Annotated in this window: 41 protein-coding genes, 1 tRNA gene and 1 pseudogene (1 of these 43 only partly in view); 16 read left to right on the top strand and 27 right to left on the bottom strand. The window is 67.0% G+C overall.

The window, feature by feature from the left end:
* Window positions 1-207: 207 nt before the first annotated feature.
* The 13 genes from QK287_RS03140 to QK287_RS03080 form a co-directional block, all read right to left on the bottom strand.
* Entirely contained in the window at window positions 208-1,797 is a 1,590-nt protein-coding gene (locus tag QK287_RS03140) for a sugar transferase (RefSeq protein ID WP_226773584.1), read from the bottom strand.
* A 619-nt stretch (window positions 1,798-2,416) separates the two neighbouring features.
* Window positions 2,417-5,128, bottom strand: coding sequence for a LuxR C-terminal-related transcriptional regulator (locus QK287_RS03135; protein ID WP_348774690.1), 2,712 nt, complete (start codon window positions 5,126-5,128; stop codon window positions 2,417-2,419).
* Window positions 5,106-7,844, bottom strand: a complete 2,739-nt coding sequence (locus tag QK287_RS03130) for a LuxR C-terminal-related transcriptional regulator (RefSeq protein ID WP_226773585.1) — start codon at window positions 7,842-7,844, stop codon at window positions 5,106-5,108. Before QK287_RS03130 ends, QK287_RS03135 begins: the two co-directional genes overlap by 23 nt.
* Window positions 7,845-8,024: 180 nt before the next feature.
* Window positions 8,025-8,612: an aminoacyl-tRNA hydrolase gene (pth, locus tag QK287_RS03125; protein WP_282359189.1), complete on the bottom strand. Its 588-nt coding sequence runs from the start codon at window positions 8,610-8,612 to the stop codon at window positions 8,025-8,027.
* A 115-nt stretch (window positions 8,613-8,727) separates the two neighbouring features.
* A complete protein-coding gene (locus QK287_RS03120) occupies window positions 8,728-9,324 on the bottom strand; it encodes a 50S ribosomal protein L25/general stress protein Ctc (protein WP_226773587.1) in 597 nt (198 codons plus the stop codon).
* A 258-nt stretch (window positions 9,325-9,582) separates the two neighbouring features.
* On the bottom strand, window positions 9,583-10,563 hold the full coding sequence (locus tag QK287_RS03115; RefSeq protein ID WP_226773588.1) for a ribose-phosphate diphosphokinase: 981 nt from the start codon (window positions 10,561-10,563) through the stop codon (window positions 9,583-9,585).
* A gap of 5 nt (window positions 10,564-10,568) precedes the next feature.
* A complete protein-coding gene (glmU, locus tag QK287_RS03110; RefSeq protein ID WP_282359187.1) occupies window positions 10,569-12,059 on the bottom strand; it encodes a bifunctional UDP-N-acetylglucosamine diphosphorylase/glucosamine-1-phosphate N-acetyltransferase GlmU in 1,491 nt (496 codons plus the stop codon).
* Window positions 12,060-12,271: 212 nt separating this feature from the next.
* Window positions 12,272-12,343 (bottom strand) — tRNA-Gln (locus QK287_RS03105).
* A gap of 320 nt (window positions 12,344-12,663) precedes the next feature.
* Window positions 12,664-14,493, bottom strand: a complete 1,830-nt coding sequence (locus tag QK287_RS03100) for an ABC-F family ATP-binding cassette domain-containing protein (RefSeq protein ID WP_226773590.1) — start codon at window positions 14,491-14,493, stop codon at window positions 12,664-12,666.
* 99 nt (window positions 14,494-14,592) lie between these two features.
* Window positions 14,593-15,555 (bottom strand): 4-(cytidine 5'-diphospho)-2-C-methyl-D-erythritol kinase, encoded by a 963-nt coding sequence (locus QK287_RS03095; RefSeq protein WP_282359186.1) that lies wholly within the window; start codon window positions 15,553-15,555, stop codon window positions 14,593-14,595.
* A 98-nt stretch (window positions 15,556-15,653) separates the two neighbouring features.
* A complete protein-coding gene (gene rsmA / locus QK287_RS03090; RefSeq protein ID WP_226773618.1) occupies window positions 15,654-16,493 on the bottom strand; it encodes a 16S rRNA (adenine(1518)-N(6)/adenine(1519)-N(6))-dimethyltransferase RsmA in 840 nt (279 codons plus the stop codon).
* Window positions 16,494-16,724: 231 nt separating this feature from the next.
* The gene (locus tag QK287_RS03085; protein WP_226773592.1) at window positions 16,725-17,897 is read right to left on the bottom strand and encodes a resuscitation-promoting factor; all 1,173 of its coding nucleotides are present in this window, start codon (window positions 17,895-17,897) and stop codon (window positions 16,725-16,727) included.
* Between the two features lie 303 nt (window positions 17,898-18,200).
* Window positions 18,201-19,091, bottom strand: coding sequence for a TatD family hydrolase (locus tag QK287_RS03080; protein WP_282359183.1), 891 nt, complete (start codon window positions 19,089-19,091; stop codon window positions 18,201-18,203).
* Between the two features lie 288 nt (window positions 19,092-19,379).
* Here QK287_RS03080 and QK287_RS03075 point away from each other — a divergent pair, with 288 nt between their 5' ends.
* From QK287_RS03075 to QK287_RS03065, 3 genes are read left to right on the top strand one after another with little or no spacing between them, the layout of a single operon-like run.
* Entirely contained in the window at window positions 19,380-20,480 is a 1,101-nt protein-coding gene (locus QK287_RS03075; RefSeq protein ID WP_282359181.1) for a MoxR family ATPase, read from the top strand.
* 12 nt (window positions 20,481-20,492) lie between these two features.
* A complete protein-coding gene (locus QK287_RS03070) occupies window positions 20,493-22,007 on the top strand; it encodes a DUF58 domain-containing protein (RefSeq protein ID WP_282359179.1) in 1,515 nt (504 codons plus the stop codon).
* Complete coding sequence (locus QK287_RS03065) at window positions 22,004-24,619, top strand: transglutaminaseTgpA domain-containing protein (RefSeq protein ID WP_282359177.1); 2,616 nt, start codon at window positions 22,004-22,006, stop codon at window positions 24,617-24,619. The genes QK287_RS03070 and QK287_RS03065 overlap by 4 nt, the downstream gene beginning before the upstream one ends.
* A 25-nt stretch (window positions 24,620-24,644) precedes the next feature.
* Here QK287_RS03065 and QK287_RS03060 read toward each other — a convergent pair whose 3' ends face one another.
* Together QK287_RS03060 and rsmI are read right to left on the bottom strand one after the other, a co-directional pair.
* Window positions 24,645-26,144 (bottom strand): NAD-dependent succinate-semialdehyde dehydrogenase, encoded by a 1,500-nt coding sequence (locus tag QK287_RS03060; protein ID WP_282359175.1) that lies wholly within the window; start codon window positions 26,142-26,144, stop codon window positions 24,645-24,647.
* A gap of 191 nt (window positions 26,145-26,335) precedes the next feature.
* Window positions 26,336-27,157: a 16S rRNA (cytidine(1402)-2'-O)-methyltransferase gene (rsmI, locus tag QK287_RS03055; RefSeq protein ID WP_226773619.1), complete on the bottom strand. Its 822-nt coding sequence runs from the start codon at window positions 27,155-27,157 to the stop codon at window positions 26,336-26,338.
* Window positions 27,158-27,383: 226 nt separating this feature from the next.
* Here rsmI and QK287_RS03050 point away from each other — a divergent pair, with 226 nt between their 5' ends.
* Together QK287_RS03050 and QK287_RS03045 are read left to right on the top strand one after the other, a co-directional pair.
* A complete protein-coding gene (locus QK287_RS03050) occupies window positions 27,384-29,105 on the top strand; it encodes a phospholipid carrier-dependent glycosyltransferase (protein ID WP_282359173.1) in 1,722 nt (573 codons plus the stop codon).
* A gap of 58 nt (window positions 29,106-29,163) precedes the next feature.
* Window positions 29,164-30,993, top strand: a complete 1,830-nt coding sequence (locus QK287_RS03045; RefSeq protein ID WP_282359417.1) for an AMP-dependent synthetase/ligase — start codon at window positions 29,164-29,166, stop codon at window positions 30,991-30,993.
* A gap of 443 nt (window positions 30,994-31,436) precedes the next feature.
* Here the strand turns inward: QK287_RS03045 and QK287_RS03040 are convergent.
* The 6 genes and pseudogenes from QK287_RS03040 to QK287_RS03015 form a co-directional block, all read right to left on the bottom strand.
* Window positions 31,437-32,510 (bottom strand): annotated as a pseudogene (locus tag QK287_RS03040) (TIGR01906 family membrane protein); the annotation flags it as partial.
* Window positions 32,511-32,693: 183 nt separating this feature from the next.
* A complete protein-coding gene (locus QK287_RS03035; RefSeq protein ID WP_282359416.1) occupies window positions 32,694-33,893 on the bottom strand; it encodes an Ig-like domain-containing protein in 1,200 nt (399 codons plus the stop codon).
* Between the two features lie 148 nt (window positions 33,894-34,041).
* On the bottom strand, window positions 34,042-35,268 hold the full coding sequence (locus QK287_RS03030; protein ID WP_282359171.1) for an Ig-like domain-containing protein: 1,227 nt from the start codon (window positions 35,266-35,268) through the stop codon (window positions 34,042-34,044).
* A gap of 172 nt (window positions 35,269-35,440) precedes the next feature.
* Window positions 35,441-36,919: an adenosylhomocysteinase gene (gene ahcY, locus QK287_RS03025; RefSeq protein WP_226773600.1), complete on the bottom strand. Its 1,479-nt coding sequence runs from the start codon at window positions 36,917-36,919 to the stop codon at window positions 35,441-35,443.
* Window positions 36,920-37,042: 123 nt separating this feature from the next.
* On the bottom strand, window positions 37,043-37,306 hold the full coding sequence (locus QK287_RS03020) for a Trm112 family protein (RefSeq protein WP_282359168.1): 264 nt from the start codon (window positions 37,304-37,306) through the stop codon (window positions 37,043-37,045).
* Window positions 37,307-37,388: 82 nt separating this feature from the next.
* Window positions 37,389-37,778: a DUF3499 domain-containing protein gene (locus QK287_RS03015; RefSeq protein ID WP_226773602.1), complete on the bottom strand. Its 390-nt coding sequence runs from the start codon at window positions 37,776-37,778 to the stop codon at window positions 37,389-37,391.
* A gap of 105 nt (window positions 37,779-37,883) precedes the next feature.
* Between QK287_RS03015 and QK287_RS03010 the strand changes: the two genes are divergently transcribed.
* Window positions 37,884-38,420 carry a metallopeptidase family protein gene (locus tag QK287_RS03010; protein ID WP_282359167.1) on the top strand — a complete coding sequence of 179 codons (537 nt, stop codon included), beginning with the start codon at window positions 37,884-37,886 and terminating at the stop codon, window positions 38,418-38,420.
* Window positions 38,421-38,465: 45 nt separating this feature from the next.
* Here the strand turns inward: QK287_RS03010 and QK287_RS03005 are convergent, their stop codons facing one another.
* The 3 genes from QK287_RS03005 to QK287_RS02995 are packed head-to-tail and all read right to left on the bottom strand — an operon-like array spanning window position 38,466 to window position 44,147.
* Window positions 38,466-40,226 (bottom strand): DUF5719 family protein, encoded by a 1,761-nt coding sequence (locus QK287_RS03005; protein WP_282359165.1) that lies wholly within the window; start codon window positions 40,224-40,226, stop codon window positions 38,466-38,468.
* Window positions 40,216-43,605, bottom strand: a complete 3,390-nt coding sequence (locus QK287_RS03000) for a glycosyltransferase family 2 protein (protein WP_348774694.1) — start codon at window positions 43,603-43,605, stop codon at window positions 40,216-40,218. The genes QK287_RS03005 and QK287_RS03000 overlap by 11 nt, the downstream gene beginning before the upstream one ends.
* Window positions 43,605-44,147 (bottom strand): WhiB family transcriptional regulator, encoded by a 543-nt coding sequence (locus QK287_RS02995; protein ID WP_256446544.1) that lies wholly within the window; start codon window positions 44,145-44,147, stop codon window positions 43,605-43,607. The genes QK287_RS03000 and QK287_RS02995 overlap by 1 nt, the downstream gene beginning before the upstream one ends.
* A 350-nt stretch (window positions 44,148-44,497) precedes the next feature.
* Here QK287_RS02995 and QK287_RS02990 point away from each other — a divergent pair, with 350 nt between their 5' ends.
* Complete coding sequence (locus QK287_RS02990) at window positions 44,498-45,202, top strand: TIGR03089 family protein (protein WP_253033376.1); 705 nt, start codon at window positions 44,498-44,500, stop codon at window positions 45,200-45,202.
* A gap of 8 nt (window positions 45,203-45,210) precedes the next feature.
* Here the strand turns inward: QK287_RS02990 and QK287_RS02985 are convergent, their stop codons facing one another.
* Complete coding sequence (locus tag QK287_RS02985) at window positions 45,211-45,789, bottom strand: GtrA family protein (RefSeq protein ID WP_226773607.1); 579 nt, start codon at window positions 45,787-45,789, stop codon at window positions 45,211-45,213.
* A gap of 301 nt (window positions 45,790-46,090) precedes the next feature.
* Here QK287_RS02985 and QK287_RS02980 point away from each other — a divergent pair, with 301 nt between their 5' ends.
* From QK287_RS02980 to QK287_RS02960, 5 genes are all read left to right on the top strand, one after another.
* Window positions 46,091-47,239 (top strand): 5-(carboxyamino)imidazole ribonucleotide synthase, encoded by a 1,149-nt coding sequence (locus QK287_RS02980; RefSeq protein ID WP_282359415.1) that lies wholly within the window; start codon window positions 46,091-46,093, stop codon window positions 47,237-47,239.
* Window positions 47,240-47,322: 83 nt separating this feature from the next.
* Window positions 47,323-47,847, top strand: coding sequence for a 5-(carboxyamino)imidazole ribonucleotide mutase (purE, locus tag QK287_RS02975; RefSeq protein ID WP_226773622.1), 525 nt, complete (start codon window positions 47,323-47,325; stop codon window positions 47,845-47,847).
* A gap of 10 nt (window positions 47,848-47,857) precedes the next feature.
* Complete coding sequence (locus QK287_RS02970) at window positions 47,858-49,495, top strand: LCP family protein (RefSeq protein ID WP_282359159.1); 1,638 nt, start codon at window positions 47,858-47,860, stop codon at window positions 49,493-49,495.
* A 71-nt stretch (window positions 49,496-49,566) separates the two neighbouring features.
* Complete coding sequence (gene manA / locus QK287_RS02965; RefSeq protein WP_282359157.1) at window positions 49,567-50,859, top strand: mannose-6-phosphate isomerase, class I; 1,293 nt, start codon at window positions 49,567-49,569, stop codon at window positions 50,857-50,859.
* Window positions 50,860-50,863: 4 nt separating this feature from the next.
* Entirely contained in the window at window positions 50,864-51,856 is a 993-nt protein-coding gene (locus QK287_RS02960) for a peptidoglycan bridge formation glycyltransferase FemA/FemB family protein (protein ID WP_226773611.1), read from the top strand.
* Between the two features lie 168 nt (window positions 51,857-52,024).
* On the opposite strand, the gene galE is transcribed toward QK287_RS02960, so the two are convergent.
* Complete coding sequence (galE, locus tag QK287_RS02955; protein ID WP_226773612.1) at window positions 52,025-52,999, bottom strand: UDP-glucose 4-epimerase GalE; 975 nt, start codon at window positions 52,997-52,999, stop codon at window positions 52,025-52,027.
* A 107-nt stretch (window positions 53,000-53,106) separates the two neighbouring features.
* The gene (gene glpX / locus QK287_RS02950) at window positions 53,107-54,129 is read right to left on the bottom strand and encodes a class II fructose-bisphosphatase (protein ID WP_226773623.1); all 1,023 of its coding nucleotides are present in this window, start codon (window positions 54,127-54,129) and stop codon (window positions 53,107-53,109) included.
* Between the two features lie 226 nt (window positions 54,130-54,355).
* Here glpX and QK287_RS02945 point away from each other — a divergent pair, with 226 nt between their 5' ends.
* The 4 genes from QK287_RS02945 to QK287_RS02930 all read left to right on the top strand — a co-directional run.
* Window positions 54,356-55,084 (top strand): DUF4245 domain-containing protein, encoded by a 729-nt coding sequence (locus QK287_RS02945; RefSeq protein WP_226773613.1) that lies wholly within the window; start codon window positions 54,356-54,358, stop codon window positions 55,082-55,084.
* Between the two features lie 9 nt (window positions 55,085-55,093).
* On the top strand, window positions 55,094-55,708 hold the full coding sequence (locus QK287_RS02940; protein WP_226773614.1) for a carbonic anhydrase: 615 nt from the start codon (window positions 55,094-55,096) through the stop codon (window positions 55,706-55,708).
* 71 nt (window positions 55,709-55,779) lie between these two features.
* Window positions 55,780-57,216, top strand: a complete 1,437-nt coding sequence (locus QK287_RS02935; protein ID WP_226773615.1) for a class II fumarate hydratase — start codon at window positions 55,780-55,782, stop codon at window positions 57,214-57,216.
* A gap of 168 nt (window positions 57,217-57,384) precedes the next feature.
* Window positions 57,385-57,671, top strand: the start of a protein-coding gene (locus tag QK287_RS02930) for a TetR family transcriptional regulator (protein WP_282359414.1). The gene runs 394 nt beyond the window's last position; 287 of the gene's 681 nt are visible here — the first part of the coding sequence; it begins with the start codon at window positions 57,385-57,387; its stop codon lies beyond the right edge, outside the window.

Raw genomic sequence — 57,671 nt, 5'->3', positions numbered from 1 at the left:
AGACCTTCGCAATCAAAGTGTGACCAGTGATAAATCAAACCTATGGAGGCTGGACTACTTCAACATGCGTAAGAACTACTCGAATCCAGGGGCGGAGATTGGTTCCATCTACGTAGGTGTACTCAGATAGGACCGGCGAAGCGGCGACGCCGGGTAAGTAGTCCCGACGGGCCTAACCGGTTGCCGCCATGGGGGCGGTATCCCCGGCTAGTAGGCCCCTTCGGGACTGATCACTACCTTCAAGGTCCGCCAGAGAATGACCACGTCTCCCCACATGGACCAGTTCTCCACATAGTAGAGGTCAAGGCGCACAGCGTCCTCCCACGGCAGATCCGAGCGTCCGCCAATTTGCCAGAGTCCTGTAATCCCGGGCTTTGTCAGCAGCCGGCGGTTGATATTGCGTTCGTACAGCTCGACTTCCCGGGGCAACGGAGGCCTCGGGCCAACCATGCTCATGTCGCCGCGGAGCACATTCCAGAACTGCGGGAGCTCATCGAGGGAGTACTTGCGCATCCATCGACCGCACCGGGTGATCCGTGGATCGTGTTGGATCTTGAACAGCACTCCCGCGGCCTGGTTCTGTGCCATCAGCGCGTTCAGGTCGTCCTCCGCGCTCTCCACCATCGAACGGAACTTGAGCATGTAGAAACGTTTCCCGTCCTTGCCCACGCGTTCCTGCCGGAAGAAGGACGGTCCCGGGCTGTCCGAGCGGACGATCAAGGCCAGGACGAGGAAAACCGGTGCGAGGGCCAACAGTGCGCCGGCGGCGAGGACCACGTCCATCGCACGTTTTATCCGGTGCTTTCCACCGGCGTACCGGGGCAGGTCCACATGCATCAGGGGAAGTCCTTCCACCTGGCGCAGGTGCATCCGGGGACCGGCAACGTTGGTGAGGTTTGACGCCAGCACCAACTCGGCCTGATGCTCCTCCAGCATCCAGCCCAGCTCACGGAGCCCGTTGTTTCCACCCGGCATCGGCCCCGCCACAATAACCGCCGTCGCGCCGGCTTCCTGGACGGCCGGGACGATGTCGTTCAGGCCGCCAAGGATCGGGACTTCGCGGTTATCAATACGGAGCGACGTCCCTGCCGTCCCCCCGGAGACCAGTGTTCCAAGTACTTCGAAGGTTGCACCGGACTTTCGATTCAACTGCCGGATGACATACCTGACATCCTCAGGTTCCCCGGAAACCACAACCCGGGAAAGGTAGTGGCCCCGGAGCCGCTGGGAGTTAATCCATTGCCGCCAGATCCACCGGCTTCCGGCCAGCCCGAGGATTCCCACCGGCAGCCCCACAAGAAACATTGCCCCTGCAGCGTTCCACTGGGTCAGCACGGCAACCATGGCGGCCAGCCCGAAAACGTTCAAGGTCGCGGCCACAACGCGTTTGTATTCGTCCGACCCTACGCCCAGAATGGTCGAGTCCCGGGTCCGGTACACAACGAGGAACGCCGCCCACAGCAGTGCGACGCCCGCGGCGAAAACCACGGAGCCGCCGCCGCCAAGGGGTACTCCGGCGCCGGCGGAGAGGTCAGCTGACGCCTCGGCCTCGATACCGGAGGCCGTAGCCAGCAGTACAACGAGTATGTCGGTGCAGCGCAGGCCCCGCCGATAGAACTTGACCCAGGCCCGGCCGGAAGTACTTGGTGCGCGGGCCGCCAGCGGCACGGCGGCCGGCTGCAGCAACGGCAGGGCTGCGGCTGCTTGCCCCCCGGAACGCCACGCCGTTGCGGCGGGTATCCAGCGGGTTTGCCAGCTCCGGTGTGAATGCCTTGGCTGGGCCTTGGTGCTGCTCATAACACCCACCGGCCGTGGGCCGCTGTCTGCAGAGGCAGACAGCGGCCACGGGTGGAGGCTAGGGAGCCGACGGCGGCTGGGGGGGGAACCTCGGTCTCAGAAGGTTCCGACGCCGTCGGCTCCGTCAAGGGGGTCAGCACACATCGTGCGGACCGTTGAGGAGACCGGTTAGGGAAGAATATTTGACCCGGAGCACCATGCCGGACAGTCTCGACGACCCGGATGGTTCCGCGCGGATCATGGCTCGAAGCCGCAGCTAGCAACGGTTCCGCCCGGGACATGGGCTTACTTGTTTCATCAGGATTCCACATTTGAGACCTTCATCGAGGTTGTCCGTCTGGTGCCTGAAATCAATTAAGCCGGTCCCCGGGCCCGGGCACACCGGTAGTCCATACTCGATTTACGGCCCCGGCCCGGCGGGTGTGTGGCGGTGCCTACTTGGAAACGCAGGCGCTCGGGATCCGGTGCCGCATTCAACTACGTGGTCGCCTACGCGGCGCCGGGAGTGCGTACCTAGGCCACCCGGCCGAGCAGGCATGGCACTGCCCCGGCAGCCGTGCGCCCGGACAGGGACGGGATGGAGGTGCAGCCAGGGATGGCCCGGAAGGAACCTGGCGGCTTAGCTGCCGGCCGAACCGGGGAGTTGGTCGCGGCCTTTGATGTTGAGCTTTGCATAACTGCGGTAAAGGTGGCCCTCAACGGTCCGGACGGATACCTGCAGCTCCGCGGCTATCTGCCGGTCACCGAGGCCACGCACCGCCAGCGCTACGATGTCGCGTTCACGACGGGTCAGCAGGCCCAGGGCGTCGTCCTCAGCTTCCTCGTCCTGTGCAGCGACACCGTCTGCCCTTTCCAAGCACCGCTTCCGCTGGGCCATCGCCATCCGCTCGCGCAGGGTATCACCGGTTCCCCGGTATCCGTCAGCAGCGGCGTCGTAGGCAAGCGCCGCGAAACCCCACAGCTCAGCCGCTTCGCAGCTCTTCCCGGCTTCCAGATGGTCGGTGGCCCGGTCGGAGCTGATCGCCGCCGCATAGTGGCAGATCGCAGCCGGCCTGGGGCCTTCCAGCCCGGGTCGGAGCTCAAGCAGCCTGGTCGCCGCGTCCCGGTCTCCGAGGGACAGGCAGAACGCCAGCGAGTCCAGTTCCAGGCCTGCGGTGGAACCGTCGCCGGGTGGCCGGCCCAGTGCGCGCAGCTCCGTAACGGCGCCCGGGTAATTACCGAGCCGAGCCTTGCCGTAGGTGACTGCCATCTGCGAGAGAACGCGCAGGTACCGGGACACCGGCCGCGGCGCAGCTTCATAGTCGGCGAGGAATGCCGCGGCTTTGTCGGTGGCACCGACGTCGGCGGCTGCGGCGAACGCCATCGAGGCAGTCAGGGCGAAGAGCTGCTGGGGATCCGTAAGCCGCAGCGACTCCAGCGCCACACTGAGCGTCGTCAGCGCCTGCGACGCTTTGCCTTGATACAGCTGGATAATACCCTGCGCGGCGTGGACTCCCCCGCCGAAGGAGATGAGGTTGGGTCCCTGGCCTGCTGCCAGTCCGGCGAGGAGCTTTCCGGCAGCTGCCCAGTCGCCGCCATGGACCACGGCGGCCACCGCCCGTGCAACGAGGAATTCCGCGAGGAAATACAGTTCATCGACCCCCGTGCCTGCGGTTTCCAAGGCTTCGGAAATAACAGCGAAGGACTGAACGGCCTTGCCCTGGACCAGGAGCCGCTCCGAGGCCAGCGCCAGCCTGAACGCTGATTCCAGGGTGTTGGCCGGGGCGGCTTCGTCGGCCACGTCCGTATCGGCACCCTGCCGGTATTCCCCCGCAAGTGCATACACCATGGCGTGCATGGTGGCGTACCGCTCCCGGGTGGCACCGAGGATTTGTTCGGCGTCATCCGGGTTGGCCCTGGCCAGCCGCTCCCCGGCAGCCAGGAGTGCCCGGGCCCGGTCCATGATGTCCGCCGGCGCGTGGCCCAGGGCTGCCTGGACAGCGGCCCACATCAGCGTTCCCGTCAGGAGGACAGCTACGCTCTGTCCTTGGGCGAAGTCGACCTCCAGGATGTCCCGGGCTGCGGCATAGTCCGAGGTATTGAAGTAGGTCCGTGCCGTCACTGCCCGTGCTGCCACCTGCAGTTCAGGGTCCTTGACCAGCGCAGCGGCCCGGCGGGCCAAATCATCCTCGTAGAGCCGGCTGGCCAGGGCGGCTGCCCGCAGCAGCTGGCGGTCTTCGACTTCCACTCCGCAGTCCATCGACCAGCTCACCTGGCGAAGCAGGCCTTCTGCCGACGTCGGTTCACTGCCCATCAACCGGAGCAGGCTCTGCCGGAGCTGCAGGCTGCGGGCCGGCGATATCAGGTTGCGCAAGGCGTCCCCGTACGTCGAGTGCCACAGGCGCAGTTGAGGGTACGGTGCCGGCGTCACCCGGATCAATTCATGTTCGATCAGGGCCGCCACCGGATCTTCGCCCACAGCGGATTCGATAGCATCCCGGGTCACGGGCTCCGCCAGGGCAATCAGGTTCAGTGCCTGGCGCTCTGCCGGTGAGCGCCGGAGCAGTTGCCGGCGCACGACGTCCGTCAACCGGGCCCCGTGGCTCTTGAGCGGACGCAAGAGCAACCAGACCCCGTTACGCTGCAGCAGCGTGCCATCGGCCTTCGCGTCGGCGATGAGGCCACTGAGCAGCAGCGGGTTGCCCGCCGAGGCTTCCCATAGGATCTCCGCAACGCTGGGCAGGACCTGCGGCCCCAGCGTTGCTTCCAGCATGTGGCTTGTCTGCTCGCGGGTCAGCGGGCGCAGGTCGAGGCGTTTCGCGATGCCCTCAAACCACAGCTGCAACAGCGGTTCCGGCAGGCCGGGCCGCGTCTGCGCTGCTACGAGCATTTTTGCCCAGCCGGCAGCGGCAAGTTCCACCAGGATGCCCGCCGTCGACTCGTCGAGGTCGTGGGCGTCGTCCACCACCAGCAGCAGGGGCTTTTGGGAGACGCGGCGCTCTTCCTCCAACCGGGACCAGAACGTCCTGAGTACCGCGAGTTGAGAAGTGGCTTCCTGCACGGGCAACCCGACGATAAAAGGACCCAGCACGCCGTAGGGGACATTGGCCAGCGAGGCGCTGCCATGAATCCGGACCGGCGTTACGGCATGCTGAAGTTCGGCGACCACGGCTTCCACGAGGGTCGACTTGCCGATTCCGCTGTCGCCGAACAGGAGCACAGCGACGTGGTCGGGGCCGAGGACCGACTCCACCGCCAAACGCGCCTCCTCCGTCCGCCCGATCGGGACTCCGGCTGCAGCGGCTGGGCGCGGCGCGGCCCGGCGCTTCCTAGATGAGTCCAAGGAGATCACTTCGTGACGAAACTCCCAGCTTAGTGAACACCTGGTAGAGGTGTCCTTCCACTGTTCGGACGGAAATGCCGATGGACAGCGCGATGTCCTTGTTTGATTCGCCGTTGCCAGCGAGGGCGGCAATCTGCCGTTCCCTGTCCGTGAGCAACGGCCCCCTGCTCCTGGGCATGATCGGCAGGGCCGGCAGGGAATCGGCGAGGCTTTCAAGCATGGCGTGCGCGGCGCTGGCCTTGCTGCTCAGCCCTGCGGCCTTGGCGAAGTCGAAGGCCAGAGCGGCGCAGCGGGCCTGGACCGCATCGAGTTCCATGGCCGCCGCCTGGCTGGCGGCCGCCATGATGATGGCAGCGTCCTTCTTGCGGCTGCCCTCGGCAATAGTCCGGGTCAGCTCCGCAAGGGGCCCCTGGCGTAACTTCGCGGTCTGCTCCAGGAACTCGAAATCCTTGGTCGTGCCGTGGACGGTCGCACCAAGCATAGAGATGCCGGCCAGGGTGAATCGGCCCGCCCGGAAGTGTGCCTCCGCCGCGTGCACAAGCCTGTCCTTCGCCTCCGGTTCCCCCAGCCAGCGGGAAGCCATGTCCATGCAGAAGTCTGCGGCACTTCGGACCGCGAAACGGGCGGAAGCGTCCGCTGAGCGTGCCCGGGCCAAGTAGCTGGTGGCCTCCACGGAATGCCCGGCCTGGGCGTATGCGAAAGCCGTTGCCGCGTAGGCCTGCCGCAGCGATTGCAGGCTCGCCCGAACTTCCAATTGCGCGACGGCTGCCAGGAGCGGCTCGATGGCCAGGTAGCCGCGGCCCGCGTACACGTAAGCGAGCCCGGCGGCCAGATCAGTCGGTGCGCTGCCGGAATGCTGCCCATGGCCCGCCCGGCCACCGGCATCCTTGAGGATGTCGATGCTCTGGCGCCACTTCCCGGACAGCAGGAGCGCGTTAAAGGCCCGCCATGCGAAGTTTTCCCGGATCCGCGGCACATTGGACCATTCCCCAAGCTGGCCCTCAATCTCGCGCATCAGTTTGAGAGCCTCTATTTCCTTGCCTGTCATGCACAGGGCTTCCATCAGGATGATGCGGCACCTGAGCCTGTGCAGGGCGCTAACGTCTTCGCCTTCCGCGGAAGCCGCTGACCTTAGCCGGTCCATCATGGGCTCATAGTCACCAACAAAGGAGAGGTAGCCGAATTCGCAAAGGTCCAAACGCAGTTGTGCGCCCGCCAGCTCCCGCAGCTGGTCCGCGCTCTGGCCTCCGCCGGGTACCTGGAGCCGCTCCCGCGCCTGCCGGACCAGGCCAGGGACCTGATCGCTCCGGTCCTCGAGCCAGGACATACAGTCCACCTTGGCGACAATCAGCTCCGTGTACGCTTCTGCCCCGAGCTCGTCAAGCTGATCCCCGGAGACGTCGTCCAAGGCAGCCATGGCCTGCAGCGGCAACCCCAGCTGAAGGTAGGCTGCGGACTTGGGCAGCTGCCCCGCGGCCCATTCCGGATCCTCAGGGGTCAAGTTGCTGACGCATTTGAGTGCAAATTTTGGGTCAAAGAGCTTAACGGCGGCGCCGGCAGCCGCCACGGCGTGGGCCGGTGCCAGGGCGCTGTCGCAGTCGTGGGTCCACGCCGCGTAGGCCAGCAGGTCCTCCACAGTCAACTCGTTCAATTCGTCCGGCTGGTGCCCGGGCACCTTGTCCCGCAATTCCAGCCTGCGCTCCACGCTCAGCCAGTTGCGGACGATATCGCCGAGGTAGCGGTCGCCCAGCGACACAAGATGGCGGCCCGCCCGGTCGACGACGATCTGGCCGGCGTCTTCCATGTCGGCGACAAGACCGGGGCCGTACATTTGCGCGAGCCGGGCCAGGGGCAGCGTCCGGGCGCACGACAGTACTTCGATGAGTTCACGCGCCAAGGGTTTTTCACGCGCGTACCGGGCCCGGACGATGTCTTCAAGTGCGGTGCGGCCGTCAAGGACCACCTCATCCACCAGGGTCCAGACAGAGCCCGAGAGCACGAGGTTGCCGCGTTCGATCTGCTCGGAGACAACTGCCTGCAGCAGGGTCGGGCTGCCGCCCACAATTCGATGCAATTGGCTCGCCAGCGCGGTGGACACCCGGTGACCGAGGGCGGCCTGGAGCACCTCAAGCGTCTCAACCTCGGTGAGGTTCGCGAGCCGGACTTCGGCAAGCCGCCCGGCAGTGATGAGCCAGTAGAAGTCCGGCGGAAGGTCGGCCGTACGCTGCGCGGTAGCAACGAGCCGTGCAGTCCCGGTCTGCACAAGGTTGAGCAGGACACCGGTGCTCAACTCGTCAAGTGCGCCCGCGTTGTCCAGCAGGATGACACACCTGCGCCCGGCCGCGTCGTCGCGGATCAGGGCCGTGATGCCCTGCAGGATGGCCGTCGGCGACCCCAGGGAGCTTTGTGGAAGGCGGGCGAGCGTAAAAGCCAGGCACCCGTAGGGAGTAGTGGACCCGGAACTGCGCAGCTGAAGGGTGTAGACGTCGGGTCCGAAGCCCGAGACCACTGTTCGACCGACGAGGGTCTTGCCGACACCGCGGTCCCCGGTGATGACAACCCCCACGTGGTCGTCGGCGAGCAGGGCACTGCGGACCCGGTCGGCGTCGGCACGGCGCGCAAGACCGGACCACCTCTGCCCGTCCAGCGGACCGGTGGGAAGTTCTTCTGCGGCGGGTACCCACGTAGTGGAAACATTCCCCCAGCCCAGCGTTTCCCTCGACATCTTGTTTCCTTCGTACCGCGTTGCGGACAGCAAAACCTGAGACCGTCCGCTTCGACGTGGCGTATCCCTACATGAGAGTAGAGCGATCATATAGGCATTTCAGGAGGTGCGGAAGCAATTGGCTGGCTTTCCCCGGCACGTGGCGAATGCGCTGCAGCGCAATGGCCGGTGAGTTTTCGGCTAGGGGGCCTTCGCCGGGTGGAACTGCTGCTGCGCGGCCGCCAGACCGTCACGGACCAAAACTTCAACGGCATCGGCCGCCGCGTCGATCAGGAAAGGAAGTTCCTTCTTCTCTACGCCGGAAAAGTCCTTCAGCACAAAGTCGGCGGTGTCCATCCTGCCCGGCGGGCGCCCGACGCCGACCCGGACACGCAGGTAGTCCTTGGTGGCGAGGGCCTTGGAGATATCCCGCAGTCCGTTGTGGCCGCCTTCCCCGCCGCCCAGTTTCAGCTTTACCGACGTAAAAGGCAGGTCGATTTCGTCGTGCACGGCGATTACGTGGCCGGGCTCGACGTCGTAAAACCTGGCCAGCGCCGAGACCGGGCCGCCGGATACGTTCATATAACTCAGCGGCTTGGCCAGTACCACCCGGGGGCCGCCGATTCCAAAGCGACCTTCCAGGACCTGGGCCCGGGACTTGTGGGATTTGAAACCGCTCCCGATCCGGGCTGCGAGTTCATCGAGGACCATCTGCCCCACGTTGTGCCGATTGTGGGAATACTCCGCTCCGGGGTTGCCAAGCCCTGCGATCAGCCAGGTGTCAGTCATGGGTCAGTCCTTCGGTAAGGCGGGCCGGTTCCGGAAGCGGGAGGTGGCGCTGCCGGGCCGAGACAACGGCGGCCGGGCCCCTGCAGGGACCCGGCCACCGGAGACTTCGCGGGAACTACTCGGCTGCGGCCGAGGAGCCTTCGGTGGTGTCGGCTGACGCCTCTTCCTCGGAGACCTCGGTTGCTTCGGAGATGTGGACGACGAGGGACTCGGCGTCGGCCAGCAAAACGGAGCCCGTGGGCAAAACGAGGTCGGAAGCGTGGATGTGCTCACCGGCGGTGCGGCCCTCGATGCTGACCTCGACGGACGTCGGCAGGTGGGTTGCCTCAGCTTCAAGGGAAATGAGGGTCATTTCCTGGTTGTACACGTTGCCGGGCGCCAGTTCGCCGGTCAGGTGCACGGGAACGTCGACGGTGACCTTTTCGCCGGTACGCACGGTCAGGAGGTCGAGGTGCTCGATGATCTGCTTGATCGGGTCCCGCTGGATGTCCTTGACCAGGGCAAGGTGCTGCTCGCCGTTGATGTCCAGGGTCAGCAGGGCGTTCGCCGCGCGGACGGCCAGGGTGGTGGACTTGGCCGGCACCGTGATGTGGATCGGCACGGCACCGTGGCCGTAGATGACGGCCGGGATCAGGCCAGCCATACGGGCCCGACGGGCGAAGCCCTTGCCGAATTCGGTGCGGACTTCAGCTGCGATTTTGTGCTCGGACATGGATATCTCCTAGGGACTAGCGGCGGTCAGCAAGGGCGGAGGTCTGTTTGCGACCTTCAACGCCGGGCGGCCATGCGGCCGCCCTTCCGAAGGGAGATTCAGACCCAGTCGATAACGGAGACCAGCAGACCGGTTTCCATAGATACGGATGACCGGCGCTCTCCCTCGCCAAGGTTTCGGTACAAGGTTACCAGTGCGGGACCCGGATCGTAAAAACGGTCCCGCACCGGCTGCCGCGGAGCGGCCTCGAACGGTGGTTCAGGCGTTGCCGTCAAACAGGCTGGTGACGGAGCCGTCGTCGAACACTTCGCGGATGGCGCGGGCGATCAGCGGCGCGATCGAGAGCACTGTGAGCTGCGGGAAGTGCTTGCTGGGGTCAATCGGCAGGGTATTGGTGACGACAACCTCGCGGGCCCCGGACTCGGACAGCCGCTGGGCTGCGGGATCGGAGAAGACGGCATGTGTCGCGGCGATAATAACGTCTTTGGCGCCGGCGTTCTTGAGCACCTGGACCGCACCGGAAATTGTTCCCCCGGTGTCGATCATGTCATCGATCAGCACGCAGGTGCGGCCCTCGACCTGGCCAACGACAGTCTTGGAGACTGCCTGGTTCGGGACGGTCAGGTCGCGGCTCTTGTGCACAAAGGCCAGCGGCGCCCCGCCGAGGCGCTCGGCCCACTGTTCGGCGACCCGGACACGGCCGGTGTCCGGGGAAACCACAGTGATGTCGTCGGAGCCGACGCGGGTACGGATGTAGTCCGCGAGCAGCGGAATGGCCATCAGGTGGTCCACCGGACCGTCGAAGAAGCCCTGGATCTGCGAGGTGTGCAGGTCCACGCTCATGATGCGGTCGGCGCCGGCGGTCTTGTACAGGTCGGCGATCAGGCGCGCAGAGATGGGTTCGCGTCCGCGGCCCTTTTTGTCCTGCCGGGCGTACGGGTAGAACGGCGACACAACCGTGATGCGCTTGGCGGAGGCCCGCTTGAGCGAATCGATCATGATGAGCTGCTCCATCAGCCAGTTGTTCAGCGGTGCGGGATGCGCCTGGATAACGAAGGCATCCGTCCCTCGCACACTTTCTCCGGCCCGGACGTAGATCTCGCCATTGGCGAAGTCGTAGGCGTCCAGTGGCAGCAGTTCGGTTCCGAGCTCCCTGGCGATCTCCCTCGCCAGCTCGGGATGCGCGCGCCCAGCGGCAAGCACCAGCTTCTTCTCGCCGTGTGCCGTAATTTCGCTCATTTTTGCTAGCCCTCTTCTGTAGATGCCGGAGTACTGGAGGAAGTTGTGGCGGCGCCGGCGGTCCGGGCCAGGGAGGCGGAAACGGAGTCCGGGCGGTGCTCGAGCACCCAGCCCTCGGCGTTCTGCTGTTTGGCCACGGACAGGACCAGGGCCCCCGGCGGAACATCGCGGCGGATGACCGCCCCGGCTCCGCTGTAGGCACCGTCACCGACCTGCACGGGAGCCACGAACACGGTGTTGGAGCCGGTACGCACGCCCGAGCCGATCACTGTGCGGTGTTTCTTCTCGCCGTCGTAGTTCGCGGTGATGTTTCCGCAGCCAATGTTGGTGTCCTCGCCGATTTCCGCGTCACCGGCGTAGCCGAGGTGGGAGAGCTTGGAACCGCGGCCGATCGTGACGTTCTTGGTTTCGTAGAAGGCGCCGATCTTGCCGGTCTCGCCGAGGACCGTACCGGGGCGCAGGTAGGTGAACGGCCCCACGCTGGCCCTGGCGCCGATTGTGGCGCCGGAACCGTGTGTCCGGATCACCGTGGCGCCCTCCCCCACCTGAACATCGGTGAGGGTGGTGTCCGGGCCGACGGCGGCGTTGCGCGCCACAGTGGTGCTGCCGTGGAGTTGTGTGTTGGGCAGCAGCCGGACGTCCTCGTCGAGGGTGACGGCGGCGTCGATCCAGGTTGTGGCCGGATCCACGATGGTGACACCGGCCCGCATCCAGGCCTCGACGGTCCGGCGGTTGAGTTCGGCACCGAGGGCCGAGAGCTGAACCCGGTCGTTGGCGCCCTCGACCTGCCAGCGGTCTTCGGTCACCACCGCTGCCACCCTGCCGCCGGCGGCGCGGGCGAGCCCCAGCACGTCGGTGAGGTACATTTCGCCCTGGGCGTTTTCGGTGGTGACGTGGGCCAGCGAATCGCGGAGCACGGCAGCGTCGAAGGCGTAGATTCCGGAGTTGATTTCGCGGATTTCGCGTTCGGCGTCCGTCGCGTCCTTGTGCTCCCGGATCCCGGTGACTGTTCCGTCCGTGGCCCGCAGGATGCGGCCGTAGCCGGTGGCGTCCGCGAGGACGGCGGTCAGCACGGTGACGGCGTTGTGGCCGGCCTCGTGGCTTGCGACGAGTTCGGCCAGCAGGCTCCCGGTGAGCAGGGGAACGTCGCCGTAGGTCACAACTACCGTTCCGCTGACCCGGCCTGCAGGGTGGAGTCCGTCGAGGGCCGCGAGTGCCGCTTGGACGGCGCGGCCGGTGCCTGGGATCTCGTCCTGGTCGACGACCAGCGCGGCCGGGTCAACGGCGGCGATGTGGGCGGCCACGAGGTCACGCTCATGCCGGACGACCAGGGCCAGCTCCTGCGGCCGGATGGTTCGGGCCGCATGCAGCGCGTGCGCGACGAGGGAGCGGCCACCGATCTCGTGGAGAATTTTGGGGGTACGGGACTTCATCCGGGTACCGGCACCTGCAGCTAGGACGATAACGGCGGCCGGGCCGGTCTTCTCGGGGCTCACGTACGGGCTCTCCTTGCTCAGTGGCTTAGCTCAGGCCGCTGCTTGGTGGATCTGGGTGGCCGGCGGCCGAGGCCAGCTGGTGCACCTTGGTTGCCGGATTCGCGCGGTTTCGGCTGACCAGACTCCGGTCGTGGCGCCAGATTCATCCTACTGGACCCACACCGGGCCGCGCCCTGCGGTGGCCGTTTACCGGCCACCGCGATGCGCAGCAGTTCCGCCCATAGGACTCGAACCTATACTCCACGGCTCCAAAGGCCGGGGTGCTGCCATTACACCAGGGCGGACCGTACCAAGGCGCTGGGCCTGTGGCACGAGAGTCAATTCTGCCATACTGCGCTCCGTGCACGCGCTGGCCCGGCTCCGGGGCCCGCAATGTCCTACCGGCGCACGCTCCCGGGCACGCCGGCACACTGAACGGCAGCACGGGAATTCAGGGCCACCGGGCCCCGTGGGACATGCCCGCCGCTGGCCCTGGCGGGTGGACATAACAGACCGGGTCCACTCCTGGCCCGGCCCGAGGGACATGTCCTGCGGGATTTAACTGACCCACGGGACATGTCCACTCCTGGCCCGGCCCGAGGGGCATGTCCGGGGGGCTGGGCGGTTACTCCCCCAGCACCTCGAGGGCACCGAGCCATTCAAGCTCGAGGGCTTCGCGTTCGACGGCGAGATCCTTGAGCTTCTTGTTCAGGGCACCAAGTTCGCCGACGGCCGAGGTGTCAGCGGCAGCGGCAGTCATCTGGGCGTGAATCTTATCTTCCTGCTGCTTGATTTTGCCGAGCTGGCGGTCGATCCGGTTTTTGGCCTTGCGGGCATCCCGCTTCTCGGCTTCGGACGGGCCTGTCGCTGCCGGGGCCGACGAGCCGCCTGCAGCGGTAACCGGGTTGCCTCCGCCGGTGATGGTGGACCCGGCCAGGGCCCCTTCGCGCAGTTCCAGGTACTGGTCCACACCGCGCGGCAGGGCTCGGATCTTGCCATCACCGAGGAGCGCCATCTGGTGGTCCGTGACGCGTTCGAGCAGGTAGCGGTCGTGGCTGACGACAACAAGTGTGCCCGGCCAGCCATCCAGGACGTCTTCGACGGCGGCGAGGGTATCGGTGTCGAGGTCGTTGGTTGGTTCGTCCAGCATCAGCACGTTGGGTTCTCCCACCAGCAGCCGCAGGAGCTGCAGCCGGCGGCGTTCACCACCGGAGAGGTCCTTGACCGGGGTCCACTGCTTCTCGTTGGTGAAGCCGAGTTGTTCCACGAGCTGGCCGGCGGTGAATTCCTTGCCCCCGACGTTGAAGGAGCGCTTCTCCCGCTCGATCACTTCGATGACGCGCAGGTCCGAGACGTCGTCGAGCTCCTTGACCTCCTGGGTCAGGACCGCGGTGACCACCGTCTTGCCGCGCTTGACTTTCCCGGCGGAGGGCTCGATCTCACCGTTGAGCAACTTCAGCAGGGTGGTCTTGCCGGCGCCGTTGACGCCGACGAGGCCCAGCCGTTCGCCGGGGGCGAGCCGCAGGGTGATGTTGTCGAAGAGCTTTTGGCCGGGTTCGCCGCCGAGGAAGTCCAGTGAGACGTTTTCGAGGTCCAGGACGTCCTTGCCGAGCCGGGCGGTGGCCATCTTGCTCAGTGCCGTCGAGTCGCGCGGTTCGGGGACGTCGGCGATCAGGGCGTTGGCTGCCTCGATCCGGAATTTGGGTTTGGCGGTGCGGGCCGGGGCGCCACGCCGGAGCCACGCGAGCTCCTTTTTTACCAGCTGCTGGCGCTTGCTTTCCACCACGGAGGCGGAGCGGTCACGTTCGGCTCGGGCCAGCACATACGCGGCGTAACCGCCGTCGAACGGGTCCATAATGCCGTCGTGGATTTCCCAGGTCTTGGTGCAGACTTCGTCCAGGAACCAGCGGTCGTGGGTGACGACGAGGAAGGCGCCCTGGTTGGCCCGCCAGCGGGTCTTCAGGTGCCGGGACAGCCACGCGACGCCTTCGACGTCGAGGTGGTTGGTGGGCTCGTCGAGCATAATAACGTCGTGGTCCTCGATCAGCAGCTTGGCCAGCGCCACACGCCGTTTCTGCCCGCCGGAGAGCGCGTGCACGTTGGCGTGCCAGTCGACGTCGGAGACGAGTCCGCCCATGACTTCGCGGATCTGGGGGTTGCGGGCCCACTCGTAGTCGGCCTGGTCCCCCACGATCGCAGCGCCGACGGTGAGGTCGCCGTCGAGCACGTCGCTCTGGTCCAGGTAGCCGATGTTGACCTCGCTGCGTTTGGTCACCCGGCCGGAGTCGGGGGTGGAGCGCAGGGCCAGCAGCCGCATAAGGGTCGATTTGCCGTCACCGTTGCGGCCCACCATGCCGATCCGGTCGCCCTCTTCAAGGCCGAGGGTAATGCCATCGAGGACGGTACGGGTTGCATAGGAGACCGTGAGGTTCTCGCCGCCGAGCAGGTGTGCCACTGGGAACTGCTTTCCTAGAGAAAAAGTAATGTCGAGCAAATATGGTCAGGCGTGATGGGGCCACGCCACTCCGCCGCGCGGAGGACAGCGCCGACCCTATTAAAGGAGCGTATCGGAGATGATGCGCGCCCCGTGAACCGGGCCGTGCACGGCCAGGGCGTCAAGGCCGTGGTGCCGGAGGTCACCCGCCAGCCCCTCGGCCGCCGCCGGGCCGTGAACCAGAAGTGCCACGGTGGGGCCGGAACCGGAGACGATTCCGGCGATCGCGCCCAGGGCCTCGCCGAGCCCGAGGGTGTCCCGTAGGCTCGGTGCCAGCGCAATGGAGGCGCGCTGGAGATCGTTGACCAGCACCCGGCCCAAGGCTTCAGCGTCGCCACCGCGCAGGGCTTGCAGGACCATCGGGTCCACAGCGGTGGGTTCCTCGATCACTACCCCTTCGGCCTCGCGCAGCCGGTCCAGGGTCCGGAAGACCTCCGGTGTGGGCAGGCCAAAATCAGCGGTCACCAGGACCCAGTTGGTCTGGGCCTTAACGAGGGCCGGCGAGAGTTCGTCGCCGACGCCGAGCCCGACGGCGGTGCCGCCGAGCAGGGAGAACGGCACGTCTGCGCCGAGTTCGGCGGCAAGATGGGCGAGTTCGTCGCGCGAGAGCCCGCTGTTCCACAGTGCGTCGCAGGCGAGCAGGGTGGCTGCCGCGTCGGCCGATCCCCCGCCCATGCCGCCGGCCACGGGGACCCGTTTGGTGATTTCGAGGTGGAGACCGGTGGAGTTCTCCGAGACGTCGGCCATAATCGCGGCGGCCTTGTAGGCAAGGTTCCGATCGTCCAGGGGGATGTCAACGCCGTCGAGGTCCAGGGTGCTTGCCGGACCGATGCTGACCGTAATCTCTCCGGTGTTTGTGCTGGTGGCGGCGACTTCCTCGTAGAGGGACACCGCGAGGTAGACGCTGGCCACCGAGTGGTAGCCGTCTGCGCGCAGGGGTCCGACGTCCAGTGAGACGTTGACTTTGCCGGGCGCCTTGACCCGGACGGTCCTCGCGCCCAGGCGCCCTCTCACTGCATTCATGGCTCCACGCTATTCATGGTCCCACGCTATGGCATGGCGGGGTCGGGTTCCAAGCACGGTCCCGGCCCTGCTTCATCTTGTCGGAGCCGCCGCCGGGGTCATTGCGCCGGCTGTCCGCGCTGTTCCGCGATCCGGGAAAACGCCATGATGTCAATCACTTCGCCTCGCGCCGTAGGATCAACACCGGCGGCACGCAGGCACCGCTCAGCCTCGGCCGCGCCGCCGGCCCAGCCGGCAAGGGCAGCACGAAGGGTCTTCCGGCGCTGGGCGAAGGCTGCATCGATGACCGCGAACACCTCTTCCCGGGTGGCCGTGGTGACGGGCGGTTCCCGGCGGGTGAATGCCACCAGGCCGGAGTGGATTTTTGGGGCGGGCCAAAAGACATTCATGCCGATGACTCCGGCCTTGCGCATGCTGGAGTACCAGGCGGCCTTGACCGAGGGGACACCGTAGGTCTTGGACCCGGGACCGGCGGCAAGCCTGTCGGCGACCTCGTCCTGGACCATCACCAGGCCGTGCCGGAGGCTGGGGAAATGCTGGAGCAGGTGCAGGACTACCGGGACGGCGACGTTGTAGGGCAAATTCGCCACCAGCGCTGTCGGTTCCACCGGCAGCTCGGTGACCCGCATGGCGTCGGCGAGGACGAGGTGGAAGTCCCCGACGGCGGCCGGCCGCCACCGGGCAACCGTGGCAGGGAGCTTCCCGGCCAGGACAGGATCGATCTCGACGGCGACAACCGAGCGGGCAGCGTCCAGCAGGCCCAGGGTCAGGGAGCCGAGCCCCGGCCCGACCTCCAGGACCGTCTCGTCCGGGTGGACGTCCGCGGCGGCCACGATCCTGCGAATGGTGTTGCCGTCAATGACGAAGTTCTGACCGAGAGTCTTGGTGGGGCGGACGCCGATTTCCTCGGCCAGCCTGCGGATGTCGGAGGCGCCCATCAGGGGTGCTGGCGAGCCTGCCGGCTTGCTGGTGGGCTCACTGGCGGGCGCGGAAGAGGTCGGTTCAGTCACCTTGGTATCCTATCCCGCGGACCGGCCCGGGCATGGCGAGGGCCGGGTCCGAAAATCGGACCCGGCCCTCGTGGAATTCCGCTGCCGTGGTCAGCCGCTGCGGACACCCGTGCTACTCGACGTGCCCGTCACCCGGAGCTCAGTCTCCGGTGTGGCCCGCTAGCGCGAGGCTGCCCAGCCGCAACCCCACGGCGAAAGGCCGCGCTGCGCGTAGACGCGGTTGGCGATGTCGATCTGCTGGGCTTTGGTGGCGCCGGCTGCATTCGGTGCGTACGCGCCGCCGCCGGCACCGAGCCAGGTCCGGACGTCGAACTGCAGGCCGCCGTAGTAGCCGTTGCCGGAATTGATGGACCAGTTGCCGGTGGACTCGCACTGCGCAATCTTGTCCCACATGGCTTCGTTCATCATGGCGGGGGCTGCGGCGCCGGTGTTGGCTCCGGCGGCGGCAACTGCCGCCTGGGGTGCCGGTTTGGGCTTCTCCTTGGTGCCAACCGTGATCTGTTCGGTGACCGGCTGGGCACTGACGGACTGGGACACCAGGGTGCGGGAGGCTTCGCGGCCATCAACCATCACCAGCTTGAAACTCTTGTTGATGGTGCCCGCCACGCCTGCCTGGGTCACCTGCTTCTCACCCTTGATCATCCCGGCGTCCTCCGTGGTGAGGGTTTCGAACGGTACCGCTTCGGTGGACTCCGCCGTCTGGCTCACGTCCACCCGGGAAATCTTGATCACCATGTCACTGACAACCGGGGCGTTGCCGGGCTGCGAGAGCCTGTCGCTGGCGGCCAGGGAGATGCCGGCGTCGGACAGCAGCGCGGAGACATTGGCGGCCGTCGTCGTGGTCTTATTGGCCTTGCCGTCCGCGACGATGCTCACGGTCTTGGGAGTCGAGATGGACACAAACGACCCCGAGACCGCAAGCTGGGCGTCCTTCGGAGCGGACAGCTCCGAGGAACCGGCGACGCCGAGTTCCGTGACGAGGCCTTCGACTGTCGGCGCAGTGGTGTTGACGGTCCGCTCGGCGCCGTCCAGGCTGACCTTGACGGCCTTGGCGAGGTTGACGTTAATGACTGTGCCGTCCTGGACATGGGAAGCAGCGGCAGGCGTCACCCGGTCCGCGGACTGGAGCTCAAGGCTTGCTCCCTTGACGACCTGGCCGACAGTGCCGCCAAAGGTCTGGACCGAGCTCACTTTGCCGTCCACGTTGAGCGTGACTGTTTTGTTGTTGCCGACGAAGGCAACCAGCCCCAGCACCAGCGCGACCAGCACTACAAGTTGCGTACCGACCTTGACGAAGCTGAATTTGCCGTCCGATGTGAAAAACTTGACCACGATTGCCCATATCTTTTGGACCATCCGGGCACGGGGAAAAGTGCGAGGGCAAAGCACCGCAGACAGCCCAAAGGCGGCACCGGAAACGGTGCGGTTTGTCCGCGGCGGCCCTGTGCACCGCCACACTCATAAACGAGAGCGCGCCCATGGTTAGTTGGCCACGATGCGCGCCCTGCTGGAGTGAAATTATCCGAAGGCCTTCCCCGACCCCGGCTAATAGTTCTCCACTGTAACCGGAGCGTTATAAAGCAACCAAGAAATTATGCATACGCGGTATCTAATCCAGGGCGGGGCGACCCTGCGTCAGCAGTCCCAGGATCCGTATGCCTGCACCGTATTGCGGGCAATCCGGGAACACATCTCCGAGAGCTCCCAGCCAGTCAATTCGGCCATGGCCCTGACGGTGTAGGGGACCATGTAGCTCGCGTTGGGGCGTCCCCGGTGCGGGTGCGGGGTGAGGAACGGGGCATCGGTTTCGACGAGGAACCGCTCCGGCTCCGCGATGGCCAACGCGGCCCGAAGGTTGGCGGCGTTTTTGAAGGTCAGCGTCCCGGCGAAGGACATGTACCAGCCTTCCGTATTACAGATCCTGGCCAACCGGTCATCGCCGGAGAAGCAGTGGAACACCACCCGCTCGGGGGCGCCTTCCTCCCGCAGCACCTGGACGACTTCCTCGTGCGCGTCGCGGTCATGGATCTGGAGGGTCAGCCCGAGACGTTTGGCGATGTCGATGTGCCGGCGAAAGGAATAACGCTGGTGCGCCAGCCCGTCGCCCTCCGTTCGGAAGAAATCCAGTCCGGTCTCGCCGATGGCCCTGATCCGCGGGTGCGCCGCCAGGGCCTCGATCTCTGCCAGGGCGTCCTCCAGTTCGCCGCGGGCGGCGTACTCCGGCGCATCGTTGGGGTGCAGTGCGACGGCACCGAGCAACCGCGCATCCAGTTCGACTGCCTGCACGGTGAACCGGGACGATTCGAGGTCGCACCCCACCTGCACGGCGCCCTGCACCCCCACCGCCGCGGCGGCGTCCAGTGCGTCAGCGATGCTGACATTGAGCTCGTTGTGCGGGAAATCCAAGTGCGTGTGGTTGTCCATAACCGGCACCGGAAGCGGTTCCGGCGCCGGCGGATAACCTTGCCTGCCGGCGCCGTCGCTGCCGGGCGCACGAAACGGAACGGGAGTCAGGGGGGTCGTCATCCGTCCACCTTATCGGCGGTCCTTCGGCCGGATGAAACCGGCGAACGCCACGAATTAACCCAGGCGCACTATCTCCGACCCGACGCTGGTCCGAGATTTCCGCGGAACTCTCTGTCAGGCCCGGCAGTTCTGTTAGTAGTCTGTTCTCAAGACTGGATGCCGGCGGGGGGTATCCAGGGTCAGGCACGGACGGCTAGGAATCAACGGTCAGGAACACAGGCATACCCCAAGGAGTGACCCGGCCGGCAACAGCAGAACCGGGACACCGCCAGGGCTGAAAGGCTACCGATGGACTACCAGCGCATCTCCCTGGACGAAGGACACCCTGACGGGCCGGACCGCCGGGAGGACGCGGCTGCGGCCGGGCTCCCGCCAGCCCCGCGCCCCGCGCCGCCGGCCGCGGCGATGGACGCGGCAGCCTTCCGCTCCGCCAGCGGGCGCATCCTGAACGCCATCAGCACCGTGATCGACGGGAAAGCGGAAGCGGCCAAACTCGCCTTGACCGTGCTCTTGGCCCAGGGCCACCTGCTCCTCGAGGACGTTCCCGGCGTCGGCAAGACCCTGCTGGCCAAGACGCTCGCCCGCACCATCGACTGCTCCGTGAGCCGCATTCAGTTCACCCCCGATCTGCTCCCCTCCGACGTCACCGGCGTGTCCATCTACAACCAGGCTTCGCGCTCCTTTGAGTTCCGGCCCGGGGCGGTTTTTGCCAATATCGTCATCGGTGACGAAATCAACCGCGCCTCGGCCAAGACCCAGTCCGCCCTGCTGGAATGCATGGAAGAACACCAGGTCACGGTGGACGGCACGTCCTACAAGCTCGACGAGCCGTTTATGGTGGTGGCCACGCAGAATCCGATCGAAATGGAGGGCACCTACCCGCTCCCGGAAGCGCAGCGGGACCGTTTTATGGCACGGATCTCCATGGGTTACCCGGACCGGGAGGCCGAAATGGAGATGCTGGAAACCCATCAGGCGACGTCCCCGCTGGCCAAGGTCACCGCCGTCGTCACCGCCGGTGAGGTCGCGGCCATGATCGCTACGGTGCGGCAGGTCTACGTCTCCCAATCGATCAAGGAATACACCGTGGCGCTGGGGCGTGCCACCAGGGAAAGCGGAATGCTCCGGCTCGGAGCCAGCCCCCGGTCCATGCTCCAGCTGCTGCGCGCGGCCAAAGCCACGGCAGCACTGGAGGGCAGGGACTTTGTGCTGCCGGACGACTTGGTCAGTGTGGCAGAACCGGTCCTGGCCCACCGGATCATCCTGGACCGCAAAGCCGTGAGTGCGGGAGAAACCGCCCAGAGCGTGATCCGTGCCGTTCTGGCGAAGATTCCGGTCAATCCGGACCTTGCGTCCGCCCCGGCTGCAACCCTGCCGAACCAGCGTTAGGGTGGCTCCGCAGTGGCGCTGACCGACCGCTTCCCGAGGCACATCTTCACCAGCAGGGGGTGGGGACTGCTGGTGGCGGGTATGGTCTTCCTGCTGGCAGCGCAGGTGATGGGTCGCCGGGACCTGCTGGCGCTGGCAGTCCTGTTGCTTGTCCTGCCGCTGCTCTCGCTGGCCGGAACCCGGCTGCTCAAGCCCAACTTCAGCGTCTACCGGGAGTTCACCCCCGCCAGCGTGGAAGCGGCGGCCACCACCACCGTCCGGTTGGCTGTCGCCCGGACCGGCGTCGGCTCCGGCCACGCGCTGATGGAAGAGCACCTGCCCGCCCGTTTCGGCGAATCCCCCGTTTTCCGGTTTCCGGCTCGTTCGGCAGCAGGCGGGAGCAGCCGCTACGAATACCATCTGCGCTCCGGAAAACGCGGCCAGTTCCTGATCGGGCCGGTCACGGCCGAGTTCAGCGACCCCTTCGGCCTCTCCCTGCACCGCCACGCGATCGACGAAGGCGCCATCCTCACTGTGACCCCGGCCGCCGTCGAACTTCCCGTCACGGGACTCGCCGGCGCCAGGGGGCACGACGGCGTTACCGCCACGCGCGTCCGGGGCAACCCGAGCGACGACGACGTGATGACCCGGGAATACCGGCATGGTGATCCGATGCGCCGGGTGCACTGGGCGGCTACGGCACGCCACGGGGAGCTGATGGTCCGGCAGGAGGAATCCGTCACCACTCCGGAGGCGACGATCATCATGGACCAGCGGCTGCAGGCCTTTAGCCGTGGCGCCTTTTCGGCCGGCACCACATCCGCTGCCCGCCACCCGTTCGGCGGTCCGCGCGCAGCGGATGGCTACCGGAGTGGACACGGCGGCGCCGCTGCCGGGGACGGTCGGGAACTCCTGACCAGCGACGCCTTCGAATGGGCCGTGACGGCCGCGGTATCCATCGGCGCCCATCTGGCCGAACGCAACTACGTGCTGCGCTTCCTCGATGCCACCGGCGAGCCCGCCTTCCGGAATTCACCGTCCGCGCCCGAGCCGGAGGCTGAAGAGTACCTCGGCGCGGCGGGGCTGCAGTCCATCGCCGAGAGCCTGGCCGCGATCCAGCTCACCGGCCCGCACCCCAACCGCCGGGACGAAACCGCGGCTGCGGCCCCGAAGCTTCCCGGCCGCAGGTATCCGTCGGCACCCGAAGCCGGCCCGCAGCCGTTCGACGACCGGCTGCTGGACAAGCTGGCCGCGCACCGGATGCGGGGGCCGGTGCTGGCCATCCTCGGACACCTCACGCCGGCCGAGGCCAGGTCACTGGCCCCGGCGGCCGGCTTTGCGGCAAACGCGTTTGCACTGGTGATCACCGGCCGTGCCGGGCAGCCCCAGGAAGCGCTCGAAATCCTCCGGCTCGGCGGCTGGCGGACAGTGCCGGTCTCCCCCTCGACGCCCCTGCCCGAAGCGTGGACGGCCTTCGACGAGGACGGTGCCACGTCACCGCCGGCCATGGCCGCTGATCTGGGACGTGGTCCGGGGGTCCGGCGATGACCATGACACCGCAGCGAAATACCGGCGCACCGGCCGGCGGTTCCGGGGTGGCCGCGGCGCACGGGCCGGACTCGGCCGCCCGTCGGTTTCCCCCGGCCAACCTGACGCCACGGCCTGGAGCGGGCGCACAGCCATGGCTGATGGCCCTCACGGTGGCAGTCGCCGTCGCAGGTGCGGCACTCAGCCTCAACGGGGTGCTGCGGGGATGGTCCTGGTTCTCCCCCGTACTGTCCACGGTTTTCACCGTGGCCTTTACGATGGCGGGGCTCCGCACGCTCCGCTGGCGCAGCGCCGTGGTGACGGCCGGTTCGCTGGCGGCACTGGTGCTGGTCCTGACGTTTACCTTTTTCCGTGCGCAAAGCATCGCCGGCTTTATCCCTTCGGACACCACTGTGACGCAGCTGGGGCGGTCCGTGCGCCGGGCCAGCGAGACTGTGCTGTCCGAAAGTGCCCCGGTGGCTCCGAACGCGGGCATCGTCCTGGTGGTGTGCGCCGCCCTGGGATTGATGGTGATCCTGGTCGATGCCCTCGCCTATCCGCTGCGGTTGCCGGCCACCAGCGGGCTCGGGATCCTTGCCATCCTTATCGTTCCCGCCATGATCAAGCCGCAGAGCGTCGGCGCGCTGGGCTTCGCGGCGGCAGCGGCCGGCTACCTGATGATTCTGGGGTGCAGCCACTGGTTCACGCCCGACCCGCGCGCCGGGGCGGACACCGTCCGCAGCTCTGGGCAGTTACGGCGCGGCTCCCTGACTGCCGCGGTTGCGCTGACCGTTACGCTCCTGGCCCAAGTGCTGATTCCGGGTTTCGACCAGGGGACGTTCCCGCAGGGCTCGCGGCTGAATCCTTTCGGTCCGGCTTCGGGGCTGAACCCCATGATCAGCCTGGGCAACAGCCTCCGCAGCCCCGCCGGTGACGGCCGGATCACCTTTGCCACCAATGCGTCCAGCACGCCGTACCTGAGGTCCGTGACGGTCGACCGTTTCGACGGCGACAACTGGACACCGGATGACCGCGTGGAAACGCGCCGGCTCGGCACGGGGAGGATCGAATCGGGCCTCGAATCCGCCGCAGCCGAAGTCAGGGTGGTCACCGCGGTGAACACCGGACAGTTCACCAGCCCCTACCTCCCGGCGCCGTACGCGCCGGAGGCAGTGAACGGCCTCACCGGCCGCTGGAGCTGGGATCCTGCCACGCTGAGCATCAAAGGTGTTGACACGAACTCCCGCGACCAGCAGTACGTAGTGCTCTCCGCCGCGCCCCAGCTCACCCCGGATCTGCTGGCGCAGTCCGGTGGGCCGGTGCTGGGGATCCCCGAGGAGTTCACCCGAGAGCCGGAGAAAGTTCCGGAAATCGTGCGCACCACCGCCGACGCTGTGACCGCCGGAAACAACACCGCCTATGCCCGGGCCATCGCCATCCAGCGCTACCTGCGTTCCGCCGAGTTCACCTATTCGCTGCAGTCCCCGGTCCAGGGCGGGTATGACGGCAACGGCCTGTCCGTCCTGGCTGACTTCCTGACCCAGAAAAGCGGGTACTGCATCCATTTCGCCTCGGCCATGGCCGTGATGGCACGGTTGGAAGGCATCCCCAGCCGGATTGCGGTCGGCTACGCGCCGGGCCGGCCCACCGGGGCCACTGTGTCGATCGGAGGCCAAGGCGCCCTGCCGGAATATGAGGTCGATGCCCGCGACGCCCATGCGTGGCCCGAACTCTATTTCCAGGGCCTTGGCTGGGTCCCCTTCGAACCCACCCCCTCGCGCGGAGTCGTTCCCGCCTACGCCAGGGAAAGCTCGGCCCCCGGCGGCGCCAGTACCAATGAAAACAACGACGGCCTCATTCCGAGCTCGAACCCCAGCACGTCACCGGTGCCCAGTGTGGCTCCGCTGCCGCTGCCGGACGCCGCCACCGGGGCGGGCGCGGCAAGCGTGTTGGTGCCAGCGCTCTACGGCACCGGCGCATTGCTTGTCCTGGTGCTGTTGCTGGCCTCACCGCGGCTGGCCCGCGGCGCCATGCGGCGACGCCGGCTGAACGGTTCCGGGGGCGGCACTGCGGCAGCGGTGCAGGCTTGGGCAGAATTGCGCGATCTCAGCACGGATTACGGCCTGCCGCCGCAGACCAGCGAGACTCCGCGGCATTTCTCCGCCAGGCTGCGGTCCTCGGGTGCACTGGGCGAGCCGCACGGCATCGATGCGGACGGCCACATGGCCGTCAGGTCCCTGACGGCCGACTTCGAACGCCGTCGCTACGGCCGCCCGCCGGCCGGGAACGACGGTGACGTCGTCCCTGCCCGCCCCGCAAGCCCTGCCCGCCCCGCAAGCCCTGCCGGCAACGGGAGCCCGGCCGGCGGAACCAGCCAGGACGGCAGCGCCGCAAGCTCCGCTGCTCCCCTCATTTTGGCCGTCCGGACGTCCCTGCGCGCCCACGCGGGACCGCTGGCGCGCTTGCGCGCGGTCTGGCTGCCGCCTTCCACGCTCGGTCTCTGGCGTCGAGCCGCGGCGACGCCTTTTCACGCCAGCCGCCGGACAGCACAACGCACCCGGCACGGCGTCGCACGGGCCTGGTTGGGGACCCGTGAAGCGCTGCGCCGGGTGCGTTGGCTGCGCCGGAGCTGAAGCGTCCCGGCCGGCGGACGTGGTACTAGCCCGCGTACGGGTCGGCGATGCCGATGTACTGGGTGTAGAGGTATTCCTCGATGCCTTCCAGGCCGCCTTCGCGGCCCAGGCCGGACTGCTTGACCCCGCCGAAGGGTGCAGCCGCGTTGGAGACGACGCCGGCGTTCAGGCCCAGCATGCCGGTCTCCAGGCGTTCGCCCATCCTGATGCCCCGGTTGAGGTCCTTGGTAAAGACATAGGCCACCAAGCCGTACTCGGTGTTGTTCGCGAGGCGGACGGCCTCGTCCTCGGTGTCGAAGGTGATGATCGGGGCGACGGGTCCAAAGATTTCCTCGGACAGGATCCGGGTACCCTCGGTGACGCCCTTGAGGATGGTGGGCTGGTAAAAGTATCCCGGACCCTCGACGGCGGCGCCGCCGATCACGGTGACCGCACCGGCTGCCACGGCATCGGAGACCAGTTCGTGCACCTTGTCCCGGCTCTTCGCATCGATCAGCGGGCCGACCTTGGAGTCGGCTTCCGTGCCGCGGGCAGTGGTCATATCCGCCATCTTCGCGGCGAACTTCTCCGCGAACTCGTCGGCGACGGACTCGTGCACAATGAACCGGTTAGCGGCCGTGCACGCCTCGCCCATGTTGCGCAGCTTCGCCAGCATCGCCCCGGTGACGGCTGCGTCGACGTCGGCGTCCTCGAAGACCACAAACGGGGCGTTGCCGCCGAGCTCCATCGAGGTCCGCAACACGTTTTCGGAGGCATCGGCGAGCAGCCGGCGGCCAACTTCAGTGGAGCCGGTGAAGGAAAGTTTCCGGAGCCTGGAATCCTTGATCAGCGGACCTGTAGTGGCCCCGGCTGTGGAGGTGGGGATAACGTTCAGGACACCGGCGGGCAGCCCGGCTTCCATCATCACCGCGGCGAACAGCTGGGACGTCAGCGGCGTCAGGTTCGCGGATTTGAGCACCATCGTGCAGCCCGCGGCGACGGCGGGGGCCACCTTGCGGGTCGCCATCGCCAGCGGAAAGTTCCACGGCGTAATCAGCAGGCACGGGCCCACCGGCTTCTTCGTCACCAGCAGCCGGGACTTTCCGTCCGGGGAGACGGAGTAGCGGCCGAAGGCACGGACAGCTTCCTCGGAGAACCAGCGCAGGAACTCGGCACCGTAAGTGACCTCACCGCGGGCCTCGGCCAGCGGCTTGCCCATCTCCATCGTCATCAGCAGTGCAAAATCATCAGCCCGTGCGGTGACAAGCTCGAAAGCCCGGCGCAGAATCTCCCCGCGCTCCCGGGCCGGGACCTTCGCCCAGGAATCCTGTGCCTCAGCCGCGGCGTCGAGGGCGGCGGCCCCGTCTTCGGGCCCGGCATCGGCAATGCTCAGCAGGACCTTGCCCGTGGCGGGGTCCTCCACGTCAAAGGTCTTGCCGGAGGCAGCCGGGCGCCACTGGCCGCCGATCAGCAGGCCGGTCGGAACAGAAGCCAGCAGGGCGCTCTCACGCTCGGCGGTAACAATGGGCTGGGTAGTTGCAGTCACGGTTGACTCCCTCGTCAGCAATTCGGTTGGATGGGTTCGGTTCAGCGCCGTTCGAAAAACCATACGCAGGGCGCTGCATTTACTGCCACGGTACTGCCGTGCTCTGGAGACTGTCTACGCTTGTCCGCACTACGCCGAGCGGGGTTCGCTGTGCAGCTGCACAGCGCTCGCCCGGGCCGGCGACAAGGGCTCTACCGGGCCGCAAGCACCGCGGAATAGAGTTCCCGCTTGCTGACCCTGGCATCCTCCGCCACAGCCGCGACGGCCTCCTTGAGCCGGATTCCCTGCGCCATCAGCGCGTTCACGTCGGCGACCAGATCTTCCGGCCGGCCTGGGGCCCGCTCCGGGGCGCCGCCCACAACGACGGCGATCTCGCCACGCACCTCGTTGGACTCGGCCCACTCGAGCAGTTCGCGCAGGGTGCCCCGGATGACCTCCTCGTAAGTCTTCGTCAGTTCCCGGCAGACCGCCGCCCGGCGGTCCGCGCCGAACCGCTCACGCAGCGCTCGAAGCATTGGTTCGAGCCGGTGCGGGGCCTCAAAAAACACCATCGTGCGCCGCTCTGCGTCGAGATCCGCGAGACGCGAGGAGCGTTCGCCGGCTTTGCGGGGCAGGAAGCCCTCGAAGCAGAAGCGGTCCGTCGGCAGTCCGGAGAGCGCGAGTGCGGTGAGGACTGCTGACGGCCCGGGTGCTGCGGTGACAGTCAGGCCGGCGGCGACCGCTCCTTCGACGAGGCGGAAGCCGGGATCCGAGACGGAGGGCATCCCGGCGTCGGTCACCATCACTAGAGTCTTGCCAGCGCGCACCTGGTCAAGGAGTTCGCCGGTCTTGGCGTCCTCGTTGTGCTCGTGATAGCTGATGATCCGCCCGGAAACAGTGATCCCCAAAGTCTGCACCAGCCGGTGCAGCCGCCGGGTGTCCTCGGCGGCGACGATGTCCGCCGTCGTCAGCAGCTCGACCAGCCGGTAGGTAGCGTCCCCGGCGTTTCCGATCGGCGTTGCAGCCAACACGATCCGTCCCGGGCCGCCGGTTCGCGGTACCGGCCCCGTTCCGGGGTTTTCCCCGGGCCGGGGACCTGAGCCATCCTCGACGTCGTCCGAGCGGACCAGCTTGTCGCCGGGAGGGTTCGGGGTAATGCTCAAAATAGGCTCCACAGGACCAGCCTACTGCCGGGGAGCGGCGGATGGAGACGACTCCCGGTCCGTGCGCCGGGCCGGACGCCGGGCCGCAAAAGGTAGCATGGGCTTCGTGACGCAGACCCCCACGCGGACCGTAGACCCCGGTTCCGCCGGATCGGCCCCCCCAGCCCCCCCAGCCCCCAGCACCGGACGCAATCTGGAGGGGCACCGCTGGCTCAGCCGCCCGGCGGAGGCGTTTACCGTCGATGCCCTCCAGGAACGCCTGATCGGCAGCCTCCGGAGCTGGCGGGACTATCCGCCGTCGCTCCGGCTGTGGTTCTGGCTTGTCCCGTCCATCAGCGCGGCCCTGGGCGGAATTCTGCGGTTTGTCCGGCTGGATTCCCCCCGCAGCCTGGTATTCGACGAGACCTATTACGTCAAGGACGGCTACTCGCTGTTGGTCAGCGGCTATGAACGCGCGTGGCCTGACAAAGCCAACGATTCCTTCGTCGCCGGAAATCCCCAGGTGCTGCTGGACACGCCTGAATATGTGGTCCACCCGCCGGTCGGGAAGTGGATGATTGCCGCCGGCATGTGGCTCTTTGGCCCGGACAACCCCTTCGGCTGGCGGTTCGGGGCGGCCCTGACCGGCACGCTCTCCATCTTCCTGCTGGCCCTGATCGCCCAGAAGCTTTTCCGCTCCCTGACCCTCGGAGCCGTGGCCGGTGTGCTGCTTTCGGTGGACGGGCACCACCTGGTGATGTCGCGGACCTCGCTGCTGGACATCTTCCTGATGTTCTGGGTCCTTGCCGCGTTCGGCGCCCTGCTGATGGACCGCGACGACGGCCGCCGCCGGCTGGCCGTGCGGCTGGGCCGTCAGGCAGGCGCCGCCCCGGACGGACGGCCCGGCCTGCTCCAGCTGGCGTCGGGCCCCTGGCTGGGGATCCGCTGGTGGCGCCTCGCCGCCGGTGTGTGCCTGGGATTGGCGGTCGGCACTAAGTGGTCCGGGCTGTTTTTCCTGGCCGGTTTTGGGCTGCTGACCGTCTTCTGGGATCTGAGCGCACGCCGGATCGCCGGAATCCACGGCTGGATCAGCGGCGGGATCCTCAAGGACGGAATCCCCGCCTTCCTGGGCATCGTCCCGGTCGCCGCGCTGGTGTACACCGCCACGTGGACCGGGTGGTTCCTGTCCAAGGACGCCTACTTTCGGAACTGGGCCGCGGCCGTGCCCTCGGCGGAATGGGGCTGGCTGCCCAACGCCGTTCGGTCGCTGGCGCACTACCATCTGGAGGCCTACAAGTTCCACCAGGGCCTCAGCTCGGAGCACCCGTACGAGGCCAGCGCCTGGAGCTGGCTGGTGCTCGGCCGGCCCACGTCCTTCTTCTACGAATCCCCCAAACCGGGCAGTCCCGGCTGCGACACCGCCAGCTGCACAACGGCAATCCTGTCGGTGGGCAACCCTGTGATCTGGTGGGGCGCCGCCGTCTGCCTTGGTGTGCTGCTCTTCTGGTGGGCCGGGCGGCGGGACTGGCGTGCCGGGGCCGTGCTCGCGGCCGTGGGAGCCGGCTATCTCCCCTGGTTCCTCTACCCGGAGCGAACCATGTTCTACTTCTACGCCGTGTCCTTCGAGCCCTTCCTGGTGCTGGCCCTCGTCTACTGTCTGGGGCTTGTCCTGGGCCAGCGCACGGATCCGCTGTGGCGCCGTCGTTCCGGACTGTACCTCGTGGCACTCTTTGTGGTCACGGCGATCGTCGTCTCGGCCTTCTTCTATCCGGTCTGGACCGCCGAGACCATCACCTACCAGGATTGGCGGTTCCGGATGTGGATGCCGTCCTGGATCTAGGGCAGGATTGCAGGTGACGTCCACCGGCACCAGGCGGACCCGGAACGGAGACATGGCTGTGAGAGAAGCAAGCACCGGACTGCTGGTCAACCTCGACCCGGGGAGCAACGTAACCGACCTGCTGCTGGCACAGCATGCCCAGGATCCCATGCATGCGCTCTACTCCCGCAAAGGACCGGCCGGTTGGGCCGACGTCTCCGCAGCGCAGTTCCTGGACCAGGTCCGGGCACTGGCCAAGGGCCTGATCGCCGGCGGCATCACCCCCGGCGAGACGGTAGCGGTGATGTCCGGCACCCGCTACGAGTGGACCGTGGTGGACTTTGCCGTCTGGTTCGCCGGCGGCGTCCCCGTTCCCATCTACGAGACATCCTCGGCCAGCCAGATCGAATGGATCCTGCACGACTCCGGGGCCCGGCGGGTCTTCGCGGAGAACGAGCTGCGGGCGGGGCTTGTGCGTGAGGTCCTGGACAGCTCAGCGGTGCTCGGTGACGCGGTGCTGCCCGTAGTGCGGATGGACTACGACGGCGACGCCCCCAACCTTGCCAGCCTGGCGGCGGCAGGCAGCGGGGTTGGCGACGCCGAACTCGAACAGCACCGGACCGCGGCCGGCCTTGCCGACGTCGCGTCACTCGTCTACACCTCCGGAACGACGGGCCGGCCCAAAGGCTGCGAAATCACCCACGGAAACTTCGCCCTCGTCGCCAGGAACATCGTGCCGTTCCTGCCCGAGATCCTCCTGCAGCCCCGCACCCGGACCCTGATGTTCCTGCCGCTGGCCCATGTCCTGGCCCGCGCAATCCAGGTGATCTGCCTGAGCGCAGGAACCACACTCGGACACACCGCCAGCGCCAAGGAACTGCTCGCGGACCTGGCCAGCTTCAAACCGACCTTCCTGCTTGTTGTGCCCCGAATCTTCGAGAAAATCTACGCCGGCGCCGCCCACAAGGCGGCCCTGGCCGGGAAGGAACGCCTGTTCCTGGCCGCCGCCGCCGTCGCGGTGGACTACTCAAAACAACTCGACGCCGCCGCCCGGGGCGAGGGGGCCGGGCCCGGGCTGGTGATCCGGGCCAAGCACACCCTTTTTGACCGGCTGCTGTACCCCAAACTGCGGCAGGCATTCGGCGGACAGTTGGGCTACACGGTTTCGGGAGCCAGCCCGCTGAGCCCCCACGACGCGCACTTCTTCCGGGGCGCAGGAGTCCCTGTCCTGGAAGGCTACGGCCTCACCGAAACGACGGCACCCTGTACGGCCAACACTCCCACGCGGACCAAGGTGGGGACGGTTGGCATACCGGTACCCGGAACCACCATCCGGGTCGCCGAAGACGGCGAGATCCTGGTCAAGGGTATCGGCGTCTTCAAGGGTTACCACAACAACGCCGCGGCCAACGCGGAGGCGTTTGTGGACGGGTTTTTCCGCACCGGCGACCTGGGGTCACTGGACGCGGACGGCTTCCTGACCATCACCGGCAGGAAAAAGGATCTGCTGGTCACCGCCGGCGGCAAAAACGTCGCCCCCGGGCCGCTTGAGGAAAAGATCCGCGAACACGAACTGGTCCTGCAGGCTGTGGTGATCGGCGACGGCAGGCCCTTCGTATCAGCCCTGATCAACCTGGACCCGGAGGGCCTGGAAAACTGGTGCGCCGCCCACAAGGTTCCGGCGATGAGCACCGCCACGGCCCGCGGCAGTGATCTGGTCCGGGTGGCCCTGCAGAGCGCCGTGGACGACGCGAATGCCCTGGTTTCCCAGGCCGAGTCCATCCGCAGTTTCGTGGTCCTGGACGCCGACTTTACGGTGGAGTCCGGTCACCTGACACCGTCCCTGAAGCTCAAGCGCGCAGCCGTTGTGCGTGACTTCCAAGCGCAGATTAACCGCATCTACGACTAACACCGCAGGATCGGCCCCGGATGCAGGAAAGCGGCCGGCACCATGGGTGCCAGCCGCTTGCCGTGCCTGTCCGGAGTCGCCGGCCAGTGCCGCTACCCGGTGCTGGAGCTTCCCCGCGCGGGGGTGTCCAGGGTTCCGGCGCCGGCTGTCCCGGCCGCAGCGGCGCCGTGCGGGGCGGCGGAACGCGGGACAGAGCCTCCGGCAGCCGAATCAGCGGCAGCTTCTTGAGCGGCTGATGCGGCGTCGGCTGGTGCATCGGCCTTATCGGCTTTGTTCCGGCGGAAGAGCGACCGCTTGGGCTTGTTCGCTTCGCCGGCAAGGTTCGCTTCGCCGGCAAGGTTCGCTTCGCCGGTAAGCTTCGCCGGGGCGCCAGGGACACCATCGCCGGAGGCAGTCTTCGCGCCCACCGCCGCGTCCGGCTCCGCGTTCTTGGCGCCGCGTTTCGGCAGTCCCCGGCGCTTGCGGGTCGGCCAGGTGAGGATCAAGGTGAGGAGCGAGGCGATCAGCACCAGGGCGGCGATCACGATCCCGCCGTCGACCCAGAACTGGGCCGGGAAAAGCCTGATCAGGGTGTCCTGCAACGAGAAGGTCCAGGTGCCGCTGGCAAAGAAAACACTGTGGAATTCGGTGAAGAACTGTTCCCAGCCGAGCGCACCCAGCACGCCGAGGCTGGTGACGACAACGAGGGAGATGATGGAGCCTGCAAACAAGCCACGCCGAACCCCGCCGGTCGTGCGGCGGCGCAAGTAGATCACGGCAATCAGGCTCAACAGGATCAGCAGGGCACCGGCGCCGAAGGTCGAGAGGATCACAAGCTTGACGTCGGCCATGTGACTGACCTCGCCGTCCCGGAAAAGCTTGTCGCCGCCGCGGTGGACCAGTTCGCCGAGGTAGCGGGGTCCGGCCCAGTTGCTCAGGTAGTCCACGGCGTAGGAGCCGTAGGTCAGGCGGTCATCGGTACTGAAGCCGTAGCCGTCGCCCGGGAAGCCGGGGCGGTTGTACTCCACCCAGAGGAACAGCGGGCTGGCGATCGCCCGAACGGCCAGGACCAGCAGAATGACCGGGAAGCACACGGCGAGCAGGACCTGCATCACCCGCGGCGCCACGGGCTTGGCGTTCGCCGCGTGTTCCCGCTCGGCGTTTCGGCGCTGCACCTCTTCCTCCGGGGGCCGGAGCTGCAGCGCCGAAGTGGGCAGCGGCTCGCTGAAGTGCGAGCCCTGGCCGCGCTGGGACGGTTCGACGGCGGCTTCGGCAGCTTTGCGGTCGGCGCGGGTTCCGGCCTGCCGGCGCTCCGAAGCTGCTGCCACCGGAGTTGCTGCCACGGGCGTGGTGGCCGCTGGCGTGGCCGCGGCCACCGTGGTGCCGGCGGCCGCCACCGGAGTTCGGTCAACGGCCGCTGAAGGACGCTGTTCCGCGGACCTTGGCTTCATCCAGTCGAACGCCGGCTCGCCAGAGTCATCGGCCGGATCCAGCGGCGGATCCTGTCGGTTCGGAGGGGTGGGACTTGAGTCAGTCACTGCAGCTTCGCTTCCGTAGGCGGCCGCGCCGCCGGGCTCGGCCCGGCAACGCTACATATCTGCCTCCGAGCCTACCGCCCGCGCCCGACTGTGGGCGAGATGCCACCCCGAACGGGACGGGGTTTCAACGGAACGGCTACTAAGGCTGCAGGGCCGGTGCCCGCCGGTTTCCGGGCCGGCCCGTCAGCGTTTGGCGTACTCGGCCCAGGGGATGTTCCAGTCGCCGAAGCCTTCGAGCGGTTCCACGGCCGGAGCACCCGTATTGAGGGTCTGGACGACGTCGCCGGTCTTCATGTTGTTAAAGAACCAAGCGGCGTCGGCCGGGAGCAACCCAACACATCCGTGCGAGACGTTGTACTTGCCGACCGCACCCCACGCCGACTCGAGGGCCTGGTGGACGTACACCCCGGAGCTTGTCAACCGGTTCGCGTACTCCACCGTCAGCGGCGGATAGTAGCCCTTGTCGCCGGGCTTCAGCCCGATGCTGCCGGCATTGAACTTGGAGTTGCGTTCCTGCTCCATGATCACGGCGAACCCGGTGGGCGAGAGCCACTCAGCATCGCCCAGCGTAACCGGAGCGGTCCTGACCAGCTGGCCGTCGAAATATACGTTCATCTTTTTGGTGATGTCATCAACAACTGCCAGACGCTGCGGGCCAACCTTAAAGAAGACCTTGGTGTCCGCGTTGCCGATCATCTTGTTGCCGAAGTCGACGCCGAAAAGTGACAGGTCCACGGTAATCTCGCTGTTGGCGGCCCAGAACGCCTCAGGGCGGATCCTGACGCGCCGGTCCGAATACCACCGCCACGCCACCGCCTGGCCGGAGGACGCCGTGACGGTGACGGCCTGCTCCAATGCCTCCTTGTTCAGCACAGGTTCGCTGAAGACGATCTCGATGGGCTGGCCCGCGCCGACGGTGCTGCCGCCGAGCGGATATACGGCGGCGTCCGCCTCATTGGCCCGGGCAACCGTCGCGAAGGTCTGCGCCTTTTTAGTTTCACGGCCGGCCTGGTCGACAATCGTGAACCTGTACGTGTACTGCGTGTCGAATTCAAGCGGATCCCCGGCCGTCCAGGTGGACCCGTCCGGGCTCGTGGTACCCGGGATGCCGCCGCCGCCTGAGGCACGCTCGAGCACAACGTCAGTTACCGTGCCGTTGATTGCTTTGACGGACGTGGGTGCAGCGGGGTTCACGGCTTTGGCCCCGTCGCTCGGAGTCACGCCGAGCTCCACGGCTTTTACCACCGGTGCCGCGAGTCCGGCGACGTTTCGCATCGGGGCTGCCGCCTCTGAGGGCATTTCCGCTTCGGCCCTGCCGGGCCCCGCAGCGATGCCAATGCCGCCGGCTCCGACTGCAGCACAAACTGCCAGCACGGCCAGCATCTTGCCGCTTTTCCTGCCAACTGGCAGCCGGCGGACTTGGTGCCCGCCGCGTCCGCGCGGCGCTGCCCGGCGCCTCAAGACCTTGCCCATGCCCTGCTCCCCCAAAGATAATCCTGCCGCCACCGGTCAACCGCTGGCGGGCACTCGCTCAGTTCGCGTACTCCGCCCAGGGAATGTTCCAGTCCCCGTAGCCGTCGTCTACGGCGGCAAAGTCGCCATCGGTGTTGACGACCTGGACCACGTCACCGGTTGTCATGTTCTCGAAGACCCATTTTGCGCCGTCGGGCCCCAGTCCGATGCAGCCGTGCGAGAGGTTGGCGACGCCGAGATAGGGCATCGCGGAATCCGTGGCCTGATGAATGAACTCACCGCTCGGGGTCAGGCGTGTGGCGTAGTTGACGTCGAGCTGGCCGTAGTAAGCCGGGTCGCCCGGCTTCAGGCCGATCGTGGACGCATCCATGTGCTCCACGCGGTACTTCTCCATAAACACAAGGTATCCGCGGGCCGACGGGAACCGGGTGTCACCCATGGTCGCGGGCCACTGGCCGAGCTGCTGATCGTTGACGCTGGCCGTAAAGGTGTGCGCCGTCGCATCCGCAATGGCGACCTTTTTGTCGCCGATGTGGACGGTGACCTTTTTGTTGAAGTTACCGATTTGCCCGTTGCCGAGGTCGACGCCAAAGAGCTGCATGTCCATCGTGATGGTGCTGTTTGCGGTCCAGAAGTTTTCCGGTCGGTACCTGACCATGGTGTTACTGAACCAGTGGAAGGCACCGGCCTGACCGGAGGTGGAGCTGATCTTAATGGCCTTTTCGACGGCGTCCCGGTTCAGGACTGGCTCGCTGAAGGTAATCTGCAGCGGTTGTGCCACGCCCACTTTCATCCCGTCCAGCGGGTAGATGGCAGCGTCGGCCTCGTTGGCGGTCGAGACGGTGGTGAAGCTCCGCGTCGAGGTGTCCTTGCGGCCGGCTGCGTCCACCACGGAGAAGGTGTAGTTGTAGCGGGTGTTGAACTTCAGCGCGGCGGCTGCCGTCCAGCCGGTGCCGTCAGCGCTCAGGGTTCCATCGATGGCGTCGCCGGATGCGCTCGTCAGGGACACTCGGTCGATGTGGCCGTTGCTGACCTTAAGGGTCACCGGCGCGGCAGGGTTCACCTGTTTGGCCCCATTCGCGGGCGCAACGTTCAGCTGCGCGGGCGCCACCACCGGGAAAGCGAGTCCCGGCGTCGAGCGTTCCGGCGAAGCGGCCTCGGAAGCGAAGGATGCATGGGCCAATCCGGGCCCCGCAGCGAACACTCCGCCGGCCGCGGCAAGCGCGCAGACCGCACCGATCACGGCAAGCTTGCGGCCGGTGCTCCGGCTTCTCGGGGCGTTCAAAATACTCGGTTCCTTCCAGACGTTACCTAGAAAGCATAAATGACTTTCCTGCCGGCCCCGCCCTCGGCTCCGCCACGATCAGGTCACGAAGAAGGCCCCGAACGGACGTCCGGAGCCTTCTACTCAGTCATCTGCCGTTGCTGCGCCCTGGTGAAACGGCGCCGGCCCGGTCCTAGTAGCGGTAGTGGTCCGGCTTGTACGGACCGGAAACCGTGAGGTCCAGGTATTCGGCCTGCTCCTTTGACAGTTCGGTGAGTTCGACGCCCAGTGCGCCGAGGTGAAGCCGCGCCACCTTCTCGTCGAGGATCTTGGGCAGCACGTAAACCTGCTTGTTGTACTCCCGCTCCTCTGCCGGCTGGTCCCGCTTGGTGAAAAGCTCGATCTGCGCGATGGTCTGGTTGGCGAAGGAGTTGCTCATCACGAAGGACGGGTGCCCGGTGGCGTTCCCGAGGTTCAGCAGGCGGCCTTCGGACAGCACGATGATGGAGCGCTCATCCGCGGTCCCGGCGTCGAGCACCCACTCGTGGACCTGGGGCTTGATCTCGACCTTTGTGATGCCCGGGATCCGGGCGAGTCCGGCCATGTCGATCTCGTTGTCAAAGTGGCCGATGTTGCCCACGATGGCTTTGTCCCGCATCCCGGCCATGTGCTCGGCCATGATGACGTCTTTGTTTCCAGTAGTGGTGATGAAGATGTGGCCCTCCGCCAGCACGGATTCCAGTTTCGCAACCTGGTAGCCGTCCATTGCGGCCTGCAGCGCGCAGATCGGGTCGATTTCGGTGACGATAACGCGTGAACCCTGGCCCCTGAACGCCTCGGCCGCACCCTTGCCCACATCCCCGTAGCCGCAGACGACTGCGACCTTGCCGCCCATCAGCACGTCGGTGGCGCGGTTGATGCCGTCCGGGAGGGAGTGGCGGATGCCGTACTTGTTATCGAATTTGCTCTTGGTGACGGAGTCATTGACGTTGATGGCCGGGAACAGCAGTTTTCCCTGCTCCGCGAGCTGGTAGAGGCGGTGCACGCCGGTCGTGGTTTCCTCGGTGACACCCAGCAGGCGCGAGCCGATCCGGGTCCATTTCTGCGGATCGGCCTGCAGCGAAGCGCGCAGCACCTCAAGGAAGACGCGGCCCTCCTCGGACTCGTCGTCAGCGGTGGCCGGGACAGCGCCGAGCGCTTCGAAGTCGACGCCCTTGTGGACCAGCATGGTGGCGTCGCCGCCGTCGTCGAGAATCATGTTCGGTCCAAGATCCGGGTTGCTGTCCGCGCCGGGCCAGGTGAGGATCTGCTCGGCAGTCCACCAGTATTCCTCGAGCGTTTCGCCCTTCCAGGCGAACACGGGAACACCCTGCGGATCCTCAGCGGTTCCGGTGCCGACCACCACGGCTGCGGCGGCTTCATCCTGGGTCGAAAAGATATTGCAGGAAGCCCAGCGGACCTCGGCGCCAAGCGCCGTGAGCGTCTCGATCAGCACTGCCGTCTGCACAGTCATGTGCAGCGATCCGGCGATCCGGGCACCCTTGAGCGGCTGGCTCGCGCCGAATTCCTCGCGCAGGGACATCAGGCCGGGCATCTCGTGCTCCGCGAGGCGGATCTGGTGACGGCCGGCCTCGGCCAGGGAAATGTCCGCAATCTTGTAATCGAGAGTCATCTGAATCCTTTGTTGTGGCCGGCGGGCAGGTCCTGGACCTGGCCGCCTGTGAAGTCGATAGTTGTGCTTATCGGTGGCTGAAAAGTACTTCGGTGCCGAACGTCAATGTGATGGGGCTGGAGGCTAAGTGTCCGCGTGCCCGGAAGCGGCGGTGGAAAGGCCTGCGGCCGGCTGGCCGCCGTCGTGCTGGGAAGCCGGGGCAGCAGCGGCGGCCGGCAGCAATTCCGGCGGCAGCAACAGGGGGATGCCATCCTCGATCGCGTAGCGCAGTTTTTCGCCGTCGGCTCCGGCCGCGGCGGTGACGAGTTCCTCGCCGTCCTGTACCAGCGGGGAACCTGTTACGGGGCATCTCAGGACAGACAACAGTTCGGGACTGATCTTCGGCATGGTGAACGCTCCCTGGTGGGCGCCGCAGCAGACGCGGCTAGCTTACGGATTTTGCAGTTCCCAGCCTACCGCCAGTTGCGGTCTAGGAAGGTTCCCGCAGCACACGCAGATGCCCCCGGCGGGTGCCCTCGGAGCCGGCCGGAGCTTCCAGTGCCGGATGGACGCCGCGCCGGCTTTGCCCCGGTTCCGGTGCGGCCGGCCGGGAGGCCGCCTCCCGGACGGCGTTGGCAAGGGCGAGGAGGTCATCTGGACCGGGACCTGCCGGGGTAGCCGGCATGGCCAGCCGCAGCACTTCCCAGCCGCGCGGGACGGTCAGGGACCCGGCATGCTGTTCACACAAGTCGTAACAGTGCGGCTCGGCATAGGTTGCCAGTGGTCCCAGGACGGCCGTGGAGTCGGCGTACACGTACGTCAAAGTGGCCACCGCTGAATTGCGGCAGGCTGACCTTGAACAAAGACGAATGGCACCCACGACATCACAGACTACTCCCCCGGACCGGGAGGGGGCGCCCGGCACGCTGACGGCGGGTCGGGCGCCCGTGTCGCGGAAACCTTTCGCCGGGTTTAGAGTCGAGATATGCAGTCATCGCACCACGATCCGGGTTTTACGGTCCGCTTGGCTGAAAGCGACGCCGGACGTCCCGACGCCGGGTCCACAGCAGGCGCTTCCGGGCGCGCCGCGCCGGCGCGGGGCTTCCGCCAGCGGCGGAGGAACCGGCACGGCCGGGGGCTCCGCGGGGAGCTTATGCTGCCAACACTGCCCGGCTACCGGACCCGTTCCGATCGCTTCGACGACTTCGTCCTCGACTCGGCGGAGCGGCTCCATGACATTTGGGGCAAACCGCTGGACGGTGTCCGTTTCGCCGTCGACGAGATTCCGCCGGGCTTGGAACAAATCGTGGCGGAGCGCACTCCCGCACCCATGGGGTCCTGCTCCCCCGCTACGGCGGAGGAGGGGCCGGTCATCACCCTGTACCGGCGGGTAGTCGAACATGCCTGCGCGAGCCGCGAGGAACTTCAGGACCTGGTCCATGACGTTGTGGTGGAGTACACGGCTGAGATGCTCGGCGTTCCGCCCGAGTCACTGGACCCGGTCTACCGACGCCGATACTAGTTAGCCGCCGCGGTTCGCTGCGGCGGTCTCTTGGCCAGGGTGTGGTCAGTACCCGAGGGTGACAGGCACCTGCTCTTGGCCCGCAGCCCCCGGGGCAATGGTAATCGTTGAGACATCCTGCCTGCCGTCCTGCTGCAGCAGCACCGCGCCGTAGGCGGGATCGCCAGCGGCGGACACGAGGTAGCCAACAACCTTTGCGCCGTCGGCCTCGTCCGGGACCCTGATGGAGGCCGTGGTGCCGCCGGCGATGTCAGCGGAACCGGCCGTACGGATCTTCCCGTCCGCAGTAATCGGGGAGTAGGAAATGGTGGCCCGCCCCTCGGGAGCCCCGAAAATGAGGAAGCGGTCGCCTGCGCCGGGGACCGGAACAACGTGTTGGCTTCCCAGCCGCGCCGAGGCCGCCGACCAGGCGAAGTCGGCGGCGTCTTCGGCCTTGAGGCCCCGCGTGACGCGGGCTGCCGCGGTGAACGATACGTCCGAAGCGACCGCCACAGTGTAGGGACCGGCCGGCACGCCGGCGAGCGGGACCTGGGTGACTGATCCGGCCTTCGCAGTGACCACCCCGCCGCCGGGAAGGGCCTTCTGGCCGTCCCGGCCGTACAGCTTAATGGCGACGACGGCGTCGGCGGACCCCGGCACCGTGATTTGCAGTGCCGGACCGGCGTCTGCGAAACCGGGCTTGGCAGTCAGGGCTGCCACAGCTGCGCGATCCTGGATGTCGACGCCGGAGATCACCTGGCGCTGGGCCGGGGCCGCAGCGGGGACAATGAATTCCACACCGCCTGGGGTCAGCCCGCGCAGAACGCTCTGCTGGATGACAGCAGCCACGGGTCCGCCGGCGCTGCGCACCCGGACGCTGAGCTGTTCCTGTCCCGGCGCGAGTCCTGCCAGGATGACGGAGCGTGTAGTTCCCGGCGCGACCAGGAGCCCGCGGCTGCCCGGGGCCTGGAGGGGGCCCTTGGCTCCGAAGAGGTCGAGGCTGACAGTGGCCGGGCTGCTCGAAGCGTTGCTCAGTTTCAGGACCGCCGTGCGGCCCAGTGCGGTGTTCGCCCCGACGAGCCAGAGGTCGTTGGCGGGCTGCTGGCACCCTGCGGCTGCCGCCCCGCGGAGGTCGCCGTCCCCTGCCGTGTAGCTCATCACAGCTCCCGCGGAGGGCTGCAGGCCGCCTTCGGCGTCAGCGCTGAGGACGCTGACGTCATCGACTCCGCGCTGGGACACCACCCCGGCCACGGGCGCGGCATTGGCCGGCCTGGTCGGTGCGGGTGCAGGGCTTTGGGCCGCAGTCGTGGTCTTGGCAAGCTCCACCAGCGTGCTCCCGGTGAGCGCGGCGAGCCTGCTGCCGGGCAGGGCACCAGTGCCGGATGCCAGCACAATGGCGCTGACGTCGGTCTTGGCGGTCGCAGAGACAGGACTGAATTGCGGGTCAGTACCGATGGGCGCGCCGTCAAGCAGCCTGGCCGGGCCCGGGCAGACACCGACGCTGTTGCCTGCCGGGACGGCGGCCAGGGGGGCCGCGATGGGGCGGCTGCCGGCCGGCCCCTGCGGGGCAAGCGCCGTGGCGGCCACAAGTCCGCCGCCGGCAGCGACGAGCGCTACGGCGGCGAGCACGCCGCCCAGCCGCCGGACGCGTACAGCGGCAGCAGCACGCTCCCCGCGCGACCCGCGTGTCCTTCGCTTGGCGCGGGGGGCCAGATTGGCGGGTGTGCCCGCCGTCCCAGCAGGATCGCCTGCAGGGACCGCGGGCTTCCCCTCGGTGTGCAGGGCGTCCGGGGCTTTGTTCACCGGGTGGTCGTCATTAGGGATCAAGACGTTCCTTACGCAGGGAGCCTTCGTCCCGGGAGAGGCCGGTGTTTGGCCGGCGGGCAGGCATGGGGATGGCAAGAAGGACTGTCAGTCCAATGATGACGGTCTGGGCAACCCCGGCCCAGAGCGCCCAGGGTGCTTCGTAGCGGACACTTAGCTGCCCGCCCTGGGCCGGCAAGGTGAAGGCCTGCGCCCAGTCCGAAGTGGTGGCGGTGAGGCGGCGGCCGTCGAGCCAGGCACTCCAGCCCGGATCGGCGCGTTCGGCCAGCACCACCAGCCGGCCTTCCGGACCGGCGGCGACCGCAGCGTCGGCGGACACGGCGCGGGACGGGACCAGCGCGACTGTCGCGCCTGCGCCATCAACGATCCGCACCCGGTGGGCTACGTCGGCGGCCTGGATTACCGGCTGGTTCAGCGGGCTAATACGCCACAGCCAGCCGACGTCGGTTTTGCCGACGGAGACGAGTCCGGGGACGGCATCCATCCGGCTGGCTGTCAGTTGCGCCGCGGTATCGTCTGCCCTAAGGACCACGAAGCCAACGCCGAGCCGTTCAAGGTCGCCGCGGGGGTCCACGCCCTGGGCTGCGACGATGGTGGCTACAACCTTGCGGACGGACGCCACAACGGCGTCGTCGTCACGGGCGGTCTCCTGACCCGGCGCACCCATGATCGGGCGCGCCGCGGCGATGGTGGACAGGGCATCGAGGGTGGTGCCGGCACCACGCATCAGTGCGGCGTCGAAAGTGCCGTTATCGCCGGTGGAAATGACCAGGCTTCGAGTCTGTTCCGGCCCCTCGCCGCGGTCGATTGCCGTGGCCGGCAGGATCCGGGACGCTGCGGGCTGCACCAGCCGGCGGACGCCCAGTGAAGCCGTGGCCGGCGAATCAGCCGGTCCGGCGCCGGGACCAGCGGCAGCCAGGGTGGATTGTGAGAGGACGTTTTGCGTGGCCCACACGGTGAGGCCGGCCGCGGGTCCGGCCAGCAGGAAGACCGTTGCTACGGCCGCGGTCACCCGGGTCGCGACCTTGCGGCCCACCGTTGCGGCGGCCGCGCGGTCGGCGGAGTCCAGCAGGCCCGCCGCGCCGATCAGCGCCGACGCCAGCAGGGCGAAGCCTGCCGCCGACACGGCGGGGCCCGTAAAGGGGGTGACCAGGACGCCGGCGCCGGCGCCGGTGGCGAGCTGGCTGCTGAGCCAGCCACCGGCCAGCAAAAGCAGCGCCGCGGCCCAAAGGGCCCGCGCGATCCGCGGCGGACGGCCGGGGAGGAACAGCGCAGCAACGGCCAAGGCCAGCACCGGCAGCCCCACCAGCAGGGCGAGCAGGAGCGCCCACGGCACAGCAAACCCTGCGCCGAAGAGCGGCAGGCCGGTGAGCCCACCGTCGGCTGCGAAGCGCAGCGGCTGGCCGAGGAACTGCTGCCACAGGGGTGCGGCGTCAAAGGCCAGCGGCACGCCGGGGTCGGCGAGCAGTGCACGGGGCCGGTCGAGGGTGGAGACCAGGAACGGTATGTATAGGGCGAGGCTTGGCAACAGCGCCCACCAGACGGTCCGACCGCGACGGCCCGGGAGAGCCCCGCACAGCGCCACGAGGGCGATGCCGGGCAGCAGCAGCGAAGGGGCTGCCGCTGTGCAGACCGCCAAGGCCAGTCCGGCAGCAGCGGCGGCGGTCCAGGACGGGGTGCCGTTGATGCCCGGCTTGGCTGGCGGCAGCTCGGTGAAGCGCCGCTCGCCTGGGGCCGGAACGGCGTAGCGCCCGCGTCCCGCGGCGGTTCCGGTGGCCCGCAGCAGGGCCAGCACCAGCACCGGCATCAGGACATGGACCACCAGGGCCCCAACACGGCCCTGGTTGAGCGCCACCTGCAGGGCGGGTGCGCCGGCCCACACGAGGGCTGCCGCGAGCCGGAGGCGCCGGCGCTGCGTCAGGGCACCGGCAGCAAACCAGGCTCCGAGGGCGGAAAGGGGCATGGCCAGGATCAGCAGCGAGCCCAGCGCGGTGTTGGCGTTGCCGGCGCCGAGCACGCCGAGGACCCAGAGGAGGTACCCGAAGGGATCGCCATGGCCGGGAAGCCCCGGGCCGAGGCTCACCCACCAGCCGGCGGCGTGGTCCCAGATCTCACCGAGCCGCTGCGAGACGGGGATCATCGCGCCGCCGGAGACGGCTTCGGCCCGGAAGAGGCTGAGCAGCCCGGTCAGGGAGGCTGCGGTGGCAATCAGGATGGCGAGAAGCGCGCCGTTGCCCACCCAGCCGCGCTCGGAGGTAGTGAGCGCGGCGAAGTCGTCGTCCGAGTCGCCGGTGGGCTGTTCGGCCAGCGGATCATTCGCCGCCAGGGCGTCCGCTGAATCGTCCGCGCCGAGGGCTTCCATCAGTGAGCGGCGGTGCGCCCACACTTCGCGGCGCGGTGTCTGCAGACCCTTAATCACAGAACGCCGGATGCGGCGGGACCGGCCAGCACTGCGCCGCCCGCGGACCACGGCAGCGGGCCGGCCAAGCGCAGCAAACGTTGCCAGGAGTTGGGAAAAACCGTGGCCCGGATCCTTGACCGCAATACTCAGGACTACTTTGAAAATGCTCCCCAGCAGGGCACCGGCTGCATGCAGCGGCACCTTCCACACCGGGGCGTGCTTGAGCCGCAGATACACCTGCGCCTTGCGCGCCGCCTTCGCATTGCCCAGGGCATGCGGGCGGTGCGAGACGTGGAACATTTTGGCACCCGGAACAACGACTACCCGGTGCCCGGCGAGCCGGTTTCGCCAGCAGAAGTCAACGTCGTCGCCGCTGCCGGGCAGGGCCGGATCGAAGCCGCCGAGGTCCTCCCAGACGTCGCGGCGGACCAGCATCCCGGCGGAATTGACGGCAAACGTGTCGCTGCGGCCATCATATTGGCCTTGGTCGAGCTCGTCGGCGTCGATCAGGGTCAGCCGTTCGGCCCAGCGGCTGGTGGAGAGCCCAACGTCGATCAGCCGCCGCTCGGAGTGCCAGTCCAGCTGCTTGCAGCCGGCGACGGTGACGGACGGTGCACGTTCCACGGCCTGAAGCAGCTCGGCCAGGGCTTCCGGAGCCGGGGCAGCGTCGTCATGCAGCAGCCAGATCCACTCGGCCGGCGCTTCCTTGGACGTGCCGCGGCCGTCCCAGGGGTCGAGCGCGGCGAGGCCAGCCTGCACGGCCGCGCCCATGCCGCTGCGGGCCTGCTGATAGACGGTGACGTTGGCGGTGCCGAGAGCCTGTTGGAGGAGGGTCGCGGATTGGTCGCGGGAGCCGGTGTCGACACCGATACAGGCGTCTGCGGGCCGGGTCTGGGCTGCCAGTGCCGCGAGGGTCCTGGGGAGAAAGTCACCGCCGTCGTGGGAAACCACAACGGCGGTGACTCGTACTTCCTGAAGAATTAGATCGCTCGCTTCCTAAGCCGGCGCCGCTCGCGCTCGGAGAGGCCACCCCAGATTCCGAAACGCTCGTCGTTCGACAGAGCGTATTCGAGGCACTGCGAGCGGACGTTGCACGCCCCGCAGACCTTCTTGGCGTCGCGTGTGGAGCCGCCCTTCTCGGGGAAGAATGCCTCCGGGTCCGTCTGGGCGCAGAGCGCGTCCGTCTGCCAGCCCAGCTCGCCTTCATCGTCGAAGTCCTGCTGGGAGGGCAGTCCGATCCACACCGGCTGCGTGGTGGTGCCGGCATGGAGGGTCTGAAGTTCCATCGGGGGATCGTGAAGATCGTTTTCCTGGTCCGGTCCGGACAGGAGTTCATCGTGCGCCGCAAGGAAGGCAGTCGCCTGGTCCTGCAGCGGGTCTTTGGCCCGTTCGTTGTAACGGTCCGCAGCGTCCGGATCGGCCGGATCGACGTACCAGTCGCTCGGTACACCTCGTGAACGGTACGTGGCCGTGGCCTGCCCAGCAACGACGGCCTGTTCATGGATACGCTCTGCTAGCCCCATTGGCGTTTCCTTTCTGGTTTTGCGGCCCTTGCCTGTCCCGTTGACACTCGGCTTGAGTACGGGATTCAGCGCTTTGGCCTTCGATACCTAATTACACGTGTGTAAGTATCCGGTAGTCAAGCCACGCCGGGGATAATAATCACTTTCCTACCTGAACGCCGGGCACGCCACGCGAGTAATTTTTTGGCATCAGCCCGCTGATTACGCGGATTAATCAGCGTACTGAGCACTTCCGGGGACATTTAGCTGAATTTTAGGCAAACTTCCCCGTGCACCGTGGCGCCGCAGAGCTAAACCCCCGCGACACAGGTGATGGAGATCACGCGGTTCGGCCGTGGCAAGATGAACCCATGAGCATCCCGGCAATCGAACTGATGACAGCCCTGCGTTCCGGCCAGTCGACCTCTCCTCGGCTGACTTGGTACGGGCCCGACTCCGAGCGGGTAGAGCTTTCCGGCCGGGTTTTGGACAACTGGGTCGCAAAGACAGGCAACCTGTTGCAGGACGAGCTCGACGCCGAGCCCGGGACGCGGTTGCGGCTGGACCTGCCGGCGCACTGGAAGTCCGCCATCCTCGCCCTCGCGGCCTGGCAGCTCGGCATGGAGGTTGTGTTCGGCGACGCCGAGGCCGAACTGCTGGCCACCGCCGATCCCGGCCCCGGCGCAGCGCTCGGCGCCTTCGACGCCGTCCTGGCTGTGGCGCTGCCGGCGTTGGCCATGCGCTGGCCGGGTGAGCTGCCCAGCAGTGTGCTGGACTATGCCGCCGAGGTGCGCTCCCACGGCGACGTCTTGATGCCGCATGTGGCTCCGGAGGCCTCACGGCGGGCCGTGCGGTCAGCAACCGGGGCAGAGCATAGCCACGGCGGATTGCTGGACGGCTTTGCGGCGGCCCCGGCGGACGGCGTGCGGTTGCTGGTGCCGGCCGGCAACGGCTTGGAAGCAGCGTTGGCCCAGGCCTTGGGCGCCTGGCACCATAACGGTTCGGTGGTGCTGGTGCACCCCGAGGTCACGGTAACGGAAAAGCTGCTCGCGGACGAGCGCGTCAACGGCGGCTAAGGGCTGCCTTAGGCCGGCGGGCCGGGGACTTCCCGGTCCTTGGCGGTGCTGCCCTGGACCAGGTGGCTCTCGAGGGCGGGGCCGGACTGGGTGTGCGGGTGCCGCTCGATGATCTCGTGGTCGTGGGAGAATTCCGGTTCTTCGTCGAGTTCCTTATTAAAGACCAGGAAACGGTAGGCGAAAAAGCGCACCACTGTGGCAACCAGGATGCCAACAATGCCGGCGGCGAACAGCATGTTTTTGTCCGTCACGTTGAAGCTGTACTTGGCGAGGGCCGTGAACCCGGTGGAGATACCGATGCCAATGCCGTTGATCAGGATGAACATCGCGAGCTCACGGAGGACGTTGTCCTGGCGGCGGTGGCGGAAAGTCCAGAAACGGTTCGCAATCCAGGAGAAGATCGTGGCGAGGGTGGCGCCGACAAAGCGGGCTTTGGCTTCGCTGTCGGTCATCGGCCCGTGCATCAGGTAGTAAGTCAGGCCGTTGTCAATAATGAACGCCACCCCGCCGACGGCACCGAACTTGGCGACTTCGCGCCAGAACAGCGAGGCAAGTCCGCGCAAGCGCTCGGTAAGTGTAGTAATCATGACCCTCCGTGGCCGTCGTAAACTCGTAGGCCATTGGGCCAACGGCCCATTTTAGCGCCGATTCCCGGCAGCTCACCGCCTCCAGCGGTCCGGACGCCGCAACCGGCCAGCGTGGAATCATGCCGGCGGCCGGTTGCCGTGCCGGGCGCGTCCCCCGCCGAAGCTTACTTAAATCCGGCCGATGACAGTCCGGAACCCGCTCCGGGACTACCAAAAGCCGGGTTATTGCGAGCTTTTCGGTAGGCTGGGGCTTGTGACTTTTCCTGTGATCGGTGTAGTTGGCGGCGGCCAGCTCGCCCGTATGATGGCCCCCGCGGCCACCGCCCTGGGCTTCGAGCTCCGCGTCCTGGCCGAAGCTGAGGACGTTTCGGCAGTTTCGGCCGTGGCCCATGCCCCGGTCGGTGACTACACCGACTTGGACCATCTCCTTGAGTTCTCCCGCGGCCTTGACGTCCTGACCTTCGACCATGAGCACGTTCCCACCGAGCACCTGCGGGCCCTGCAGCGGGCCGGTGTCAACGTCCACCCCGGACCGGATGCGCTGGTCAATGCCCAGGACAAGCTTGTGATGCGGGCCGCCGTCGACCGCCTGGAGCTGCCCAATCCGCGCTGGGCCGCCGTCGACGGCGTCGCCGCCCTGATCGCGTTCGGTGCGGACAGCGGCTGGCCCGTTGTCCTGAAGACCCCGCGCGGCGGATACGACGGCAAGGGCGTGCGGATCGTGGACTCCGCGGCCGACGCCGAGGAAACCGCGGACTGGTTCGAGGCAATGTCGCCGCTGCTCGCCGAGGCCAAAGTGGAATTCAGCCGGGAACTCTCGGCCCTTGTAGCCAGGACACCCGACGGCGAGTCGCGGGCCTGGCCCGTGGTGCATACCGTCCAGGTCGACGGTGTCTGCGACGAAGTCATCGCCCCGGCGCTGGAGATCCCGCTGGACGTCGCTGCCGCGGCGGAGAGTGCCGCCTTGCGGATCGCCAATGAGCTCGGCGTCACGGGGGTGATGGCGGTGGAACTGTTCGAAACCCCCGGCGTGGGTGCCGGCTTTCTGATCAACGAACTGGCGATGCGTCCGCACAACACCGGTCACTGGACACAGGACGGCTCGGTGACAAGCCAGTTCGAACAGCATCTGCGGGCAATCCTCAATCTGCCGCTGGGCGCCACGGACCTGCTGGGTCCAGTTGTGGTGATGAAGAACTTCCTGGGCGGCGCGAACGAGGATCTGTTCTCCGCCTACCCGGCAGCCCTGGCCAGCGAACCGGCAGCAAAGGTCCACTGCTACGGCAAGTCCGTGCGGCCGGGGCGCAAGATCGGCCACGTTAACCTCGTCGGCGGTTCCGTGGCCGAGGTCGACTCGGTGCGCGACCGCGCCGCCACGGTCGCAAACATCATCCGCAACGGCGGGCCCCAGTCCCGCACCGCCGCCGGTGCCCACGAGGAGAACGCATGAGCGTCAGCAACACCGTCCCGTCCACGGACCGGTCCCCCGCAGCCGCGGACACCGAGCCCGAGGCCCCGATCGTTGGGCTCGTGATGGGTTCGGACTCCGACTGGCCCGTGATGGAGGCAGCTGCCGAGGCCCTCGCCGAGTTCGGGATCCCTTTTGAAGCCGACGTCGTCTCCGCGCACCGGATGCCGCTGGAGATGATCCGTTACGGCCAGACGGCCCATGAGCGCGGCCTGCGTGTGATCATCGCCGGCGCCGGCGGCGCGGCCCACCTGCCCGGCATGCTCGCCGCCGTCACTCCCCTGCCGGTCATCGGCGTCCCGGTCCCGCTCAAAACCCTCGACGGGATGGACTCCCTGCTCTCCATCGTCCAGATGCCCGCCGGGGTACCGGTCGCGACAGTATCCATCGGCGGGGCCCGCAACGCCGGGCTCCTGGCCGTGCGCATCCTGGCCTCGGGCGCGGACCCGCTGGCCGTAAGACTCCGGGCGGAACTGCTCGACTTCGCCCGGGAGCTCAACGACGTCGCCACCCGGAAGGGCGCGAACCTGCGGCACAAGGTGGGCGACGTGTTCGCAGCCGCAAACGTTGTCACCCGGGGCAGCCGTTAAGGATCACCAGATGACCAACAGTTACGCCCCTTCCCGTCAGCCGGCGCCACGGAACCCGAGAGCTTCCGGGTCCCTCACGGATCCCGTTCGCTACCCCTCGGGAGCGGCTGCCCCGGTCCGGATCAAACGTGCTTTTTTGCTGGTCCTGATGACGCTGCTGGTGCCCGGCAGCGCCCAGACGGTCGCCGGCGACCGTCGGCTGGGACGGATCGCCCTCCGTGTCACCCTGACCGTCTGGGCGCTGGCGGTCGTTGCCGCGGTGCTCCTCGCGGTGTCCCGGTCCACGCTTATCAATCTGCTCACCAACCGCTTTACCTCGCTGCTGCTGATCATCGGGCTCGTGGCGCTGGCCCTCGGCTGGGCAGCCCTGTTTATCAACACCCTGCGACTGATCCGCCTCGTGCTGCTGCCGCCGGGAGTTCGTCCCGCCGTAGTTATTTCCCTGGTGGTCGCGATGGTCCTCAGCAGTGGCTCGCTGGGCTACGCCGCCTACCTGCTCAACGTCAGCCGCGACGCAATCGGCAACATTTTCTCCGCCGGGCCGACAATTGAGCCCTCAGAGGGCCGCTATAACTTCCTGATGATGGGCGGCGACGCCGGTGCGGACCGAACCGGCCGCCGGCCGGACAGCCTCTCCGTCATCAGCGTTGACGCCAAAACCGGCCAGACCGCCATCATCTCGGTGCCGCGCAACCTGCAGAACGCACAGTTCAGCAAGGATTCCCCGATGCGCGCAATTTACCCTGACGGCTACAACTGCGGCGATGAGTGCCTCATCAACGCCATCAATACCGAAGTCACCAACGAGCACAAGGACCTTTACCCCGGTGTGCAAGACCCCGGCGCGCAAGCCACGCTGGAGGCCGTCTCCGGGACCCTTGGCATAAAGGTCCAGGCCTACGTCCTGGTCGACATGGACGGCTTCGCCAAACTTGTGGATGCCATGGGCGGCATCCGGATCAAGGCCGGGGGCTGGGTCCCGATCAGCGGCGAGACCATTGATGAAGCCAACGGTATCCACGGTATGCCGCTGGGCTGGATCCCCGCCGGCGACAATACGCTCGACGGGTACCATGCCCTCTGGTACGGCCGCTCGCGCGAATTCGTGGACGACTACGCCCGGATCGCCCGCCAGCAATGCGTCCAGCAGGCCATGCTCAAGCAAATGGACCCCGCAACCCTGCTCACGAAGTTCGAAGACATCGCCAAGGCCGGGACCAAGGTGGTCGAATCCAACGTCTCGGCCAGCCAGCTTGGAAGTTTCGTTGACCTGGCCATCAAGGCGAAGGGCCAGGAAACGAAGCGGCTGACCATTGGACCGCCCGACTTCGACGCCTCGTTCTCGACGGTCCCGGACTTCGACCAGATCCACCAGAAGGTCGATGCCCTCCTTGGGCCCGCCCCCGCGGCCGCCGGTGACAGCCTCCGCCCGCAGGACGCCGTCCCCGGGCCGCTGTCCGCCGCGGGCGGATTGCCGCGCACACAGCCCGGCACCGAGCCCGGGCCGTCGTCGGACTTCACCCCGGTGACAACCACCCCGGACGGCGAGCCGATCACCGAAGACATGCTGAACCAGTTCAAGCTCGACGGTGATGAGCAGTCCATCCGCAACCTGGTGGCCACCAACGGCCAGTGCGCTCCGCTCTAGCGCCGTCGATCAGTCTTATTCCGTAACAGGCTTCCACAACAGACTTCCACAACAGACAGGGACACCCGGCAGTGTACGAACTCGAAAATGTCCTCCGCCCCTATGCCTGGGGCTCCACCACGGCTATTTCCGGGCTCCTGGGCAGGCCGGCTTCAGGCGGTCCCGAAGCGGAGCTGTGGATCGGCGCGCACCCGGATTCGCCCTCAGTTGCGCTCAGTCCCGCCGGTGCGGGATCAACCGGCGCCCACGCCGCAGTGGCGGAGGACGGCGGCCGCCTGGGCTTGGATTCGCTGATCGCGTTGGACCCCGAGCACCATCTGGGCAGCGACAGTGTTGCCGAATTTGGCCCCCGGCTGCCGTTTCTGCTCAAGGTCCTGGCCGCCGACAGTCCGCTGTCCCTTCAGGTGCACCCGACCCTGGAGCAGGCGCGCGCAGGGTTCGCCCGCGAGGAGGCCGCCGGCGTCGGCCACAAGGCCACGGAACGCAACTACAAGGATGACAACCACAAGCCGGAGATGATCTTCGCGCTGACACCGTTCGAGGCGCTGTGCGGTTTCAAACCGGCCTCGGAAGCCCGCGCCGTCTTCGATCTGCTGGTGGCGGACTTTGAGCTGGCCGGCCTCGATCTTCCGGAGCTTGTGCCGCTGCTGCTGCAGGATCTGGCGCAGCCGGACGAGCACACAGCCCTGCAGTCGGCCTTCGAGCGGCTGATCGCCGGCGGCGAGGCCGTAGCCGAGGCGACGGCCGTGATTGCGGCCGCCCTTATCTCCGGCGCCCCGACGGCGCCCTACCAGGCCGAGCTTTCCACAGTCGTGACCCTCAACGCCCGGTATCCGGGCGATCCCGGCGTACTGATTTCGCTGCTGCTCAACCGGATCTCACTGGCACCGGGCGAGGCTGTCTACCTCCCGGCCGGCAACGTCCACGCCTATCTGCACGGGCTGGGCATCGAGGTCATGGCCGCCTCGGACAACGTGCTGCGTGGCGGGCTGACGCCGAAGTTCGTGGACGTCCCAGAACTGCTCCGGACCGTTTCCTTCGCGGCCGCCGGTGTGCCGAAGCTCAGCCCCGAGACCACCATGTTGGGCCAGGAGCTCTTCCGGCCGCCGTTTCGCGAATTCCAGCTGCAGCGCATTGTGCTGGAGTCCGGCGCTGGACCTGTTCCGGTGGCGCAGTCGGGCGCCGCAGTGATCATCGTGGTGGCCGGATCCGTGCTCCTGGACTCTCCCAAGGGCGAGTTGCGGCTGGAGCGCGGTGCCAGTGCTTTCCTGCCCGCGGCCGAGGCACCGGTCAACGCCCACGCAGTGTCCGGCGCCGCCGGGACCGCCATCGCATTCGCCGTCACTACCGCCCTGAGAGCCTGAATCCGTGGACCACTTCCTGCAGAGCCCGGCGTGGGCCGATTTCCAGCGCAGCCTGGGCCGGACAGTACACCAGCGCTCCGGTCCCGGCTGGAGTTTCCTGGCCATCGAGGAAAGCAACCCGGCCGGAAAACTCCTCTACGCACCCTACGGCCCGGTCGCCGCCTCGCTGGCTGCTTTCGACGCCGCCGTCGCTGTGCTGACGGACCTGGCCCGCGGCTGCGGCGCGGTGTTTGTCCGGATCGAACCGGTCGATGCCGGTTTCACGGCCGCTGACGCCGATGCCGTGCTGCGCACGCGCGGCCTCCGTCCCGCCCCGGCCAACCAGCAGCCGGAACTCAGCTGGGTCGTGGATGTGGACCGCGACTTTAAAGACGTCCTCGCGGAGATGAAGCCGGCAAACCGCAACCTGTACCGGAACATCCACAAGAAGGGCGTAACGTTCCGCTCCAGCCAGGACGCTGGTGAGATCTCCGTGCTGCTGGGATTCCTGCATCTGACGGCGGCACGAAACGGTTTTAAGCCCCAAAGCGACGACTACCTCACTGCGGTGGCCAGCTCACTGATGCCGGCCGGTGCTGCGACGCTCTTCATTGCCGAACTCGAGGGCGAGCCCATTGCTGCATCCCTGGCCTACGATTCCTCGGACACCCGCGTCTATGCCCACGCCGCACTGGACGACGCGCACCGGAAGCTGAGCGCCGGCATTCCGCTGCTGGTCACACTGATGGCTGATGCCAAAGACAGGGGCCTGAAGTTCGTGGACCTGTGGGGCGTGGCACCGGCAGACCAGCCGGAGCACAAGTGGGCCGGGTTCACGGCCTTCAAGAAGTCCTTCGGCGGCCGTGAAGTCGCCTACCCCGGAACCTGGGATTTGCCGGTGCGGCCCCTGCGCTACGGCGGATACCAACTGGCCAGAAAGGTCGCGCAGGCCGCACGCCGCGTACTCGCGGCGGCGCGAAAGGTGCCTGTCCGGCTGCGCAGCGCGCTCCGCCGCTAGGTCTCCGCACCGCGGACCGGCTCACCCCCCTGCTGGACATGCCCCGCGTCAGGCTTGGCGAGTGGACACAACACCACTATGTCCACGCCCTGGCGTGACCAGCGGACATGTCCGTCGGTGGGGGCACGTCCCGGCCGCAAGACCGGACATGTCCGTCGGGAGGCGTCCCTAGTTGCCGGCTTCGGCAGCTTTCTTCTGCGCTTCGTAGGCACTGGCCACCATGTCCTCGACGGAGTGCCGCATTTTCCAGTCGAGGTCGCGTGCGGCCAGGGTGCCGTCCGCCACGATCCGGTCCGGGTCTCCTGTCCGGCGGGGTCCGATCTCCGGCTCGAAGTCGATGCCGGTCACCGCGGCCATCGCCGTCATAATCTGCCGCACCGAGAGCCCGTCGCCGGACCCGAGGTTGTAGACGCGTTCCAGCGGCCCACCGGCGGCGAGGGCCTGGGCGGCCGCGACGTGCGAGGTCGCCAGGTCGGCGACATGAACGTAGTCGCGCACGCAGGTGCCGTCGGCTGTGTTGTAGTCGATGCCGTTGATTCTTGGTGTTTTTCCTGCGGTTAAGGCGCGGAGCACTATCGGGAAGAGGTTGTGCGGGCTCGTGTCGTAGAGCTCGGGCGAGCCGGATCCGACGACGTTGAAGTAACGCAGCGAGGTGTGTTTGAGGCCTCTGGCCCTGCCCTGGTCACGGATCAGCCATTCGCCGATCAGCTTGCTTTCCCCATAGGGCGATTCCGGCTGCGTCGGAGTCTCTTCCGTAACAATGTCGCCGGCGGGGGTGCCGTAGGTCGCGGCGGAGGAGGAGAAGACCAGATTCTTCACCCCGGCTCGTTCCATCCCAGTCAGCAGCACCGCCGTGCCGGTGACGTTTTGCTCGTAGGTCAGCAGCGGTTCCTGCACGGAAACGCCAGCGTATTTGAAGCCGGCAAGATGGATCACGCCGGTTACCGAATGTTCCGCCAGGGTTCCGGTGACGAGGTCCAAGTCGAGAATACTGCCGTGCACAAAGGGCACGTCCGCCGGAACAAACTCGCGGTGCCCGCTCGAGAGCGAATCAATCACCACCGCCTGGATGCCGGCCCCGCGCAAAGCGGAGACCACATGCGAACCGATATATCCTGCGCCACCTGTTACGAGCCATGTCATGGTCCCACCCTACCTAACGACGACGGCCAGCGGCCGGCCGGAAACGCCGGATCCCGGGGCGCGGTCCGCGCCCCGGGATCCGGGTGTTCTGGCCGATCCGGCAGGCGCTAGTTCCTGCGCGCGTAGCCTTCCCACTTGCTGGCTTGGTGCTCGCCATCAACGAAGCGGATGGTCCCGGACTTGGACCGCATCACGATGGACTGGGTAAGAACCTTGTCCTTGGAGTAACGCACGCCCCTGAGCAGGTCACCGTCGGTGATGCCGGTCGCGGCGAAGTAGCAGTTGTCGCTGGAGACGAGGTCGTTGGTCGACAACACCCGGTCCAAGTCGTGTCCGGCGTCGATGGCCTTCTGCTTTTCGTCATCGCTGGTGGGCCACAGCCGGCCCTGGATCACTCCGCCGAGGGACTTGATCGCGCAGGCCGTGACGATTCCTTCCGGCGTTCCGCCGATGCCCATCAGCGCGTCAACCCCGGTGCCGGAGCGGGCCGCGGCGATGGCTCCGGCGACGTCGCCGTCCATGATGAACTTGGTCCGCGCGCCGGCTTCGCGGATTTCCTCCACAAGCGGGCGGTGCCGGTCCCGGTCGAGGATCATCACGTTGAGCTGGTTGACTTTGACGCCTTTGGCTTTGGCGATGAGGTGCAGGTTCTGTTTGACCGGCAGGCGCAGGTCAACCATGTCGGCCGCTTCCGGGCCGGTGACGAGCTTCTCCATGTAGAACACCGCGGAGGGATCGAACATCGAACCGCGCTCGGCCACGGCAAGGACGGCCAGGGCGTTGTTGATGCCCAGGGCGGTCAGCCGGGTTCCGTCGATCGGGTCAACGGCGACGTCGCACTCGGGGCCGGTGCCGTCACCGACGTGCTCGCCGTTGAAGAGCATCGGGGCTTCGTCTTTTTCACCTTCGCCGATCACCACAACACCGTTGAAGTGGACGGTCTGGAGGAAGGAACGCATAGCGTCGACGGCGGCGCCGTCGGCCTTGTTCTTGTCCCCAAAACCCACCCAGTGGCCACCGGCGATGGCGGCTGCTTCGGTGACGCGGACCAGTTCCAAAGCAAGGTTGCGGTCCGGCTCGTCGATACCGACGGCGAGCGACGGGGAGAGCGTGGAGTACTTCTGGGTCATTGGCGCTGGTGTCACGTGAACCTCTTCTTCGAGTGGCGATCATTGAAGCCGCACGGACAGGATCGATCCGCGGCGGTGATTCGTATCATGGTGATCTCGTCTGCTACTGATCATAGTCGCGGTGGAAAGCTGCGTCGTGGAATGACCAATCCGTGAACGTTATGCCCCGCGGCCGGCCCCGCCCGGCCGAATGTGAGATCGGCCCGGAATGGGCGACTATAGAGGGGTGAGCGAATTGCAGGAAACACCCCCAGCAGCCCGGGCCGGCAACGCCGGCAGCGCCGGCCCGAATGTGCCCGGCGCGCCGGACCAACCGCCCGTTAAGCCAGTCCTGAGCGCCGGAGCGGCCAAGCGGGCGAACGCCTCGGTGCTCGGCATGATCATTGCGCTGGTCCTGAGCATTGCGGCATTCCTGCCGATCGTCCTGATGAACCCGTCGCCCAAGACCGACGGCTACCGGCCCAACATCGATGTCAGCGCCGTGGCGCGCAACGCGGCCGGTGTGGCAGGATTCACACCCGCGGCCCCGGAAACCGGCGACACATTCCGCGCAAATTACGCCCGCTGGGAATCGGGCGCGGGCAGCGGCGTCCCGACGTGGGAAGTGGGCTACCTCACCCCCAAGGAGTCCTTCATTGCCCTGGTGCAGGCCCGGCAGTCCAATCCCACGTGGCTGCTGCAGCAGGTGAAGAGCGCGCCCGTGACCGGCACCCGCAGCGCCGGCGGACGCGATTGGGAACTCCGTGACACGGGCAAGGGTGAGAAGAGCATGGTGCTTGCCGACGCCGGCGGCACCACGGTTATCCTGACCGGATCCGCGCAGCTGGACGAATTCACGCTGCTCGCTGCCGCCGTGGTGAAGTCACTCGAGGGCACTTCCGGTGCGGCCGGCGGCGCGTCACCAGGGAGCTCCGCGGACGCAACAGGTTCGCCGTCGCCCGCCCCTTCGCCGTAAGGTAGGGCCGTGGCCACCTATCTCACCCCTTCCCTTGCCTGGCGCCGCCTGCGCGAAGGCAACGATCGCTTTGTTGCCGGCGAATCGTCCCATCCCAACCAGGACGCGTCCCGCCGTTCCTCGCTGGTGGAGAACCAGCACCCATTTGCGGTGATCTTCGGCTGCTCGGATTCCCGGCTGGCCGCTGAGATTATCTTCGACCTCGGCCTTGGCGATGCATTCGTGGTCCGCACCGCGGGCCACGTAATCGACGACGCCGTCCTCGGCTCGCTCGAGTACAGCGTCAGCGTCCTCTCGGTGCCGCTGATCGTCGTCCTCGGGCATGACAGCTGCGGCGCGGTCACGGCCACCAAGAACGCCATGGAGACCGGGCAGATGCCCGTCGGCTTTATGCGCAGCCTGGTCGAACGCATCACGCCGTCGGTGCTGACCTCGCTGCGCAACAACCAGAACGACATCAACGACATGGTGGTTGAAAACGTCAAACAGACATCACAGCGGCTCGTGGACAGCTCACGGGTGATATCCGATGCTGTCGGGGGTGGCCGGGCCGCCGTGATCGGCCTCGCCTACAGCCTGTCCGACGGCAGGGCGGACCTCGTCTTCGAAATCGGCGAGCTCTAGTTTCCTGCCACTGCAGGCAGCATGCTCTTCACGGTTTTCGATGGGACGCCTCCGCCCAATAAGCTAGCCCCATGACTTCCACAGAAGAATTGAACACCGAAGAGTTCCGCATCGAACACGACACCATGGGCGAAGTCCGCGTCCCGGTGAACGCCTTGTATCGCGCCCAGACGCAACGAGCCGTGGAAAACTTCCCGATCTCGGGCAAGACCCTTGAGCGCGCCCACATCGAGGCCCTCGCCCGGGTCAAAAAGGCGGCAGCACAGGCCAACGCAGAACTGGGAGTACTCGACGGCGAGCTCGCCCAGGCGATCGCTGATGCTGCTGACGAGGTGGCCGCCGGCAAGTACGACGGCGATTTTCCGATCGACGTGTTCCAGACCGGGTCGGGGACCTCGTCGAACATGAACACCAACGAGGTCCTTGCCGAACTGGCCACCCGTGCGCTTAAGGCCGCCGGCAGCGACAAGGTGGTCCACCCCAATGACCACGTCAATGCTTCGCAGTCTTCCAACGATGTTTTCCCCACCTCGGTCCATGTGGCCGCCACCTCTGCCCTGATCAACGACCTGATCCCGGCCCTCGGCTACCTTGCGGAATCCCTGGAGCGCAAGTCCGTTGAGTTCAAGGACGTTGTAAAATCCGGCCGCACGCACCTGATGGACGCCACCCCGGTGACGCTGGGCCAGGAGTTTGGCGGCTACGCCGCGCAGGTCCGCTACGGCGTCGAGCGGGTTAATGCCGCGCTGCCCCGGGTCGCTGAAGTTCCGCTCGGCGGCACCGCCGTCGGTACCGGCATCAACACCCCGGCAGGTTTCCCGGAGCGGGTTATCGAGCTGCTTGCCGCTGATACCGGCCTGCCGCTGACGGAGGCACGCGACCACTTTGAGGCGCAGGCCAACCGTGACGGCCTGATCGAGGCATCCAGCCAGCTCCGCAACATCGCGATCTCCTTTATGAAGATCAACAATGACCTGCGCTGGATGGGTTCCGGTCCCAACACCGGCCTCGGCGAAATCTCGATCCCGGACCTGCAGCCGGGTTCCTCGATCATGCCCGGCAAGGTCAACCCGGTGATCTGCGAGGCCTCCATCATGGTCTGCGCCCAGATCATCGGCAACGACACTGCCATCGCCTGGTCCGGCACCAACGGCGCCTTCGAGCTCAATGTCGGCATCCCCGTGATGGCCGCCAACCTGCTTGAGTCCGTGCGGCTGCTGGCCAACACCAGCCGCGTGATGGCCGACAAGATGATCGACGGCATCACCGCCAACGTCGAGCGGGCCCGTTTCCTGGCCGAGGCGTCACCGTCGATCGTCACGCCGCTGAACAAGTTCATCGGTTACGAGAACGCCGCCAAGATCGCAAAGAAGGCAGTGGCCGAAGGCCTGACCATCCGCGAGACAGTAGTGGCTATGGGCTTCCTGGAACGCGGCGAACTGACCGAGGGGCAGCTGGACACCGCGCTGGACGTAATGTCCATGACCCGGCCGCCGCACAAAGCCTAGGCACCGCGGGCGGCGGCGCCCGCTCAGCGAACTAAACGTCCTTCGTCGGCCGGCACCTTTTCGCAAGGGTGCCGGCCGACGTCGTTCCTCCGGTTGGCCACCCCGGCGGCGGTATGCTGCCCAAGGCCGGATTTCGGAATTTTGCACTTTAAGATATTGAGTGCAAATATGTACTTTGTGATTAATAGTGCAAAACATGAGTGCGGACTCCGCGAACGCAAACGGGCCGCAACGAGGGCGGCAATTACCGCCGTCGCGCGCACCATGACGGCCGAGCTGGGACTCAACGGCTACACGGTGGAGGAAGCCTGCGAACGCGCGGGCATCTCCCGCCGGACGTTCTTCAACTACTTCCCGACCAAGGAAGATGCCATCATCGGACACGTCGACGACGACTTCCCTGCCGACGTGGTGCGGCGCTTCGTCGAAGGCGGTGCAGGTTCGCCGGCCGGCGA

This window comes from Arthrobacter sp. AL05, assembly GCF_029960715.1.
Lineage (GTDB): Bacteria > Actinomycetota > Actinomycetes > Actinomycetales > Micrococcaceae > Arthrobacter.
The sequence above is the reverse complement of the archived record's forward strand: the minus strand, read 5'-3'. Positions and strand labels throughout refer to the sequence as shown.

Bases quoted from the DNA above. Each gene is read 5' to 3' on its own strand.
- QK287_RS03140 (WP_226773584.1), bottom strand. From the start codon at position 1,797: ATGAGCAGCACCAAGGCCCAGCCAAGGCATTCACACCGGAGCTGGCAA.
- QK287_RS03130 (WP_226773585.1), bottom strand. From the start codon at position 7,844: ATGTCGAGGGAAACGCTGGGCTGGGGGAATGTTTCCACTACGTGGGTA.
- pth (WP_282359189.1), bottom strand. From the start codon at position 8,612: ATGACTGACACCTGGCTGATCGCAGGGCTTGGCAACCCCGGAGCGGAG.
- QK287_RS03120 (WP_226773587.1), bottom strand. From the start codon at position 9,324: ATGTCCGAGCACAAAATCGCAGCTGAAGTCCGCACCGAATTCGGCAAG.
- QK287_RS03115 (WP_226773588.1), bottom strand. From the start codon at position 10,563: ATGAGCGAAATTACGGCACACGGCGAGAAGAAGCTGGTGCTTGCCGCT.
- QK287_RS03095 (WP_282359186.1), bottom strand. From the start codon at position 15,555: ATGAATGCAGTGAGAGGGCGCCTGGGCGCGAGGACCGTCCGGGTCAAG.
- rsmA (WP_226773618.1), bottom strand. From the start codon at position 16,493: ATGGGCGCCTCCGACATCCGCAGGCTGGCCGAGGAAATCGGCGTCCGC.
- QK287_RS03080 (WP_282359183.1), bottom strand. From the start codon at position 19,091: ATGACGACCCCCCTGACTCCCGTTCCGTTTCGTGCGCCCGGCAGCGAC.
- QK287_RS03075 (WP_282359181.1), top strand. From the start codon at position 19,380: ATGGACTACCAGCGCATCTCCCTGGACGAAGGACACCCTGACGGGCCG.
- QK287_RS03065 (WP_282359177.1), top strand. From the start codon at position 22,004: ATGACCATGACACCGCAGCGAAATACCGGCGCACCGGCCGGCGGTTCC.
- QK287_RS03050 (WP_282359173.1), top strand. From the start codon at position 27,384: ATGGGCTTCGTGACGCAGACCCCCACGCGGACCGTAGACCCCGGTTCC.
- QK287_RS03035 (WP_282359416.1), bottom strand. From the start codon at position 33,893: ATGCTGGCCGTGCTGGCAGTTTGTGCTGCAGTCGGAGCCGGCGGCATT.
- ahcY (WP_226773600.1), bottom strand. From the start codon at position 36,919: ATGACTCTCGATTACAAGATTGCGGACATTTCCCTGGCCGAGGCCGGC.
- QK287_RS03020 (WP_282359168.1), bottom strand. From the start codon at position 37,306: ATGCCGAAGATCAGTCCCGAACTGTTGTCTGTCCTGAGATGCCCCGTA.
- QK287_RS03010 (WP_282359167.1), top strand. From the start codon at position 37,884: ATGCAGTCATCGCACCACGATCCGGGTTTTACGGTCCGCTTGGCTGAA.
- QK287_RS02995 (WP_256446544.1), bottom strand. From the start codon at position 44,147: ATGGGGCTAGCAGAGCGTATCCATGAACAGGCCGTCGTTGCTGGGCAG.
- QK287_RS02990 (WP_253033376.1), top strand. From the start codon at position 44,498: ATGAGCATCCCGGCAATCGAACTGATGACAGCCCTGCGTTCCGGCCAG.
- QK287_RS02985 (WP_226773607.1), bottom strand. From the start codon at position 45,789: ATGATTACTACACTTACCGAGCGCTTGCGCGGACTTGCCTCGCTGTTC.
- QK287_RS02980 (WP_282359415.1), top strand. From the start codon at position 46,091: ATGATGGCCCCCGCGGCCACCGCCCTGGGCTTCGAGCTCCGCGTCCTG.
- purE (WP_226773622.1), top strand. From the start codon at position 47,323: ATGGGTTCGGACTCCGACTGGCCCGTGATGGAGGCAGCTGCCGAGGCC.
- QK287_RS02970 (WP_282359159.1), top strand. From the start codon at position 47,858: ATGACCAACAGTTACGCCCCTTCCCGTCAGCCGGCGCCACGGAACCCG.
- galE (WP_226773612.1), bottom strand. From the start codon at position 52,999: ATGACATGGCTCGTAACAGGTGGCGCAGGATATATCGGTTCGCATGTG.
- glpX (WP_226773623.1), bottom strand. From the start codon at position 54,129: ATGACCCAGAAGTACTCCACGCTCTCCCCGTCGCTCGCCGTCGGTATC.
- QK287_RS02935 (WP_226773615.1), top strand. From the start codon at position 55,780: ATGACTTCCACAGAAGAATTGAACACCGAAGAGTTCCGCATCGAACAC.